The sequence below is a fragment of the Caulobacter sp. CCNWLW153 genome, assembly GCF_036889365.1.
In the GTDB taxonomy this organism is placed as follows: domain Bacteria; phylum Pseudomonadota; class Alphaproteobacteria; order Caulobacterales; family Caulobacteraceae; genus Caulobacter; species Caulobacter radicis.
On the sequence record NZ_JBAKFV010000011.1, the window covers coordinates 1 to 54,706 of the forward strand.

Here is a 54,706-nt window from a genome sequence, read left to right on the forward strand (position 1 = left end):
TCCGCTGCGCCGGAAAGTCATCACCAGCTCCCCCCACCGATCGCTACGCGATCGCCTCCCCCACAGGGGGAGGTTCGCTCTAAGCCTTCAGCCGCAGCACATTGTCCACGACCCGCTCGGCCACCGGCAGCGGCGTGTCCACCGCCTGGCGCTGCACCAGGCAGCCGTACCAGCCCAGGCCCTTGTAGGTCTCGTAGCCCGGGGTCAGGGCGTAGCCGATCGTGCGGTCGCCCTGCGCGTAGCTGCCCATGGTCCCATGCGAGGTGTCGAGCTTGAAGCTGTCGGTCAGCACGCCCTGCCCGTCCGAGGCCGCCAGGATCCGATGGTTCTGGTCCAGCAGCAGCACGCGCGAGCGGGCCTTTTCCTCGTCGGTCATGCGCACGCCGTCGACGATGGCCTGGGCCTGCGGGCGCCAGTCGAAATGAACGCCCAGCACGCCGATCACCTTGCCCCTGGCCTGGCCGCCCTCGCGGATGGCCGTGGCGTAGGTGGCCACCGGCGCCTCGTCCAACAGGCGCTGGCGAGCGATGTCGGCCACGGCGAAGTCGTCGCCGCTCTTGGTGCGCAAGGCTTCCTGGAACCAACTGGCGTTGGCGACCGAGGCGCCCTGCACGCCGCGATACTTGTCGGGCCGCCCGCTGGCGATCACCCGCCCGGCCGCGTCGCAGATCCACAGGTCCAGATAGACGGTGTAGGCGTCGAGGATCACCTTCAGCCGCTGGCTGGCATAGTCGGACGCCTCGCGCGACGGGGCCATGGCGCAGTCGACAACAGCGCTGTCGGTCGCCCACCAGCGCACGTCGCAGGTGCGCTCATAGAGGTTGCGGTCGATGATCTCGATGGCGTTCAGGGCCAGGTCGGCCAGGCGCTGGCCGCGCAGGTGCGACAGGATCGCCCCGCCGATCGCCGTCAGTTCGTCGAGGTCGGCGCGCACCTGGCTTTCCAGGGCCCCGGCCACCTCGTCGATCTGGGTCGAGATCTTCTTGAACTCCTCGGCCACGATGGCGAAGCCCTTGCCGGCCTCACCCGCGCGGGCGGCGACGATCAGCGCGTTGATCGCCAGCATCTTGGCGGCCCGGTTGACGGTAGAGATCTCGCCGATCTTCTGCCCCGCCACCACGCTGAGACGTTCGGACAGGTCGAGGATGCGCTCCGGTCGGAGGCTGGCTTCTTCGGCGGACATGGCGTGCTTCCCCCCCGGGACGCGAATCGACGGCAATCCGGTAAGGTTGACACCAGCGTCAGGTCCAGCCGCCCATTTTCGGAAGAAAACTTCGCCTGTCGGCGTCTCGCCGCAACGCAGCAGCCGATTTCGCCCGGATATCGAGCAGGAATTGATCACAGGCGCGGCAACCCCCTCGCCCGTGTAGGGTTACCGTCATGCGGCGCCACGCCCGCCCGCGAAATGACACCGGTGGACATTCTCCGATCTCAAGGGCAGGGTCGCGCCATCCGGACGATGCGCGCACGACGCTCGCCGGCCTCGGGGAGAACCGCGCCATGATCCGCCTTCGTCCGCGCCGCCTGCTGGCCGGCGCCGCCGCCATCGCCCTCCTGGGTATCGCTGGACAGGCCCCCGCCCAGACATCTGCCCAGACCCTGGCCTTCCCAGGCGCCGAAGGCGCGGGCCGGTTTTCGCAGGGCGGCCGCGGCGGCGCGGTGATCAAGGTCACCAACCTGGAGGACTCCGGCCCCGGCTCGCTGCGCGCCGCCGTCGAGGCCAAGGGCCCGCGCACCGTGGTCTTCGAGGTCGCCGGCACGATCCAGCTGAAGTCGGACCTGAAGATCAGCCAGCCGCGCATCACCATCGCCGGCCAGACCGCCCCGGGCGGCGGGATCACCCTGCGCGACCACACCCTCGTCGTCTCGGCCGACGACGTGGTCGTCCGGTTCATCCGCTCGCGCCTGGGCGACGAGAGCAAGACCGAGAGCGACGCCATCTGGATCAACAACGGCCGGCGGATCATCCTCGACCACGTCTCGGCCAGCTGGTCGGTGGACGAGACCCTGTCGGCCTCGGCCCGCTATGGCGAGGAGGGCCAGGGCTTCTTCGACCTGACGGTCCAGTGGTCGATCATCGCCGAATCCATGGCCCATTCGCTGCACGCCAAGGGCGACCACGGCTATGGCAGCCTGATCCGCGGCGGCAGGGGCTCGAAGATCAGTTTCCACCACAATCTGTGGGCCAACCACATGGCCCGCATGCCGCGCCCCGGCAACTACGACGGCGCCGACAAGGACCCGGTCGGGGCCCTGTTCGATTTCCGCTCCAACGTCTTCTACAACTGGGGCAAGGGCTATGCGGGCTACGACGCCGACAAGGCCGCGGTCGTCGCCTACAACTTCGTCGACAACGCCTACATCATGGGCCCGCAGAGCACCAAGGCGGTGGCCTTCCAGGAAAGCAACAGCCTCGCCAGCGCCTATTTCGCCGGCAACAGCATGCTGACCAACGTGCCCGCCGATCCCTGGAGCCTGGTCGCCTTCACCATTCCCGAGCCGGCCGGCTATCGCCTGCCCGCCCCGGTCGACGTCGGCCCGGTCAAGTCCGATCCGGCGCCGCTGGCCTATGAGCGCGTGCTGGCCGACGCCGGCGCCTCGGTGTTCCGCGACAGCGTCGACGCCCGCATCGTCGCCGGCGTGCGCGACCGCACCGGCAAGATGATCAACAGCCAGAAGGACGTCGGCGGCTGGCCCGCCCTGCCCGCCGGCAAGCCCGCCCGGGACAGCGACGGCGACGGCATGCCCGACGCCTGGGAAAAGGCCCATGGCCTCGACCCGAAGACCCCCGCCGACGGAGCGGTCCAGGCCAAGGACGGCTCGGGCTACACCAATCTGGAGCTCTATCTCGCCGACGCCGCCCGTCGGCGCGGCTAGGCCGTGAACGAAGAAAGCCGGCGACCGCGAGGCCGCCGGCTTTCGTAAGGACCAAGGTCCGGCGCGCCCCTTTCGGAGCGCGCCGTCCAGGATCAGTAGCGCAGGCGCGCGTTCAGGAAGAACACGCGGCCCAGCACGTCGTAGACGGCCGGATAGCCGCTGTTCGACGGCGAGGCGTTGCCGCCCAGGATCGGATAGGCTTCCTGGGTCAGGTTCTTGACGCCGCCGGTGAAGGCCAGGTTGTCGTTGACGTCCCAGTCGGCCGACAGGTCGAAGTAGTTCTTCGCGCCGATTTCCTCGACCGTGTAACGGGTCGCCGGAGCGTCGTCGATCACGTCGTCCAGGTAGTTCCAGACCAGGTTCACGCCGAACTGCTTGAAGCGCCAGTTGGCCGAGGTGCTGAGCTTGTGGCGCGGGATCGGGTTGACGCCGGCGCCCGAGCAGCGCGTGCCGAACTTGTCGGCGCACTTGATCGGCTGCGAGATCTCGTCCGGGATGATCGTGTACTCCCAGGTGTTGGTGTACAGCGAACGAACGGCCAGCGAGCCCCAGTCGGGCAGGCCGATGTCTTCCAGTTGCGTGCGGTAGGTGACGCCGAAGTCGAAGCCTTCGAGGTTACGCGCCGCGACGTTCTGGTTGATCGACGAGACGTAGTCGATCGAGCCGTTGCCCAGGCGGTTGATGGCCTGGCAGTAGGGCGAGTTCGGGTTGCCGTTGACGATCGGGCCGTAGCAGACCGCCATCAGGTTGGCCGTGCCGCCGCCGAAGGTGTCGATGGCGTCCTTCAGCTCGATCTTGAAGTAGTCGAGGGTGAACGACAGGCCCGAAACGAAGGACGGGGTGTAGACGACGCCGACCGTGGTCGTTTCGCCCTTTTCCGGCTTCAGGTTCGGGTTGCCGCCCGACAGGGTCTGGGTCTGCTGGTTGGCGTTGAGCACGCCGACCTGAGCCGCCGAGACGCCCGAATTGATACAGGCCTGGCGGACCTGGGCGTTCGGGTTGGCGCGGGCCGAGCAGGGGTCGGTCGAGGTCGGGAAGCCGTTGCTCTGCGGAGCGTACAGTTCGCCGATCGACGGAGCGCGGATGGCGCTGTTGTACGACACGCGGACCATCACGTCGTCGATGGGCTTCCAGGTGCCGGCGACCTTGTAGGTCTTAACCGGGTCCGGCTGGGTGGTGTAGTCCGAGATACGGCCGGCCAGTTCCAGGTCCAGCGACTTGACGAACGGCAGGTCCTTCAGGATCGGCACGGCCAGTTCGGCGTAGGCTTCGTAGACGTCGAAGCGGCCCGAGACCGGCGGGCTGGCGTTGAAGCCGGTCAGGTTGCCGGTGGCCAGGTCCTGGCTGGGGTTGAAGGCGAAGTCTTCGGCGCGGTACTCGGCGCCGACGGCGAAGCCGATCGGACCGGCGGGCAGCGAGAAGGCGTTGCTCGTGTCGCCGTTGAACACCAGGCCGGCGTACAGCTGCTCGTAGTCCTGCGACGAGTTGATCCGCGTCTTGATGAAGTTGGCGGCGCCGGCCGAGATGTTGCCTTGGCCGAACAGGTTGATCGGCACGCAGCCGCCCGACGGATCAAGACAGCCGGTGCCGGCGGCGTTCAGCAGCAGGGCCTGCTGGATGCGGGCCAGGCTGGTGTCGCCCAGCAGCGAGTTGCTGCCGTGGGTGTTGCCGTACTGGAAGTAGCTGTCGAAGCCGCCGTTGATGGCCTCGATCTCGCCCTTCAGGCCCAGCTGGACCTGGAAGCCGCTGAAGTCGAAGCGCGAGACGCGCGGGCCGACTTCCGACAGGCGGCGGTTGAAGACGCCGGTGACGGTGTCGTAGATGCCGTCGCCGTCGCTGTCGACGTCGGTGAAGGTGCCGGCGGTCCACGAGGCGCTCGACGGGATCGTGTAGGCGGTGCTCGAGCCCAGGCTGTTCAGCGCGGTCTTGGCGGCGGCCGTCAGGAACGGGTTGTTGTCGAGCGTGAAGCGGAAGGTGCGGTTGCCGATCGGCGTCGGCGCCAGCTGGGTGACGACCTTGCTGCTGACGAAGTTGCCCTTGGCGTAGGCGGTCAGGCCCGGCTTGAGCTCATAGCTGGCCAGCGAGGTGACCGAGTAGCGCTCCTGCGGGGTCTGGACGTAGTTGACCGGCGCGAAGTTGTAGGTGTCGGTCGCCGCGTTGTAGAGGCGCACGTTGCCGTTGCTGAGGAACAGCGCGGTGTTGGCGGTGTTGTTGGCCACGCCCGGCAGGGTCACGAAGCGGCCCGAGACGAAGGCGCCGACCTGGCCCGGCTCGTTCGAACCCGAACCGCTGGGGACCAGGCCCGTACGGGTGGCGTTGTCGCCCCAGGCGGTGCTGAGCATGCCGCCGCGCTCGCCCTGGGTCAGGGCTTCACGCTTGTTGTAGCCGAGGCTGAGGACGACGTTGCCCTTCTTGTCGCCGCCGAAGTTGGCGCCGAAGGTCATCGAGCCCGAATAGATCGGGGCCTCGCCCTTGTCGGTGGCCTGGTAGCCGGCCGACACTTCCATGCCCTCGAAGTCGTCCTTCAGGATGAAGTTGACGACGCCGGCGATGGCGTCCGAGCCGTACACGGCCGAACCGCCGCCCGACAGCACTTCGATGCGCTTGATCAGGGCCGGCGGGATCAGGTTGATGTCGACCGAACCGGCCTGGGTGGTCGGCGTCTGGCGCTTGCCGTCCACCAGCACCAGCGTGCGGTTGGAGCCCAGGCCGCGCAGACTGACGGTGGCGGTGCCGTTGCTGCCGTTGTTGACCGTCGAGGTGATGCCCGGAACGGCCTGCGGAAGGGTGTTGATCAGGTTTTCGGTGTTCACCACGCCCGACTGCTGCAGTTCCTTTTCGCCGACCGAGGCGACGGGGCTGCTGGAGGTCAGGTCAGGACGCGCGATGCGCGAACCGGTGACGACGATTTCCTCGACCGCGGCAGGCTCTTCCTGCGCGAAAGCCGGCGAGGCCACCATGGCGGGCGCGATCACGCCGCAAAGCAGGGTGGACGCAAGCAAACGCTTACGCGTGGACAAGGCGTGCAACATCAGACCTCCAAAAACTTATAGCGGCGCCGCTCGTGTTCCCCCGTGCGGCGCATTTTGCCCCCCCGCGTCGGGCTCGAAGCGGGTCTGCCCGCATGAACGGCGTTTGACGAACCGGGGTCAATCTTGCCTGAAGAAGACAGATTACATTTGGTTCACACTGTAACAAAAGGGACGCACTCTGCCCCAAATGCGCCATATATAGCCACCTTATCGCCCATTATGGTCGAAAAGGTCGTTCAATTGTTGCTGGAAGTGAAACATTTCTTATCGATAATCGAAAACGCCCAGACTGAAGGCGTTTCAAGCATCGGTGGGTTTTTGTTGCAGCTTAACCGGCCGCTGAATGGTCAAACTTTGCGTAGTCGACGGTATACGAAAACTACGGTTCGCCAGATTTAAACTCAAGCCGACCAGTCGCAGAACATTGCGATTTGGCGACGAATGGACAGCATCCGATACCCCATGCGCCATGCGCCGCAAGCCGGCGCCTGCTTTTTCGGCGCCGACACCCTGTGTCCGGCCAGGGGCGATTGAACCGTCGAACATCGATCTGTTAGCTAGAACCCGTCGCCGCCTCCGCCGCGACGGGGGAGATTCGCCGTGAACCACGTCGCCCGATGACGGCCGCAAAACCGACCTTGCGTATCCGCGCCGATCTCGATCCCGCGACCTTCGCCGACACCTTCGCCCGCGAGGGGGTCGTTCAGATTCCCGTCTTTCTGGAGCCCGTCGACGCAACCGCCGCCGGCGATCTGCTGGAGGGGGTGTCGTCCTGGGCCATCGTCGCGCCCGACGAGAAGAACGAGACGCTGGTCATCACCAACGAGGCCATCCGCAAGTTCGGCGACGCGGCCGTGCGCCAGTTCCTGCAAGGCGCGCTGAAACGCGCCTCGCGGGGGTTCTCGTTCATTCACCTGTCCTATCCGATGCAGGACGAGTACGCGCGAGACCCCTCCCCGCCCATCCACGCCCTCACCGAACTGGTGCAGAGCAGGGCCTTCCTCGATTTCGGGGCTAAGGTGATCGGTACGCCCCACGTGGCCGGCGTCCGGGCCCAGGCCTCGAACTATCGCCCCGGCGACTTCCTGACGCTGCATGACGACAAGCATGGCCGCGACACGCGCCTGGCCGCCTTCACGCTGGGCTTCACGCAGGGCTGGCGTCCCGACTGGGGCGGGCAACTGCTGTTCCACGACGCCGACGGCCAGATCGAACGGGGTTTCATGCCCGGCTTCAACGTGCTGACCCTGTTCCGCGTGCCGCGCCCCCACTCGGTGGCGCCGGTCGCCGCCTATGCCGCCGCCAAGCGCCTGTCGGTCACCGGCTGGCTGATCGACGAACCTGGAGCGCCGTGATGACGACCTTCCGCCTTCCCTCGCGCCGCGCCCTCGCGGCCACGAGCCTCGCCGCCGTCCTGGCGGTCGGCGCCGCCCAGGCGGCCGCGCCGGTCGTCCGCGACGTCGCCCCCGCCCTGAAGGCCCTGCTCGACTGCCGGGGGATCGCCGAAAGCGACAAGCGCCTGGCCTGCTACGACGCGGCCGTCGACTCGATCACCACCGCCGAGAAGAAGGGCGACGTCATCATCGTCGATCGCCAGCAGGCCCAGGCCGCCCGCCGCCAGGCCTTCGGGCTCGACCTCTCGGCCCTGTCGGTCTTCGATCGCGGCGACAAGCCCGAGGAGGTCGACCGCATCGCCGGCGAGGTGACCAAGGCCGTTCGCGGCGCGGATGGCCGCTGGATCCTGACCCTGGCCGACGGCGCGACCTGGCGCCAGGCCGACGATCGCGACCTGTCCTCGCCGCCCAAGGCCGGCTCGAAGGTCGAGATCCGCAAGGCCGCGGCAGGCAGCTACCTCATGAACATCGACGGCCAGACGGCCATCCGCGCCCGACGGGTGATCGGACCCTAGGCCGCTCCAACCGGGACCCTCACCGATGATGAAGTACCTCGACACGGTCCGCGAACTGCTGATCGTCTATGTCGTCATCCTGCTGGCCGCCGCCGGCGCCTATGCGTTCTTCGAGGGCAAATCCTATCTCGACGCCATCTGGTGGGCCTGTGTCACGGCCACCACGGTCGGCTACGGCGACTTCTACCCGGCGACGCCCGGCGGGCGCGTCGTCGCCGTCGTGCTGATGCACGTCACCCTGCTGCTGATCCTGCCGCTGCTGATCGGCACCATCTGCTCGCGCTGCATCAAGGACGCCAACGAGTTCAGCCACGCCGAACAGGAAGAGATCAAGACGACGCTGGCGCGGCTGGAGGCCCGCCTCGCCGAACTGTCCAGACGCGACTAGCCGACGCGTTTCATGCTCAGGATCTGGACCGGCGCCTTCAGCATCTCGTCCTTCATCGCCTCGGTGTAGGCCGGGCCGCCGGTGGGCATGGCCAGGATCTTCTTCACGATCGGCAGCCCCTCGACGACGGTTCCGAAGGCGGCGAAGCCCTGGTTGTCTCCTTTCGCGCCCGGATGGGCGTCGAGATAGGGCATGGCGCTGGCGCAGATGAAGAAGTCGCACGTAGCCGTGCCCGGCGCGTTGCGGGCCAGCGAGATCACGCCCGGCTTGTGGCGCAGGCCCGTCTTGGTCGTGCTCTCGTGAGCAATGGGCGCGAAGCGTCGCGCGCGCGGCGGCGGCGCGCCCTGGATCGAGCCCGCGCCCTTCACGCCCTTGGTGCGCGAGGCGCGATAGAAGGTCCCGCCGTCGTACTTCTTGCCGTCGACATAGCGCAGGAAATTGGCCGAGGTGACCGGCGCCTTCTTGTCTTCCAGCTCGACGATGATCGTGCCGGCGCTGGTCTGGATCGCCACGCGGGGCTTGCCGGCGGCCAGGGCCAGGCCGGGCGTCGCGACGACAAGACCGGCGGCGCCGATCAAGGTGCGGCGGGCGATGTCGGTCATGGTTGAAGCCTCTCTTGCGTTCGAGGATGCTTAGCGCGCGGGATGAGGCGGCGAAAGGCTCAGACCTTCCCCCAGCCCCCGCCGCCGGGCGTCTCGATGACCACCCGGTCGCCGACCGCGACCTGAGCCTCGTCGGTCGCCGCCAGGACCTGCACGCTGCCGTCCGCCCGCTCGATGCGCGCCAGGCCCAGAGCCCCGCAGGCCCCGCCATGCAGGCCGAACGGCGGCACGCGGCGGCGGTTGGACAGCAAGGTCACGGTCATCGGCTCGCGGAAGCCGATGGTGCGCACCACCCCGTCGCCGCCGCGATTGGCGCCCGCCCCGCCCGAACCGCGCCGGATCGAGAAGGCCTCGACCCGCACGGGATAGCGGGTCTCCAGCACCTCGGGATCGGTCAGCCGGCTGTTGGTCATGTGGGTCTGGACGGCGTCGGCGCCGGCGAAGTCCGGACCCGCGCCCGCGCCGCCGCAAATGGTCTCGTAGTACTGCCGCCGCTCGTCGCCGAAGGTGAAGTTGTTCATCGTGCCCTGAGCGGCCGCCATCACGCCCAGCGCGCCGTAGAGGGCGTCGACCACCACCTGGCTGGTCTCGACGTTGCCGGCCACCACCGCCGCCGGATAGCGCGGCTTCAGCATCGAGCCCTCGGGAATGACCAGCTCGACCGGCCGCAGGCAGCCGTCGTTCATCGGGATCTCGTCGTCCACCAGGGTGCGGAAGACATACAGCGCCGCCGCCCGGCAGATCGAGGCCGGGGCGTTGAAGTTGGTCGGAACCTGGTCGCTGGTGCCTGTGAAATCCACGCGGGCCGTCCGAGCCGTCTGGTCCACGGTGATCGCCACCTTCACCACGCTGCCGTCGTCCAGTTCATAGGCGAACGCGCCGTCCGACAGCCTGGCCAGCACCCGGCGCACGGCCTCCTCGGCGTTGTCCTGCACGTGGGCCATGTAGGCCTCGACGACGTCCTGGCCGAACTCGGCGACCAGGCCGGTCAGGCTTTCGGCGCCGCGGGCGCAGGCGGCGACCTGGGCTTTCAGGTCGCCGATGTTCTGGTCGGGATTGCGCGCCGGCCACTTGCCGGAAGCCAGCAGGGCGCGGGTCTCGACCTCCAGGAACCGGCCGCCCTCGACCAGCAGGAAGTTCTCGATGAGGACCCCCTCTTCCTCGACCGTCCGGCTGCCCGGCGGCATCGAGCCAGGCGTGATCCCGCCGATGTCGCCCTGGTGGCCCCGCGCGGCGACGTAGAAGAGCAAGGAGCCGGCCGTGTCGAACACCGGCATGACCACCGTCACGTCCGGCAGGTGGGTGCCGCCGGCATAGGGCGCGTTCAGCATGTAGACGTCGCCGGGCTTCATGCCTCGACCGTCATGGCTGCGGCCGTCGCGGATGGCCCGCACGCTGTCGCCCATCGAGCCCAGGTGCACCGGCATGTGCGGGGCGTTGGCGATCAGGTTCCCATCGCGGTCGAACAGGGCGCAGGAGAAGTCGAGCCGCTCCTTGATGTTCACCGAATAGGCCGTGTTCTGCAGGGCGAAACCCATCTCCTCGGCCACGGCCATGAAGAGGTTGTTGAACACCTCCAGCATCACCGGATCGGCTTCCGCGCCGGCGGCGCGACGCGGCGCGAGCGCCTCGATGCGATCGAGGATCAGGTTCAGGTGCGGATCGACCTTGGCCCGCCAGCCAGGCTCGACCACCGTCGTACCGGTGGTTTCGCGGATGATAGCCGGACCCGACACCTCAGCATCGACGGCAAGTCGTTCGCGGTCGAACACTGGCGTCGCGCGAACCTCGCCGGCCATGCGGATATCGGCTGTGGTCAGGGCGACCGGCGCGCCCTTGGACGCGCCGGACTCAAAATCCGGTTCGGCGCCGGCGTCGGCATGGCCGATCGCCTCGACGCTCAGGGTCTCGACCACCAGCGGCGTGGCCGGCGAGACGAAGCCGAAGCGGCGCTGATGCAGGGTCTCGAAGGCGGCCTTGACGCCCTGGGCATCGGTCAGCGGCACGCGCAGCGGCGTGTCGGCGCCGGCATACTTCACCAGCAGGGCGCCTTGCGTCTCGACGCTCACCAGCGGCGCGTCCTGGGCGCGCAGGGCCGCCTCGGCTTCAGCGGCCAGGGCGGCGGCGCGGGCCGGCAGGGTGGCGGCGGCCTCGTCCAGGCGCTGCTCGACCGTGGTCTCGCGCAGCAGGCGCAGGTCGGCCAGGCCCATGCCGTAGGCGCTCAGCACGCCGGCGAACGGGTGGATCATCACCGTCTTCATGCCCAGGGCGTCGGCCACCAGGCAGGCGTGCTGGCCGCCCGCCCCGCCGAAGCAGGCCAGGACATAGCGGGTGACGTCGTAGCCGCGCTGGATCGAGATCTGGCGCACGGCCTTGGCCATGTTCTCGACGGCGATGGTCAGAAAGCCCTCGGCGATCTGCGCCGGGGTCATCGCCCTGCCGGTCGCCGCTTCGATCTCGGCCGCCAAGGCATCGAAGCGCTGCAAGACCACGTCGCGGTCCAGCGGTTGGTCGGCGTTCGGACCGAAGACGTGCGGGAAGAATTCGGGCTGCAGCTTGCCCAGCATGACGTTGCAGTCTGTCACTGTCAGCGGCCCGCCGCGGCGATAGCAGGCCGGGCCGGGATTGGCCCCGGCCGAGGCGGGTCCCACCCGCAGCCGCGCGCCGTCGAACGAACAGATCGAGCCGCCGCCGGCCGCCACGGTATGGATGTTCATCATCGGCGCGCGCATCCGCACGCCCGCCACCACCGTCTCGTAGGCCCGCTCGTACTCGCCGGCATAGTGGCAGACATCGGTCGAGGTGCCGCCCATGTCGAAGCCGATGACGCGGGTGAAGCCGGCTTCCGCCGCCGTCCTGGCCATGCCCACCACGCCGCCGGCCGGACCCGACAGGATGGCGTCCTTGCCGCGGAAGGCGCGGGCGTCGGTCAGGCCGCCGTTCGACTGCATGAAGAACAGGCGCGTCTCCTCGCCCAGCCGCGAGGCCACCTGGTCGACATAGCGGCGCAGGATCGGCGACAGGTAGGCGTCGACCACCGCCGTATCGCCCCGCCCGACCAGCTTCATCAGCGGGCTGACCTCGTGGCTGGCCGAGACCTGGGTGAAGCCGACCTCGCGGGCGATCGCGGCGACGCGCGCCTCGTGGTCGGTGAAGCGGAAGCCGTGCAGCAGCACGATCGCCACGGCGCGGAAGCCGGCGTCAAAGGCGGCCTGCAACCCCTCTCGCGCGGCGGCCTCGTCGAGCGGCCGCACAACCTCGCCGTCGACGCCGACGCGCTCGTCGATCTCGACGACGCGGGTGTAGAGCGCCTCGGGCTTTATGATGTTGCGGTCGAACAGCCTGGGCCGGGCCTGTTGGCCGATGCGCAGGGCGTCGGCGTGGCCCTTGGTGATCGCCAGGACCGTCGGCTCGCCCTTGCGCTCGAGCAGGGCGTTGGTGGCCACCGTGGTGCCCATCTTCACCGCCTCGACGCTCCCGCCGCCGCCCGCCTCGAGCAGGGCGCGAACCCCGGCCACGGCGGCGTCCTCGTACTGCTCGGGGTTTTCCGACAGCAGCTTGTGGGTGACCAGGCGGCCGTCAGGCCGGCGGGCGACGATGTCGGTGAAGGTGCCGCCGCGATCGATCCAGAATTCCCAGCCGGTCGCGGACAGCGTGTCTTGGGTCATGAGGCGGGAAACTCCGGATCGTTCGACCCGTGAATAGCTCCCGCCCCCGCCTACGTCATTACCCGAAGAGGCCCAACAGGCTCGCGATCCCCCACAGGCCCAAGCCAAGGAAGATCAGGGCCGCGCCGATGCGCACGTACTTCAGCGGCACGATCTTGGTGGCCGCCTCGCCCAGGTACACGGCCGGCACGTTGGCCAGCATCATGCCCAGCGTGGTGCCGGCGGCCACCAGGGTGACGTTGTGGAATTGGGCGCCCAGGGCGACCGTGGCGATCTGGGTCTTGTCGCCCATCTCGACCAGGAAGAAGGCGACGGCCGTGGTGAGGAAGACGCCGTAGCGGCCCACCGCCCCGCCGTCCTCGTCGTCGGCCTTGTCGGGGATCAGCGCCCAACCGGCCATGGCGATGAACGAGATGGCGATCAGCCACTGGAACCAGGCGCCTTGCAGGTATTGGGCGACCAGCGAGCCGGCCAGCGCCGCCAGGGCGTGGTTCAGCAGGGTGGCGACCAGGATGCCCAGGATGATCGGGACCGGCTTCTTGAACCGCGTGGCCAGGATGATGGCCAGAAGCTGGGTCTTGTCGCCGATTTCGGCGATGGCCACGACCAGGGTCGAGACGAGCAGGGATTCCATGAAACACCGTTGCGGGGCCGAGCGCAGACAAGACAACAGCGACCGTTTCCCCGCCCAGCCCGGACGGAAAACGACGCCATTGGTCTCGCCAAGAAAGCTGTCGGTGCTTCCTTCACCCGCGCCACGGTCCGAAGACCGAGTGTGTTGACGACGGGCCCCGCTGATAGGCGCGGGCGGCTACTCCCCAAGGGATGCGGGGCGTGTAACCGCAGCCGCCGCCCGGATCAAGCAGAGAGCCATTCGCAAGTTGGGGGGTGGTCGGCTGTCGGTGTTTTGAACCCTCTCTCTTAGAGAGAGGGAGGGGCCCGCCGCCAAAGGCGGCGGGAGGGTGAGAGGTAACAAACTCTCAGGATAAGGCGCGATGAAACCGACTGGGGCCAACCCACCCTCCAATCCACCGATCGACAGGCCGCATCGGGATTTGCCCGCCGACGGTGAAACCTCTCACCCTCCCATGGCTTCGCCATGGGCCCCTCCCTCTCTCTCAGAGAGAGGGCTTTGGTGCTAAACCGCCCCCGGCGCCTCGAACCGCAGCAGATGGATCGCCACCCGCACCTTGCCGGCGACGAAGCTGCCGCCCGCCGCGGTGAGCACCACGGGCGTGTCGGCGTAGTACGCCGTCGGCCCCACGACGCCGATGTTGCTGGCGTTCAGCGCCACGCCCAGCGACGAGCCGAACTTGCCGGTCTCGCCGGCGACGCCGCAGCTGTAGGAGATCGCGCCGGTGATGGCGGCGCTGGTGCGGGTCGAGACGCCCATCACGATCGCGCGCGCCGGGATCACGGCCGTCGTCGTCACCGAGGCGCCGCTCAACGTCGCCTCGACCTCGACGATCTCGACGCGCACATCGGCCCCGAACGGCGAACGGGCGGCGGTCAGGCTGGAGAAGGTCGACGACAGCGCGACCCAGGCCGAGCCGGTGAACACGGCCATCTGGCCTTCATCGGCGATCCAGGCGGTGAAACCGGCGGCGGGGGTGATCGCCTCCCAGGCCCCGGCCTCGAAGCGCATCAGGCTGTGGGAGGGCGCGGCCGCCCAGTCGGCGCCCGTGGCCGTCGAGGGGCGGATCCACATGGCGCCGTCGGCGGGCGAAGCCGGCTGGACCGTGGTCGCACGGCTGACGACGCAGGGCTGGACGAGGCCGTCGAGCCGGGCGAGGCCCTCATTGACGGTGACGTGCTTCTGGGCTTGCCCCGCGGCCACGTAAGGCAGCGAAAGGCGGGGCGTGGCGGCGTCGGACATGAGGCGCTCCTGGCGGGTTTCGAACCCGCCAAGGATCGCCGCGCCGGAGTCGCCGGGGACGAAGCCGCCTTCGTCCCCGGGTCTGTCCCCGTCCTACTCGGCGGCGAAAGCCAGGCGATTGCCGGCCGTCAGCGCGGTCTTGGCGGCCAGTTCGGCCTTCGCGTCCTCATATTCCTCCGCCAGGCGCGCGATGCGTTCGGCGACCGGCAGCACTTCCTTGATCGCGCCGATGCCCTGGCCCGAGCCCCAGATGTCGCGCCAGGCCTTGGCGTCCTGGTTGCCGCCAGAGCCGAAGCTCATCTTCGACGGATCGCTCTCCGGCAGGTTTTCCGGATCCAGGCCGGCGGCGACGATCGACTGGCGCAGATAGTTGCCGTGCACGCCGGTGAAGAGGTTCGAATAGACGATGTCGCTGGCGTTGGCCTCGGTGATCGTCCGCTTGTAGGCCTCCGGCGCATTGGCCTCCTCGGTCGCGATGAAGGCCGAGCCGATATAGGCCAGGTCCGCGCCCATGGCCTGGGCCGCCAAGACGGAGCGACCGCTGGCGATGGCGCCCGACAGGGCCACCGGGCCGTCGAACCAGGTGCGGATCTCCTGAACCAGGGCGAAGGGCGAGATGGCCCCGGCGTGGCCGCCAGCGCCCGCCGCCACGGGAATCAGGCCGTCGGCCCCCTTCTCGATGGCCTTCCGGGCGAAGCGGTCGTTGATGACGTCGTGCAGGGTGATGCCGCCGTACGAGTGGATCGCCTGGTTCAGGTCCTCGCGCGCGCCCAGCGAGGTGATCACCACCGGCACCTTGTACTTCACGCACAGCTCGATGTCCTGCTCGAGCCGGTTGTTGGTCTTGTGGACGATCTGGTTCACCGCGAACGGGGCCGAAGGCATGTCCGGATGGGCCTTGTCCCAGGCGGCCAGTTCCTCGGTGATGCGGGCCAGCCACTCGTCCAGCTGCGATAGCGGGCGGGCGTTCAGCGACGGGAACGAACCGACAATGCCGGCCTTGCACTCGGCGATCACGAGGTCCGGGTTGCTGATGATGAACAGCGGCGAGGCGATCACCGGCAGGCGCAGACGGTCACGCAGGATGGGCGGCAGGGCCATGGGACGGGGGTCTCCTCGTTCCGCGACGTCACGCGCCGCGCATGTTAACAGCGTTAGCTTAAACGCCTGTTCATGGGACTTGCAAGCGCTTGACCTCCGTGGCGGCAGGCGCGCAACTGCGTCAAAATACAAGAATGCCGCACCGCAGGAGAACCCCGTCGTGAGCGAGGCGCCCGCCCAACTGGCCGACGACTTCGGCCCGCCCGACGAAGCCTTGGCCCAGGCCAAGTGGTTGAAACTGGTCGAGAAGACCCTGAAAGGGGCCGATTTCGACGAGACCCTGGTGCGCGTCAATCCCGATGGCGTCGCCATCCGCCCGCTCTATACCGCCGACGACGCCGTGACCGTGGCCCGCGACCTGCGCCCGCGCGACGTCGACCGCCCCTGGGACCTGCGCACCCGCGTCGCCCATCCCGACCCCAAGCACGCCAACACCGAGATCCTGAAGGACCTGGAGAACGGCGCGGCCTCGGTGCTGCTGGCGCTGGATCCGGCCGGCAAGACCGGTGTGGCGGTCGGTTCGCGCGAGGACCTGGCCCGCGTGCTGGACGGCGTGCTGCTCGACCTCGCCCCCGTGGCGCTGGACGCCGGGTTCCTGGGGCCCAAGGCCGCCGACTGGCTGGCGAGCCTGGCCAAGGCCGCGCCCAACGCGCCGCTCGCCTTCCACATGGACCCGCTGACCGCCTGGATGCAGGCCGGCGCCAGCCCCGGCCCGATCGAGAGCCACCTGTTCAGCGCCGCCACGGTCGGCGCGCGCCTCGCCGAAACCTACGCCACGGCCAGCCTGTTCCTGGCCACGGGCCGCGCCGTGCACGAGGCCGGCGGATCCAACACCGAGGAACTGGCGGTCATGGCCGCCAGCGCCGTCGCCTACGCCAAGGCCCTGGTCCGCTCGGGCCTGCCCATGGAAGACGCGTGGTCGCGCATCGTTCTGGGCGTCAGCCTCGACGGCGAATACTTCACCGGCGTGGCCAAGGTGCGCGCCGTCCGTTCGCTGTGGGCCCAGCTGACCCGCGCCTGCGGCGTCGACGCCCCCGCCCGGATCGAGGCCCGCTCGTCGCGGCGCATGCTGGCCCGGGCCGACGCCTGGACCAACCTGCTGCGCCTGACCGCCGCCGGCTTCGCCGGTGCGGTGGGCGGGGCTGACACAGTCATCCTCGGAAACTTCACCGACGCCATCGGCCTGCCGACCGCCTTCGCCCGCCGCCAGGCCCGCAACACCCAGCTGGTGCTGATGGAAGAGAGCCACCTGGGCCGCGTCGCCGACCCGGCCGGCGGCGCCTGGTACCTCGACACCCTGACCGACCAGTTGGCCCGCGCCGCCTGGGGCGGCTTCCAGGCCATCGAGGCCGACGGCGGGATCGTCAAGGCGCTGGAAAGCGGCCTGATCGCCGACATGGTCGCCGAAACCCGCGAAGGGCAAGAGAGCGCCTTCGCCGACAAGAGCCGCAAGATCCTGGGCGTCACCGCCTTCCCCAACGCCGACGACAAGACGCCGGAGGTGGAAACGCCCGACGCGGCCGCCTTCGCCGTCGACGGTCCCGACCCGCGCCTGCCCGGCCCCGACAGCCGCTGTCCGGCCCTGACGCCCATCCGCTTCGCCGCCGCCTTCGAGGGAGCCTGAGCCATGAGCAAGTTCCCCGACTTCGCCGATGTCGCCTTCGAGAGCCCCGAACCGACCGCCGCGCCGCCGGCGGGCAAGGCCTGGAGCACGCCGGAAGGCGTCGACGTCGCCCCCGCCTTCACCTCCGAGGATGCGGCGGGCCTCGATTTCACCGACGGCCGCCCCGGCGTCGCGCCCTTCGTGCGCGGCCCCTACCCGACCATGTACGTCACCAACCCGTGGACGATCCGCCAGTACGCCGGCTTCTCCACGGCCGAGGATTCGAACGCCTTCTATCGCCGCAATCTGGCGGCCGGTCAGATGGGCCTGTCGGTGGCCTTCGACCTGGCCACCCACCGCGGCTATGACTCGGACCACGAGCGGGTGAAGGGCGATGTCGGCATGGCGGGCGTGGCCATCGACTCGATCCTCGACATGCGCACGCTGTTTTCCGGCATCCCGCTCGACAAGATGAGCGTGTCGATGACGATGAACGGCGCGGTGCTGCCGATCCTGGCGCTCTACATCGTCGCCGCCGAGGAGCAGGGCGTCACGCCCGACAAGCTCTCGGGCACGATCCAGAACGACATCCTCAAAGAGTTCATGGTGCGGAACACCTACATCTATCCGCCCGCGCCCTCGATGCGGATCATCTCGGACATCTTCGCCTTCACCTCGGCGAACATGCCCAAGTTCAACTCGATCTCGATCAGCGGCTACCACATGCAGGAGGCCGGGGCCTCGGCCGACCTGGAGCTGGCCTACACCCTGGCCGACGGCATCGAGTACGCCCGGGCCGGCGTCGCGGCCGGCATGAGCATCGACGCCTTCGCGCCGCGCCTGTCGTTCTTCTGGGCCATCGGCATGAACTACTTCATGGAAGTGGCCAAGATGCGGGCCGCCCGCCTGCTGTGGGCCCGCCTGATGAAGCGCGAGTTCGAGCCCAAGGACGACCGCTCGCTCAGCTTGCGCACCCACAGCCAGACCTCGGGCTGGTCGCTGGCGGCGCAGGACGTGTTCAACAACGTCTCGCGCACCTGCGTGGAGGCCATGGCCGCCGTCAACGGCCAGACCCAGAGCCTGCACACCAACGCCCTGGACGAGGCCCTGGCCCTGCCGACCGATTTTTCGGCCCGCATCGCCCGCAACACCCAGCTGTTCCTGCAGATGGAAAGCGGCACGACCCGCGTCGCCGACCCCTGGGGCGGCAGCTTCTACGTCGAGCGCCTGACCCACGACCTGGCGGTCAAGGCCCTGGCCCACATCGAGGAGGTCGAGGCCGCCGGCGGCATGGCCAAGGCCATCGAGCAGGGCATTCCCAAGCTGCGCATCGAGGAGGCCGCCGCCAAGACCCAGGCCCGCATCGACTCCAATCGCCAGAGCGTGGTCGGCGTCAATCGCTACAAGCCCGAGGTGGCCGACGTCATCCCGATGCTGAAGGTCGACAACAGCTCGGTGCGCAACCAGCAGCTCGAAAAGCTGGCCCGCCTGAAGGCCGAGCGCGATCCGGCGGCGACGGAAGCCGCGCTGAAGGCGCTGGAAGACGGCGCGCGGGGAACCGGCAACCTCCTGGCCCTGGCCGTCGACGCGGCCCGCGCCAAGGCCACCGTGGGCGAGATCAGCGATGCGCTCGAGCGGGTGTTCGGCCGCCACCGGGCCGAGATCAAGTCGATCCAGGGCGTCTACATGAAGGAAGCCGGCTCCGATCCCACCACCGCCCGCGCCAAGGCCATGGTCGAGGCCTTCGCCCAGGCCGACGGCCGCCGCCCCCGCATCCTGGTCGCCAAGATGGGCCAGGACGGCCACGATCGCGGCCAGAAGGTGATCGCCACCGCCTTCGCCGACCTCGGCTTCGACGTCGACATCGGCCCGCTGTTCCAGACGCCCGCGGAAGCCGCGCGTCAGGCCGTGGAGAACGACGTCCATATCGTCGGGGCCTCGTCGCTCGCGGCCGGCCACCTGACCCTGGCCCCGGAACTGAAGGCCGAGCTCGGCAAGCAGGGCCGCGCCGACATCATGATGGTGGTCGGCGGCGTGATCCCGCCGCAGGACTTCCAGGCCCTGCGCGACGCCGGCGCGGCGGCGATCTTCCCGCCCGGCACGGTGATCGCCGAGGCGGTGATCGAACTGCTCGACAAGCTGAACAAGCAGCTCGGCTACACCCAGGGCGAGGCGGCCTAGCGACCGCCTGCATCGCTTCTCCATCGCAGGCGCCGCGCGGGCTGCACGCGCACGCCCTCTCCTCGCCCTTGCCGACAGCAAGGAGGGTGACATGCGACGGGCGAAGACGCGGACGACCATGCCGAGGGTGGTCGTGGGAGCCCTGTTCAGCCACCTGGCGCCGTCGATGTTCCTGGGCGCGGTGTACGGCCTGTTCGTCCCCGGCGGCGCAGAGATCGACGGGGAGCCCTTCAACGCCATGCTGGCCGCGCCGGTGTTCGGCCTGATCTTGGGCTGGCCCTACGTCGCCGCCGGCCTGGCGGCCTGGGCCCTGCTCGACCAGATCGAGCAGCATCACCCGTGGGCCGCCGCTATGGCCGGCCTGGCCGTCGGCGCGAGCGTGGCCTGGCTTTCGTTCCGCGACGGCCTCTTCTTCGGCCTGCCGATCGCCTGGCCGCTCTGCATCGGCGTCGGCCTGCTGACCGGCCTGGGCGTCTGGTGGATCGTCTATGGCCGCCAATGGGCGCTGAAGCCCGCGGCTCCGCCGCCCCGCAGCCGCCTCGCACTCTGAGCGCACGGCGTTACGCATCTCGAGGCTCGTGCTATCGTCGCGCCATGAACGCTCCGGGCCATCTTGCCGAAACCGTCGCGCCGTACCGCTTCACGTATGACGACGTGCTGCGCATGGTCGAGACCGGCATTCTGGCGGACGACGCCCGCGTCGAGCTGATCGAGGGGGAACTGATCGCAGTGTCGCCGGAAAGCGTTCCTCATGTTCGCTGTCGGCGCTGGCTGACCCAGTTCTTCACCCGCCGCCTGGCCGAAGGTCAGTGGGAGATCAATTCGGACGCGCCGATCCGCCTGGACGACCAGACCGCGCCCGAACCCGATCTGGCCATCTTTCCGAGCACGGTGCATGACCGCGACCTCAAGGGCGGCGATATCATGCTGGCCATCGAGGTGTCGGTTTCGAGCCAGGCCTTCGACCTGGGCAAGAAGGCCGATCTGTACGCCGCAGCGGGCGTTCGCGAGTATTGGGTTGTCGACGTTTCGGGCCAGCGCCTAATCGTCCATCGCGAACCGACGGCGGGCGGCTATCGTTCGATCTGGGAGGAAGGCGTCCGCGGCGGCGTGGCGCCCAAGGCCTTCCCGCACCTGGAAATCCGTGTCGGGGACCTGCCGCTGAACGACTAGCGCTTGCCCGCCTTCGCCTTCTTCTTCCGGCGCTTGAGATCGACGTCCTCGGGCGCGCCGTGGCGGGCCTCGATGTCCTTTTGCAGGGCCTTGGCCGCCATCAGGTGGCCGGGGAACAGGGTGTCGATCGCCCAGCCGACGACGGGCACGGCGCTGGTCGAGCTGTCGAACAGCATGTAGGCGGCCATCCGCGCCACCGTCGGCAGCGACGCCCGGGCCTGCCAGGCGTGATAGGCCAGCACGGCCGCCGCGCCGAGGCTGTAGGCGGTGTTGGCGCCCGGCACCCAGGCCAGCACGCCGTCGAGGCCGATGCCGATGGGGCCGACGCCGATCAGCCGGTCCGACAATCGCTTGATCGTCTCGGCGTTGCGCCAAGCCTTGTGCGCCCGCTGTCGATGGCCGGCGGGCCCCTCATCGATTACTTCGCCTTGCAGGACGGCATCGTCGGTCATGTGGTCTCAACGCCTCGCCGCAAGCTTGGTTGTCAGCCCAGGAACACCACTCGTCGCTTTTCCTTGCCCGAGCGGATCCGCTCAAGCAGGTCGCGATACTCGGCCGTGGCCTGGGCTTCCTTGCGCGTCCCTTCGAAGTAGATCGTGTCGTCCATGTGCTTGATCAACATGCCGCCGGCCCACTTCTGGCCGGTGAACAGGGTGTCGGCCACCGCGCCCAGGCCGGGCGGCCCCAGCGGCAGCAGGGCGTCGATCAGCAGCACGGCCGTCATCTGGATCAGCACCATCGGCGCGGCCCGCGCCCGCACGCCGTCGAACAATAGCACCCCGCCCGCGCCCAGCGAGTAGAGCGAACCCGCCCCGCCGAACCAGGCCAGGATGCCGTCCAGGCCGATGCCCACCGGCCCGACGCCGACGATGTTGTCGGACAGCTTGACCGTGCGCTCGACGCTGCCCCGGATGTTGTGCAGGTCGAGATGCGATTTGGCGAAGAACAACGGCCAGCCCCCCAGCTTCAGCGCGGGCAATCTGCCTCAAGGCCAGGCTTGCCGGAAGCCGGTTTCCCGCCAGAGGGGAAACTTCGCCGTATAGCCACGCGTGCAACGCCGGAGCCCCTCGCGGCGCGCCCCGTTTATGCTTAACTATGCGCCATCGATCGAAGGACCCGCGGCCATGCTGATCTCGACCACCCCGTTCATCGAGGGCCGTCCGGTCAAGGAGTACAAGGGCGCGATCTATTCCCAGGCGATCCTGGGCGCGAACGTCGTGCTCGACCTGCTGGCCTCGATCCGCGACTTCATCGGCGGCCGCTCCAGCTCCTACGAGCGGGTGCTGGAACGCGCCCGCGAGGACGCCCTGAAGGGCCTGATGAAGGAAGCCGAGAAGGTCGGCGCCAACGCCATCCTGGCGGTCGATCTCGACTACAACACAGTCGGCCCCAACGGGCAGATGATGATGGTTTCGGTTTCCGGCACGGCGGTCGTCCTCTAAGTCGGGGGCGTGTCTGCGCCCGTCCTCGACATCGCCGATCTCGAACGCCGCCTGCTGGCCGGCGAACGCGCGGCCCTGGCCCGCGCCATCACCCTGGTCGAGAGCCGCCGCGCCGATCACCAGGCCGCCGCCCGCGAGCTTCTCCAGCGCCTGATGCCCCGTACCGGCGGCGCCCAGCGCGTGGGGATCACCGGCGTGCCGGGCGCGGGCAAGTCGATCACCATCGAGAGCCTGGGCTGCGCCCTGACCGCCGACGGCCACAGGGTGGCGGTGCTGGCGGTCGACCCGTCGTCCGGCCGCCACGGCGGCTCGATCCTCGGCGACAAGACCCGGATGGAGCGCCTCAGCACCGATCCGAACGCCTTCATCCGCCCCTCCCCGTCCGGCGGCGCCCTTGGCGGCGTGACCCGCAAGACCCGCGAGGCCATGCTGCTGTGCGAGGCGGCCGGCTTCGACGTGGTCATCGTCGAGACCGTGGGCGTGGGCCAGTCCGAGACCGTCGTCGCCGACATGGTCGACATCTTCGTGGCCCTGCTGATCCCCGGCGGCGGCGACGAACTGCAGGGCATCAAGAAAGGCCTGATCGAGCTGGCCGACCTGCTGGTCATCAACAAGGCCGACGCCGATCCCACCAAGGCCGAGCGCTCGGCCCGCGACTATCGCAACGCCCTGCACATCCTCACGCCCGCCCATCCCGACTGGACGCCGCCGGTGCTGACCGCCTCGGGCCTGACCGGCGCCGGCCTCGACACGCTGTGGGGCCAGGTCCAGCGCCACCGTGAGGTGATGACCGCCAATGGCGCGAGAGCCGCCCGCCGCGCCGACCAGGACGCCCGCTGGATGTGGGCCATGGTCAACGACCGCCTGGCCGAGGCCTTCCGCGCCGCGCCGGCCGTGGCCGCGCTCGTGAGCGGGACCGAAGGCGCGGTGCGCGCCGGCGACCTGCCCGCCTCGGCCGCCGCCGACCGGCTGCTGAAGGCGTTCGGGCTGTAGACGACGCTCTCCGTTTCCGCGCCAATGCGCCAACGGAGGAAACCGATGGCGCTGATCCTGCACGCCCACCCGCTCTCGTCGTTCTGCCACAAGGCGCTGGTGGCGCTGTACGAACTGAACCTGCCGTTTGAACTGCGCATGGTCGACTTCGGCGACCAGGCCTCGGCTGAAGCGTTCCGGGCTCTATGGCCGATGGCCCGCATGCCGGTGCTGGAAGACACCGGGCGCGGCGCGGTCGTGCCGGAGAGCTCGATCCTGATCGAGTATCTGCATATCCATCATCCTGGCGCCGCCTCCCTGATCCCCCAGGATCCGGACCTGGCGCTGGAAGTGCGGGCCAGGGACCGGTTCTTCGACCTGTCGGTGCAGGCCCCGATGCAGAAGATCGTCAACGACCGCATCCGGCCGGCGAACGCCAAGGACCCGCATGGCCTAGCCGAGGCGAGAGCCCACCTGACCACCGCCCTCGACATTGTCGAACGCGACATGGACGGCCGCGCCTGGGCCGCCGGCGAGGTGTTCTCGATGGCCGACTGCGCCGCGGCCCCGGCGATGTTCTATGCCGACAAGGTCATGCCGCTGGCCCCCGAACGCCCCAACGCCGCGGCCTATCTCGAACGGTTGAAGGCCCGGCCCTCCTATGCGCGAACGCTGAATGAAGCCGAGCCCTACATGCATTTCTTCCCGACGGCCTAAAGTCCGACCGGGAGAGAAAATCCTTTAGGATCAATACCTCACCGATCGTCATCCCGGAAAGCGCGATGCGCTTATCCAGGACCCAGGGGCCGGCGCACTGCCGGTGGCCCCTGGGTCTCGGCTCTGCGGCCCGCTACGCGGACCTCCGGCCAGGATGACGACCTTTATAGCCAAGGCATTGAGTACGGCCCCTAGGCCCCGGCCTCCCAGGCCAGGAACTCCGGCGTCTCCAGCAGGCGCTCGCAATAGGCGCCGGCCGCGCCGGTGTCGCCGTAGTCCGACAGATGCACGCCGTAGGTGCGGAAGCGGGTGGCGACCGGCGTGTAGAAGGCGTCGGCGATCGACCATTCGCCCAGCAGGAACGGCCCGCCCGAACGCTTCAGGAGCTGGTTCCAGCGCTCGGTGATCTTGCGGACGTCCTTCTGGGTGGCTTCCGACAGGTCGGCGTGCTTGATCAGGCCAAGGTCCATCGGGCACTCGCCGCGCAGCGACGAGAAGCCCGAATGCATCTCGGCAGCCGCCGAGCGGGCCAGGGCGCGCAGTTCAGGATCCTCCGGCCACAGCTTGGCCTCCGGGAACTTCTCGGCCAGGTATTCGCAGATCGCCAGCGAGTCCCACACCACCAGGTCGCCGTCCTTCAGGGCCGGCGCCAGCTTGCTGGGCGAATGCTTGGCGATGTCGGCCTCGGTGGCGTCGCCGCGCCGCAGCTCGACCTCGATCTCCTTGAACGGGACGCCGATCCGCTTGAGCGCCAGCCAGGGCCGCAGCGACCAGGTCGACCACTTCTTGGTTCCGATGACGAGTTCCATGACGGTCTCTCCTGTTCGATGCGGACTGGTCATACCGCTTAACGCGCGTCTAAAGTCGCCTCAACGATTAGAACAAATGTTTGAGGGAGAACGCCCATGGCCGAGACGGCAGTTCCGTCGCCGGTGATCGCGCCCGTGTCCAGCGGCTACCGCCGTTACGCCCTCTGGGTGCTGCTGATCATCTACACGCTGAACTTCCTCGACCGGCAGGTCGTCAACATCCTGGCCGAGCCGATCAAGCGGGATCTGGGCCTCGCCGACTGGCAGCTGGGCATGATGACGGGCCTGGCCTTCGCGATCTTCTACACCGTGCTGGGCATCCCGATCGCGCGGCTGGCCGAGCGCAAGAACCGGCCGCGGATCATCGCCGCCTCGATCCTGGCCTGGAGCGCCTTCACCGTGCTGTGCGGCTTCGCCCAAAACGTCTGGCAGCTGATCGCCGCCCGCATCGGGGTGGGCGTCGGCGAGGCCGGCTGCACCCCGCCCGCTCACTCGCTGATCACCGACTATGTGCCGAAGGAAAAGCGGGCCAGCGCCATCGCCTTCTATTCGATCGGCACGCCGCTGGGCACCCTGGCCGGCATGGCCATGGGCGGGCTGATCGCCGACGCCTACGGCTGGCGCGCGGCCTTCATGGTCGCCGGCGCGCCGGGCGTGCTGTTCGCGATCATCGCCGCCTTCACCCTGGTCGAGCCGCGCAAGCAGCTGGCCGCCGATCTGGCCGGCCGCGCCGCCCATCAGGTCAGCTTCGGCGCGGCGCTCGCCGTTCTGATGACCAAGAAGACCTTCTGGCTGGTGGCCTTCGCCGCCTCGATCAAGGCTTTCGTCGGCTATGGCCAGGCGCCGTTCATCGCCTCGTACTTTTTCCGCAACCACGGCGCCGACGTCGCCGCCCTGGCCGCGCAGTTCGGGCTGAAGTCGGCCGGTTTCCTGGGCCTGGCTCTAGGCCTGATCGGCGGCACGGCCGGCGTCATCGGCGCCTGGCTGGGCGGACAGCTGGCCGACAAGCTGGGGGCCAAGGACCTGCGGGCCTACGTCACCGTGCCGGCCATCGCCTCGCTGGTCACCCTGCCGTTCTACATCGCCGCCGTCAGTTTGGACTCGGTGACCGCCGCCATCGGCATCCTCGCCATCCCCATCTTGCTGGGCACGCTGTGGTACGGGCCGGTCTACGCCACGGCCCAGAGCATCGTCGACCCGTCGATGCGGGCCACGGCCTCGGCCGTGCTGCTGTTCGTGATCAACCTGATCGGCCTTGGCCTGGGTCCCGTGGCCGTCGGCGCGCTCAGCGACGTCTTCGCCGGACCAATGGGCCTGGGCGAGGCCCAAGGCGTGCGCTGGGCGCTGATCGTCTCGACGATGTTCGGCCTTGTGGCGTTCGCGCTGTTCTGGGCGGCCCGCAAGACCATCCGCGAGGACATGGTGGGGTAGTCGGCGAACCTCCCCCGCTGGGGGAGGCGATCGCGCAGCGATCGGTGGGGGGAGTGACTTCCGACGCCGCGGAAGCTGAAAACGTCCCCCCTCCGGCCCTTCGGGCCACCTCCCCCACAGGGGGAGGATCTTGTTTAGCGCTCCGACCTCGGGAAACAGTAGGCGAAGGGATAGGGGTCGGCGGGGACGCCGGTGTCCCAGCGGTCGAGCGCCTTCATCGAGCGGGCGTGGTTGAACTGCGCCAGCGAGACGATCTTCGCCTCGCGGGCAGGCGTTTCCTGCTCAGTCTTGCGGGGGGCGGCTTGCATGGGAGACCTCCGACGCGGCGGCCGTTCGACCGGCCTTGTGTGGCGCCAGTAGGCGCTCGCTTTCCTGAACCTTCCCGCCCTCTCCTGTTATCTGCGGTTCATCCGCGCGCCGCAAAGCCGCCACCATTCCGAAGCTTCGAAAAGGGGGTGGCGCTCTCCCTGACCTTGGGTCACAGTCGGCGCAAATAGAACAAACGTTTGAAGGGAGAGAGTCAGTATGGGCCAGGCGCGTGCGCCGGGCGGCGATCGGCCGCTCTATTCCAAGGGATACAAGGCCTCGGTGCTGGCGCTCCTGCTGGCGACCTACACCTTCAACTTCATCGACCGCACGATCATCGCCACCATCGGCCAGGCCATCAAGGTCGACCTGCACCTGACCGACACCCAGCTGGGCCTCCTGGGCGGGCTCTACTTCGCCCTGCTCTACACCATCCTCGGCATTCCGATCGCCCGCCTGGCCGAGCGCTGGAACCGGGTCAGCATCATCTCGATCTCGCTGGTCATCTGGTCGGGCTTCACCGCGCTCTGCGGCACCGCGGCCAGCTTCGCCCAGCTGGCGCTCTACCGCTTCGGGGTGGGCGTCGGCGAGGCGGGCTGCTCGCCGCCCAGCCACTCGCTGATCAGCGACTACTACGCGCCCAAGCAGCGCGCCTCGGCCCTGTCGATCTACAGCTTCGGCATTCCGCTGGGCACGATGTTCGGCGCGGTCGCGGGGGGCTGGCTGGCCCAGGAACTGTCCTGGCGGGCCGCCTTCGTCATCGTCGGCCTGCCGGGCATACTGCTGGCCCTGCTGGTCAAGCTGGTCGTCAAGGAACCGCCGCGCGGCCATTCCGATGTCGTCGAGGCGCCGCTGGAGCCGGAGGCCGTGATCCCCGCCGAACCAGCCAAGCCGGCCTTCTCGCTGAAGCAGGAGTTCTCCGAGCTCTGGGCCGTCACCAAGATCCTGTTCGGCAAGTGGCCGGTGCTGCACATGGTGCTGGGCGTGACCATCGCCTCGTTCGGCTCCTACGGCTCGGGCGCGTTCGTGCCGCCCTACTTCGTGCGCGCCTTCGGCCTGGGCCTGGCGCAGGTTGGTTTGATCGTGGGCCTGATCGGCGGCTTCTCGGCCGGCGTCGGCACGCTGGTCGGCGGCTTCCTCAGCGACTGGGCCGGCAAGCGCAGCGCCAAGTGGTACGCCCTGACGCCCGCCATCGGCCTCATTCTCTGCACGCCGATCTACATCATCGCCTACCTGCAGACCGAGTGGCAGATGACGGCGCTGATCCTGCTGATCCCGGGCGTCTTCCACTACGTCTATCTCGCCCCGACCTTCGGCGTGGTGCAGAACTCGGTGGAGCCGCGCCGCCGGGCCACGGCCACGGCCCTGCTGTTCTTCTTCCTCAACCTGATCGCGCTCGGCGGCGGGCCGGTGTTCACCGGCTGGCTGATCGACCACCTGGCCGGCTTCCACTTCAACCACCCGCAGGCCACGGGCATCTTCACCGCGCTCGGCGGCATGTTCTCGCCCGGCCCGATCGACTTCGCCGCCGCCTGCCCCGGCGGCATCGCCCCCAAGGGCGCGGCGATCGAGACCGCCAAGGCCTGCGGCGGGGCCATGGCCCGCGCCACCCAGCAGGGCATCATCGTTTCACTGTGCTTCTATGCCTGGGCCGGCGTGCACTACGCCCTGGCGGCCATCGGCATGGTGGGGCACATGAAGTCGCGGCGATGAGGTCCGAAATCCTTCCCCTGAAGGGGGAGGTGGCGGCGAAGCCGACGGAGGGGGATGTGACCACTCCCTTCGACGGGTTCGCCAGCTCATCAGAACCTTCCCCCTCCGGCCCTCCGGGCCACCTCCCCCTTCAGGGGGAGGATCACCGTCCTCCTAAGTAATAACCCGCTTCCCTTGACTCAGCGGCCCCACGCGACGAAACCCCCGGCCCATGATCAGCCGCTACGCCCGCCCCGAAGCCGCCGCCATCTGGTCCAGCCAGACCAAGTACAAGATCTGGTTCGAGATCGAGGCCCATGCCGCAGACGCCATGGCCGAACTTGGGGTCATCCCCAAGCTCGCCGCGGAGACCATCTGGGAGAAGGGCCGCGACGCGGTCTGGGACAGCGACCGCATCGACGAGATCGAGCGCGTCACCAAGCACGACGTCATCGCCTTCCTGACCCACGTGTCGGAAATCGTCGGCCCCGAGGCCCGCTTCCTGCACCAGGGCATGACCAGCAGCGACGTGCTGGACACCTGCTTCGCCGTGCAGCTGTCGCGCGCCACCGACCTGCTGCTCGACGGCGTCGACCTGGTCCTGGCCGCCCTCAAGCGCCGCGCGCTGGAGCACAAGTTCACCGTCTGCGTCGGCCGCAGCCACGGCATCCACGCCGAGCCGATCACCTTCGGCCTGAAGCTGGCCGGCTACTACGCCGAATTCCAGCGCGCCAAGGAGCGCCTGGCGATGGCCAAGTTCGAGATCGCCACCTGCGCGATCTCGGGCGCCGTCGGCACCTTCGCCAATGTCGACCCGCGCGTCGAACAGCATGTGGCCGACAAGATGGGCTTGGCCGTCGAGCCGGTTTCGACCCAGGTCATCCCGCGCGACCGTCACGCCGCCTACTTCGCCGCCCTGGGCGTCGTGGCCTCGTCGATCGAGCGCCTGGCCACCGAAATCCGCCACCTGCAGCGCACCGAAGTGCTTGAAGCCGAAGAGCCGTTCGATCCGGGCCAGAAGGGCTCGTCGGCCATGCCGCACAAGCGCAACCCGATCCTGACCGAGAACCTGACGGGCCTGGCGCGCCTGGTCCGTTCGGCCGTGGTCCCGGCCATGGAGAACGTCGCCCTCTGGCACGAGCGCGACATCAGCCACTCGTCGGTCGAGCGCGGCATCGGCCCCGACGCCACCATCCACCTCGACTTCGCCCTGCGCCGCCTGGCGGGCGTGATCGAGCGCTTCAACATCTATCCCGACAACATGGCCAAGAACCTCGACAAGCTCGGGGGGCTGGTGTTCTCGCAGCGGGTCATGCTGGCCCTGACGCACAAGGACGTGTCGCGCGAGGACGCCTACGCCGCCGTGCAGGGCAACGCCATGAAGGTGTGGCGCGGCGAGGGCCGCTTCCTCGACTTCCTCAAGGCCGACCCGGTAGTCTCCAAGGCCCTGACCGACGCCGAGCTCGAGGATCTGTTCGACCTCGGCTACCACACCAAGAACGTCGACGTGATCTTCAAGCGCGTCTTCGGCGAGCAGGCCTGATCCGTTGAGCGAGCCGCCGATCCTTCGTCTCAATCCGGCGCTGGATCCGGCGGCCCTCGCGGTCGCCTACGCCCGGGACGGCATGGTCCGCATCCCGGGGCTTTTCGAGCCGGCCGTGGCCGACATCCTGGCGCGCATGCTCGAACAGGGCGTCGAGTGGGACGTGATCTGCTCCACCGAGAGCGGCAAGGCCGAGGTGCTGGACCGCGCGACGGTGCAGCGCCTGGGCGGCCCCGCCGTCGGCGAGAAGCTGAAGGCCGCCACCCTGCGGGCCCGCACCGGCTTCGCCTACGTCTATCTCGGCTATCCGATGATCAACGCCTATCTCACCGGGCGTAATCCGGGCCACCCGATCCACGACCTGACCGACTTCCTCAACAGCCCGGAGATGATCGCCTTCGGCGCCCAGGTGATCGGCGAGCCGGGGATCACCAAGCTGGACGCCCAGGCCACGCTCTATCGGCCGGGCGACTTCCTCACCCGCCACGACGACACCGGCGAGGGCGACCGGCGGGCCGCCTACACCATCAGCCTGACCCGGGAATGGCGCAGCGACTGGGGCGGCCAGCTGCTGTTCCACGACGACCTGGGCGACATCGAGCGCGGCTTTGCGCCCGCCTTCAACACCATGACCATCTTCAAGGTGCCCCGGCAGCACTCGGTGGCCCCCGTTGCGCCCTATGCCGGCGCGCCGCGGCTGATGGTCACCGGCTGGCTCAAGGACAGCCCGCCGGCCGGCAAGCCCCGCCAGGCGTGACCGGAGAGGCCCGCAAGCGCGGCTTTCCTCCGGTCGTCGACGCCGGCGTGCGCGTGCTGGTGCTGGGCAGCCTGCCCGGAGACGCCTCGCTGGCCGCCGGGCAATACTACGGTCATCCCCGCAACGGCTTCTGGCGGCTGATCGGCGCGACGGTCGAGCGCGACCTGGCCTCCCTGCCCTATGACGAGCGCCTGGCCGCCCTGCTGGCGGCCGGCGTCGGGCTGTGGGACGTCCACGCCGAGGCGGTACGCCCCGGCAGCCTGGACGCGGCGATCAAGAACGCCGCCGACAACGACCTTACCGGCCTGATCGACGGCCTGCCGCGCCTGCGGGCGGTGGCGTTCAACGGCGGCGCGGCGGCCAAGGCCGGGACGCGCCTGCTGGCCGCGCGGGCCGAGAGCCTGGCGCTGGTTCCCCTGCCCTCGTCCAGCCCCGCCCACGCGGCGATGGGGTTCGAGGCCAAGCGCGAGGCCTGGCTGATGCTGCGGAATTATCTGTAGCGGTCAGCCCGCGGGCTTGACCGGGACCTTCGAGACCTTGGTCTGCAGGTACTCGAACTGGCCCTCGCCGACCCAGGCCTCGTTCACCGACAGGACGGCGTTGAAGCGGACAGCCTGACCGGCATGGGGAAACTGGCCTTCCAGCGTGACCCGCAGCCCGAAGGGCGCGTCCCCGGTCGGCGAAACCTCGCCCGAGACCTCGAACCGGTGCTTGCCGCCGATGACCGCCTGGTTGATCTCGGCCACGCCGTTGGCGCGGTCGGCGGCGAACTGCAGGTCCAGCCGCAGGATCGGCGCGCCCGGCATGCCCAGCTTGCCGACGACCAGTTGGACCACGCCCGCGTCCGCCCCGCACACTTCAGTATCGTCGGCCATGCCGTGTTCCCCCGCAACGCCTGGCGGTCGCCCCCTGCGCCGCCTTGGTCGTCGTCGGAAACGCTACAGCGCGCGTCCCCGACACGCCGTGCGATTTCGCACAACGCCGGTCCTCGAACAAGAACGGGGCCCGGTCGTCATGCGACCGGACCCCGCCTCTCAGCGCGCAGAAGGGGTCAGACCCGCTTGACCGGCACGTTGTCGATGTGGGTGTTCAGGTAGTCGAAGCCGCCGTGGCCGTTCCAGGTCTTGTCGACCACCAGGCCGGCGCGGAACTGCACCAGAAACGAGCCGATGGCCGGCGGCGGTACGCTGGCCACGAACTGGCCGTGCAGGGCGACCAGCAGCTGATCCTGGCCAAGGCCCGTGTGGTAGATGTTGCCCTGCACCGGGAAGCGGTGCTGGCCGCCGATGACCGCCTGGTTGATCTCGGCGATGCCGCTGACGTGGCCCGAGGGCGCGTCGACGGTCAGGGCCAGGTTGACGATCGGAGCGCCGGGCGTGCCGACGTTACCGACCACGACCTTGACCAGGTAGAGGCCGACCGGACCGATCTCGGCCGATTGGGAATGCAGGTTGCCGACGTCGTCAGCCATGTTTGCGTCCTCCGGTTATCGGAGCGGTCGCTTGATCGCCGCCCCGTTGTCGACGATGCGCCTCACGGGCGAATTCGCCGCCCGATAAAGCCTGAGGACGATTGCAGTTTTTTAACAACCCAGAGGTGCGCAAGTTCACAGATGCGCGATAGCGGCCAAAGAAAAAGGCCCGGCCGGTGCGAACCGGGCCGGGCCTCTTCGTGGTCGCCTTTCGGCGGACCGGCTTACTCGCCGGCGCGCAGCTGCTCGCGGGCGAAGGCCAGCAGTTCGGCCATCTTCATGCGGACCTCGCCTTCCGACGCCGCGACGCCCGAGCCCTTCAGGTCTTCGAAGACCTTGCGGAACACGTCCTCGTCGCCGGGCTGCTCGAAGTCCGACTTCACGACGGCGCGGGCGTATTCCTCGACCGTGGCCAGGCCCATCAGGCCGGCGGCCCATTCGCCCAGCAGGCGGTTGCGGCGCGCGGTGGCCTTGAACTCCAGCTCCTGGTCGTTCGCGAACTTGCGTTCGAAAGCCTGCTCGCGGTCGTCGAAGGTCGTCATGAAAGCCCCAAGTTTCCCGAAGCGCCTGCCGCCGGACGGGTGCAACCCAGGGCGGTAGTACGGTGCTCCAGTGTAAGAGAGTAGTTCGGTTTCGTCCCCTGCGAACATGGCGTGTCCGCGAGACGAAGTGTTCTTGTGGCGGCTCCATATCCCGCCCAGCGACGGGGGGCAATCGCCCGCGACGCCGCAGGGCGAAGGTTTACCACGATGGCAGGCCGCGTTTGCGGAAAAGCCGGCGTTCGGGTAGGTTCCAGCGGACATTTTTCAGTGAGCGGCCTTGAGTCGAACGCCGCGCGCAGCTATCCGCCGCGCGCGCTTTTCGTTTTCTCGGGAGTCTTCCGGGCAAGGACGGCGCGCTTATTCGCAGGAAGGGCCTCGACGAGAGCCATGACCCGTCGCAAGAAGATCTACGAAGGCAAGGCCAAGATCCTGTACGAGGGCCCCGAGCCCGGCACCCTGATCCAGTATTTCAAGGACGACGCCACCGCGTTCAACGCGCAGAAGAAGGCCGTCCTCGAAGGCAAGGGCGTGATCAACAACCGCATCAGCGAGTACATCATGACTCGCCTGAACGCGATCGGCGTCCAGAACCACTTCATCCGCCGCCTGAACCTGCGCGAGCAGCTGATCAAGGAAGTCGAGATCGTTCCGCTCGAGGTCGTCGTGCGCAACATCGCCGCCGGCTCGATCGCCACGCGCCTGGGCCTGACCGAAGGCCAGCCGCTGCCGCGCTCGATCATCGAGTTCTACTACAAGGACGACAAGCTCGGCGACCCGATGGTCTCCGAAGAGCACATCACCGCGTTCAACTGGGCCGCCACCCAGGAGATCGACGACATGATGGCCATGGCGCTGCGCGTGAACGACTACCTGTCGGGCCTGTTCAGCGGCGTCGGCATCACGCTGGTGGACTTCAAGATCGAGTTCGGCCGCGTCTACGAGGGCGACTTCTCGCGCATCATCCTGGCCGACGAGATCAGCCCCGACAGCTGCCGCCTGTGGGACGCCGCCACCAACGAGAAGCTGGACAAGGACCGCTTCCGTCGCGACCTCGGCAACGTCATCGAGAGCTACACCGAAGTGGCCCGCCGCCTCGGCATCATGAAGGAAATGCCCACCGTCATCCAAGGCGGCGTGCACTAAGGTCAGTCAGGACGCCTCCCCGCGGGAGGCGTCGCGATGCTTGAGGCGTCGCTGGGGAGATTTTGCGTTGAAAGCCACCGTCCACGTGTTCCTGAAGCCCGGCGTGCTCGACGTCCAGGGCAAGGCCGTCGAGAACGCCCTGCATGGCCTGGGCTGGCCGTCGGTGAAGGACGCCCGCGTCGGCCGCGTCATCGAGTTCGACCTCGACGCCACGGACGCCGAGGCCGCCAAGGCCGAGGTCAAGTCCATGTGCGAGAAGCTGCTGGCCAACACGGTCATCGAAAGCTACCGCATCGACATCGCCTGAGGCGGATCGTGGGAGAGGCAAGCCTCCATCCCACCCGCCAGCGGATGCTCGACGTCTTCGGCGTCGAGCGCCTGCACGATTTCCGGGGGCCGGCCTGGACGCGGATCGAACTGATCCCCGACGCCACGGCCCCCGACCGTCTTCCCCAGCCCTTCACCCCGTCCGCCCGCCTGCTGCGCGAGCTCGACACCGCCCGCACGGTCGTCGCCGCGATGTTCGGCCGCTCCGAGCGCGTGACCCTGGAACTGGGCTGGAGCTCTCACGAAAAGCCGCCGTTCAAGCGTCTGTCGCACCTGGGCTTCGACCTGCCGCGCCAGCCGGCCTGGCGCTTGCGGCCGGATCCCGACGACGCCCCCGACTGGTGGTGGAACCTCGCCTATGTCGAGACCCCCGCCACGGGCGACGCCCTGGCTCCCTTCCTGCTGGCCGCGGTCGGCGGCTTCCAGAAGCGCGGCCTTATCAACCTGTCGGTCGGGATCGTCGATTTCGAGACGGGGCTGGCGCTGGAGTTCTACGACGCCAAGGGCATGACCCCGATGGCTGTCACCCCCGAACGCCTGGCGCCGACCTACTGGCGCTTTCGCGACTGGGTGCGCGACGTCGAAGTCGAACGCTGCGACGCCCTGCTGGCGCCCTGGCGCGACGCCGCACCCCGGCTGACGGTGGTCTGAGGGGCTCGCGCCAAGTCGACTTTCGGTTGTGATTCAGCGCACATCGAAGAACGCCGTTACGCCTTATTGACGACCAAGCTCCAGCGTGAGCTAGTTCATCATAGGTTGCATTCGCAGCCGATACCCTGAAGTCGCGCGCCGATGTGCCAAGACCTCGCCCGCCCGGAGCCCTGCGCGGCCGCGCCGCTGAGGGTCACCCTGCCGCAGCTGATCGGCTGCGGGCTGGGCCTGGTGCTGGGCGTTGCGGCTGACTGGGCCAACGGCGCGGGCGCGCTGCTTTCCGGCCTGTGCACCCGCTCGGGCGGCTATGGCCCGGCCTTCTGGGCCGTCTGCGACCTCGGACATCTGGGCATGATCGCCGGAGCGCTGGCGGGCTGCTGCACGGGACTGGCGCGGATCAGGCTGTGGCGCGCCGAGGCGGCGGCGCGGAACCGGGCGCTGCTCGCCTCGGGCCTGGCGTTCGGCGGCATGCTGCTGGCCATGGCCGGCCTGGGGGCCCTGCCAGCCTGGGGCGGCGAGAGCCTGGGCGCGACCGTCGCGGCGATGCTGGCGGCCATGGTCGCCGGCCACGGCCTGGGCCTGCTGGCGCAGGGATGGATTTCCAGCGGCGCGAGACGCGCGCGACACGGGGGACGGGCGTGATGCGTGTTGAGATCGACATCGAGGGCGAACTGCCCGACGGCCGGGCGTTCCTGACCTGGGCGCCGGTCAAGGCCACGGCGCGGGTGATCGACGGCGGCGCCGGCGGCGACGTCGACGTCCTGCTCGAGAACGGCGGCACGCCCGGCGGCGGCAAGGTGGTGTTCGACACCCAGCGCCGGCACGACGGCGAGTCCAGCCTTCGCCTGCGCCTTCCCCGCAACGGAGAACCCGTGCTGTTCTGGGTGGCCGGCGAGTTCGGCGAGCCCAGCAAGAGCTATGGCGACGCCGGGATCAAGGCCCGCGTCGGCGGCGCCGTCGTCGGCACGCTGCCGCTGATGGTGCGGATCCGCAAGGACGCCCAGACCCTGACCCCGGCCGAACGCGACCGCTTCCTGGTGGCGCTGGCCCGGCTGAACAACGCGGGGGCGGGCCCATTCCGGGCGTTCCGCGACATGCACACCAACCTCTCCACCCGCGAGGCCCATGGCGGCCCGGCCTTCCTGCCCTGGCATCGCTCGTACCTGCTGGACCTGGAGCGGGAACTGCAGGCCGTCGATCCCAGCGTCGCCCTGCCCTACTGGCGCTTCGACAAGCCGGCGCCCAACATCTTCGACGCGCACTTCCTGGGCATGCCCGCCGCCTCGCCCACCGCCGGCGACCTGGTGCGGTTCCCGCCCGGCCATCCGCTCGAGCACTGGTCCACCGACAGCTTCACCGGCGTGATGCGCCGGCCCAACTTCGACGTTCGCGGCGCCCCGCCGTCCCGCCGCGCCGGCCGGGGCTATGTGCTGACCGAGCCCGAGACCCTCGGCCTGGGGCCCAGCTTCGGCCAGCTGCGAGCGATGGAAAGCGCGCCGCACGGGCCGGCCCACGTCAGCTTCTCGGGCTTCATCAGCTCGATCCCAACCGCCGCCAAGGACCCGCTGTTCTTCCTGCTGCACGGCAATGTCGACCGGCTGTGGGCCAAGTGGCAGTGGGCCAACCGGCGCTTCGACACCGCCGATCCGAACGCCTTCCAGGCGGGCGGATCGCTCGGCCACCGGCTGCCCGACACCATGTGGCCGTGGAACGGCGAAACCGGCGGACAGCGCCCGCCGACGGCGCCGGGCGGGCCGTTGAGGGATTCGCCCGTCACCAAGCAGCCCGGCCCCAAGCCCACGGTGGGCGTCATGCTCGACTACCTGGGCGTCCGTTCGGGCCGCGACCAGGGCTTCGCCTATGACGACGTCCCGTTCGAAGCCGCGTGACGAGGGAGCCAGACCGATGAAGGCCAGTGAATATCGCCGGCAGTACGAGGCCCAGCTCAACGCCGAAACGCCTTTCGCCGAGGGGCTGCGGGCGGCCGGGGCGGACGTGGACGCCGAGGCGGACATTCCGTCCCTGCTCGCCGTCGCCACCGACGCCAAGGCCCCCGAGGACGACCGGCAGGCCGCGCTCGAGCAGGTGCATGCGGCTACATTCCTGGGCCAGGCGTTCGATCGCTATCGCGCCGACTACATCGCCGCATTGCACAAGCTGGTCACCGACGACGCCCCGGCCCTGCGGCGCCTGGCGCTGGAATGGCTGAGCGCGGCCAAGGACGACGTCGCGCAGAAGGTTCTGGCCGACGGTCTCAAGGATCCGGCCAAGGCCCTGGTCTCGGCGGCCAGCGCCCTGGAGTTCCTCAGCCTCGACGAGCACAGCGCCGTGACCCCGCTCGCGCGGCTGGTCCTGGAGCGCGACAAGGACCTGGAGGCCCGTGTGGCCGCGCTGCGCACCCTGACCGCCGATCCGAACGCGGCCGACCTCTTCGCCCGCTTCATGCGCGACAAGGACGAGTTCAAGGAAGTGCGCCAGATCAGCGCCGTCGGCCTGCAGAAGCTGAACGAGAACCTGTTCCAGAAGGTGGCCCAGCAGATCGCCGTCGACGACCACGACTTCGACGACATCCGCGCCACGGCGCTGAACGGCCTGGCCCGCAGCCCGATCGCCGAGCAGTTGCTCAGCAACCCGGCGGTGCGCGCCTCGGCCAAGGCGATCGGCGAGAAGCTGGCGTCCAACGCCTTCTCGGCCCTGCTTTCGCGCATCAAGCCCGGATCGGACGCCTGAGATGCCGGCTGGAATCTCGATCGACGCCGCGCCGCCGGCCGCGTCGCTCGACGAGGCCGAGGCGGCCATCGACCGGGCCCTCGCCGCGCCCGATGCGCCCGCGGCCCTGACCCGCCTGCTGGCCGAGGACGCGCCGCTCTATCGCGGACGGGGAACGGCCGAGGCCGAGCGCCTGCGCGGACGGGTGCTGGCGGGCTTCGCCAAGGCCGGATTGCTGTCGTCGGCCCTGCCCCAGGTGCTGGCCGAGCTCGAGACGGGGCTGAACCCGCTGGTGGTGGCCGGGGCGGCCCGGGCGCTGGCCGGCGCCGAGGCCCCGCCGGCCGAGGCGCTCGACCTGCTGGCGGCCGCCGCCTCGCGCATTCGATCGACGGACGCCCCGACCTCGCCAGACCTGCGCCCTCCCCTCGGCGCCGTCACGGAGATCGTGCTGGCCATGGCCCGGCATGGCGCGCCAGCCGTGTCTCGACTGCGCGTGCTGCGGGCCGAGGGCGGCTGGTCGGCGGCGGTGACGGCGGCCTTGGCCCAGGCCATAGCCACGGCCGAGGCGGCCGCGCCGAAAGGCTGCTGCGGCGGCCGGTCGAGCACGCTTCCCGTGGCTCCCGCCGCAGCTCCCGGCGCCATCGACGACCTGCCGATCCAGGACCAGTCAGGGGCGGTGATGCGGTTCGCCGACCTTTTCGCCGGACGCCCCGCCGCCATCGCCTTCTTCTACACGCGGTGCATGAATCCGCAGAAGTGCTCGCTGACCATCTCGCGGCTGGCGGCCGTGAAGGCGCGACTGAGGGCGGCGGGCCTGGCCGAGCGGGCCGTCGTGGCGGCCTTCACCTACGACCCGGCCTACGACACGCCGCGCCAGTTGGAGGCCTACGGTCGCGACCGGGGCTTTCCCTTCGACGCCCATTGCCGCCTCCTGCGCACCACCGGCCCGCTGGATCCGCTGCAGGCCCATTTCGAGCTGGGCGTCGGCTTCGGCCCAGCGACCGTCAACCAGCACCGCATCGACCTGGCCGTAACCGCCGCCGACGGCCGCATCGTGCTGAGCCACGCCCACCGACTGTGGGACGAGGCCGAGGTGTTCGAGACGCTGGCGGGCCAGATCCGGGCCTGACCCCTTTCGCGCCGCCATCGCGGCGCCTACCTCCCAGGGCAAGCACAACCGGGAGGACGTCATGGCGGCATTCGAGCTGGCCCAGGTCAACATCGGCCGCCTGAAGGCGCCGATCGACCATCCGTCGATCAAGGACTTCGCCGACAACCTCGACCGCATCAACCTGCTGGCCGAAAGCTCGCCCGGCTTCGTTTGGCGGCTGAAGGGCGACGGGAACAACGCCACCGACCTTTCCATCGATGGCGATCCGCAGCTGATCCCCAACATGTCGACCTGGACCGACATCCCGTCGCTGGGCGCCTATGTCTACCGCTCGGCCCACGTCGAGATCATGCGGCGGCGACGCGAATGGTTCGAACCGTCAGAGCGCCCGCACATGGCCCTGTGGTGGGTCCCAGCCGGCCATCGCCCCACCATCGAGGAAGCGATGAAGAAGCTGGCCCTGCTGGCCGTCCACGGGCCGACGCCGGCGGCCTTCACCTTCCGACAGCCCTTCCCCGCTCCGGCTGGAGACAAGGTGTCGCCGCTGCTGGACGAATGCGCCTGACCATCCAAGCGGCGCCGTGAACCGCTAGACCCGCACCGCGTTCCCGCAGCGCCGGTTTCCGGCAAGGCTGGGATGACGACGATGCGCGTGGATCGCAGGGGCTTCCTATTCGGCTCGGGGGGTGCGGCCGCCCCCTACGCCGTGCAGCACGTGCGCCTGACGCCCAGCATCATGAACAACCCCGCCGAGGTCGACCGCGCCCTGGCGGCGGTGCGCGACATCACGCGGGCTTAAAAGGGTCCAGCCCCCTGACATTCCGCTCGAACGGTGCTACAGGCCCGCGCCATGAAAGCCGCCGTCGTCGTCTTCCCTGGTTCCAACTGCGATCGTGACTGCAAGGTCGCGGTCGAACGCTCCACCGGCGCCCGCGTCGAAATGGTCTGGCACCAGGAGACGGCCCTGCCGGACGACCTGGACCTGATCGTTCTGCCCGGCGGCTTCTCCTATGGCGACTACCTGCGCTGCGGCGCCATGGCCGCCCAGAGCCCGGTGATGCGCGAGGTGGTCTCGGCCGCCAACAAGGGCGTGGCCGTCGTGGGGATCTGCAACGGCTTCCAGGTGCTGACGGAAGTGGGCCTGCTGCCCGGCGCCCTGCTGCGAAACGCCAAGCTGAAGTACATCTGCAAGCCGGTCGAACTCGACATCGTCAACAGCCAGACCCGCTTCACCGCCGCCTTCGGCGAGCAGCGCGACGCGGTGATGACCGTCGGCAACGGCGAGGGCAACTTCTTCGCCGACGAAGAGACGCTGAACCGCATCGAGGGCGAGGGCCAGGTGGTCTTCCGCTACAAGGACAACCCCAACGGCTCGGCCCGCGACATCGCCGGCATCGTCAACGCCGGCGGCAACGTCCTGGGCCTGATGCCCCACCCCGACCGCTCGTTCGACGCCGATCTCGGCTCGGAAGACGGCGCGATCCTGTTCCGCAGCGTCTTCCAGAGCGCCTGACCGACCGCCCACGGAAAAGGGCCGGCGGAGCGAACGCCGACCCTTCCTCCGATGGAGCGCTGCTAACGCTCGCCAGAGCATTTTCCGACGAAGTGGGTACCGGTTCGTCGTCAGAAAATGCGCTAAAGCGTCAGATCAGCGGTCGCGATCGCGCTCCGGCTGATTTTCCTGGCCGCCCGGGTTGCGGCCCTGCTCGTTCTGGCGCTGCTGCTGTTGCTGGCCCGGAGCCTGTCGCTGCGGGTTCTGCTGTTGCTGCTGCGGATTGCGGGTTTGCTCGCCCATGGGCTTTACTCCTCTTCGTTCCGCGCGCTGCGATGCGCACGGGATGAAGAACGGGCCGAAGACTCGCCGCGTTCCTCCTGCGCAGCTGCCTTAGTTCCTGCTTAGCTTCTGTTTTCGCGGAAGTTTTCGCGCCTGGCGTCAGAGCGCCGGGCGGATGTCGGTATGGGCGAAGTCATCGCCCTTGAAGAGCAGCGGCGCGTCAAGCGACCTGGCCAGGGCATAGGAAAAGCTGTCGCCGTAGTTCAGGCGGGCCGGATGCCGGCCCTTGCCGAAACGGCTCAGCGCTTCCGCGGCAAGTCTCCATTGCGCCTCGTCGACGGGAACGACCTTCAGGCGATAGATCCGAATGAAGCGCTCCAGGATCGCGACGGGATCACCCGGCGTCTTCTTGCCCAACATGACGACGACGCACTCGGTAAGCGTCGCTGCCGAAACCCAGGCTCTGCTCGCCGCATCCAGCACGTCAGACAGCTGTTCCCGTTCCGGCTCCCCGGCAATGATCGCGTAGATCGCCGACGAGTCGACGACCATCAGATCGGCTCGCCAAACTCGCCATACATGTCGGCTTCGATCTCCTCGCGGGTCAAATCGTTGCGCGGCATGGCGTCGAGTTCCGCGAAAAAGGCCTGGATCTCCCTTCGGCGCTCATCGGAAATCTCGGGCTCAAGCCCCAGCGCCTTCAGCGTATCGGCCAGCGCGTTGTGGATCGCGTCCGTCAAACTGACGCCCGTGGCTTCGGCCACCTGGCGGGCCAGGGCTTCCGTCTCGGCGCGCTTGATGCTGATGCCCATTTCTAGAACCACCTTCAGCTTTCTAGAATATAGCGGAATCCCCCCAGCCGCGCTAGAAGGCGCGCCCATGAGCGCACCGACCAACGCCCCCGCGAAATCCATGGCCGATACGGCCGCCGAGTTCGGCCTGAAGCCCGAGGAATATGCGGTCGTCCTCGACCGTCTGGGCCGCGAGCCCAACCTCGTCGAGCTGGGCGTGTTTTCGGTGATGTGGTCCGAGCACTGCTCGTACAAGTCGTCCAAGAACCAGCTGAAGAAGTTCCCGATCAGCGGCCCGCGGGTGATCTGCGGTCCCGGCGAGAACGCCGGCGTCATCGACATCGACGACGGCGACGCGATCATCTTCAAGATGGAGAGCCACAACCACCCGTCCTACATCGAGCCCTACCAGGGCGCGGCGACGGGCGTGGGCGGCATCATGCGCGACGTCTTCACCATGGGCGCGCGCCCCATCGCCCTTCTGAACGCCCTGCGCTTCGGCGAGCCGGGCCACCCCAAGACCAAGCGCCTGGTCGATGGCGTGGTCGCCGGCATCGCCGGCTACGGCAACTGCGTGGGCGTGCCCACCGTCGCCGGCGAGACGAACTTCCACAAGGGCTACAACGGCAACATCCTGGTCAACGCCATGTGCGTGGGCCTGGCCAAGGCCGACAGCATCTTCTACTCGGCCGCCCCGGGCCCGAACCTGGCGGTCGTCTATTTCGGCTCCAAGACAGGCCGCGACGGCATCCACGGCGCGACCATGTCGTCGGCCGAGTTCTCGGAGGACTCGGAAGAAAAGCGCCCGACCGTCCAGGTCGGCGACCCCTTCGCCGAGAAGCTGCTGATCGAAGCCACGCTGGAGCTGATGGCGACGGGCGCGGTCGCGGCGATCCAGGACATGGGCGCGGCGGGCCTCACCTCGTCGTCGGTCGAGATGGCCGGCAAGGGCGGCGTCGGCATCGAGCTGAACATGGACATGGTCCCGCAGCGCGAAACCGGCATGTCGGCCTACGAGATGATGCTGTCGGAAAGCCAGGAGCGCATGCTGGCGGTCCTCAAGCCCGGCCGCGAGCAGGACGGCCACGCCATCTTCGAGAAGTGGGGCCTGGACGCCGCCGTCATCGGCTACACCACCGACACCGGCCGCCTGGTGCTCAAGCACCACGGCGAGACGGTCTGCGACGTGCCGCTGGCCCCGCTGTTCGACGACGCGCCGCTGTATGACCGCCCTTGGACCGAGCCCAAGGTCGACGCCCGCCTCGATCCCGGCCACGTGCCCGCGCCCGAGAACTGGGAAGCGGCCGTGCTCAAGGTCCTGGGCTGCCCCGACATGGCCTCCAAGCGCTGGCTGTGGGAGCAGTACGACCGCCACGTGATGGCCGACACCCTGGAAGACAGCGCCACCGGCTGCGACGCCGGCATCGTGCGCATCCACGGCACCGGCAAGGCCGTCGCGGTCACCAGCGACTGCACCCCGCGCTACGTCCAGGCCGACCCGTACGAAGGCGGCAAGCAGGCCGTCGCCGAAGCCTGGCGCAACCTGACGGCCGCCGGCTCGCTGCCGATCGCCATCACCGACAACCTCAACTTCGGCAGCCCCGAAAAGCCCGAGACCATGGGCCAGATCGTGCGCGCCACCGACGGCATGGCCGAGGCCTGCCGCGCGCTCGACTTCCCGGTCGTGAGCGGCAATGTCAGCCTCTACAACGAGACCAACGGCGTCGCCATTCCGCCGACCCCGACCGTCGGCGCGGTCGGCCTGCTGGCCGACTACGACCTGCGCACGGGCTTCGGCAACGTGGCCGAGGGCGACACCCTGGTGCTGATCGGCGAAACGCACGGCGAACTGGGCGCCTCGATCTATCTGCGCGAGATCCTGGGCCGCGAGGACGGCGCCCCGCCGCCGGTCGACCTGGCCGTCGAGCGCAAGAACGGCGACTTCGTCCGTGGCCTGATCGGCTCGGGCCTGGTGGCCGGCGTGCACGACCTGTCGGACGGCGGCCTGCTGGTCGCCGCGGCCGACATCGCCCTGGCCAGCAAGGTCGGCGTCACCCTGAACGCCACCAGCCACGCCCACGCCCACCCCTACCTGTTCGGCGAGGACCAGGCCCGCTACCTGGTGGCGACGCCCGATCCGGACGCCCTGCTGGAAGCGGCCAAGGAAGCCGGCGTGCACGCCAACATCGCGGGCGTGGCCGGCGGCGAGGCCTTCGCCTCGACCGACCTGTTCTCGATCCCGCTGGCCAAGCTGCGCGAGGCGAACGAAGCCTGGCTGCCGGCGTTCATGGGCTGATCGTCCTAGCGGCGAGAGTATCGAAAGAGTGTTCCAGATGCGCCTGCCGCTGATCGCCGCCGCCCTGCTGACCCTGGCCGCCTGCGCCCCCACGGCCCCGCCCCAGGGGCCCGCGTCGGGACCCGCGCAGGCCGCCTCGGGCAGCGACACCGCCGAGACCTGCGCCGCCCGCGGCGGCCAGATCGAGACGGTCGGCCGCCGAGGCCTGCCCACCTGCGTCGTGCCCTACGCCGACGCCGGCAAGGCCTGCACCGACAACGCCCAGTGCCAGGGCGGCTGCATCGTCGAGGGCAATCTCGAACCCAACGACGCCCCGGTGACCGGCCAGTGCAAGCGCTCGAACGTGCAGTTCGGCTGCTACGCCAAGGTCGTGAACGGCAAGGCGACGGGCGCGATCTGCGTCGACTGACGCGCCGCGCCCTCGACGCTAGATCGCTTCGTAGCTTACCGAGAAGCCGCCGTCGGCCGCATGGACGACGGTGGCCTTGGCGCGCTCGCGGCCCGTGAAGTCGATGACCGCGCCGCCCCTGGCCGACAGGTCGAGCACCTTGCCGCGCACATAGCGCCCCTCGACCAGGTGGAACACCGGCCGCGGCCGGATCTGGTAGGTGACGTGCGGCCGAGCCGTGAACACCGCCGCCGGCACGGGCTCGTTGCTGTCGATCTGCTTGGTCATGCCCAGCACCACCCCGTCGACTTCCGGCCCATCGCCTCCTGGAAAGTCGGCCTTGGTGCGGATCGCGAAGTGGCCAGGCTCGGCTGCGCCTGAGGCCAGATCATGGGCGAAGTCCCGAACGCCGCCATGATCGTCCATGTGGGTGATGGTGACGAGGTCGCGGGCCAGCGGGTTCACCGGCGCCGTGAACGGCCCCTTGATCACCCGGTCGACCTCCACCTTGGCAGGAAAGGCGATCAAGGCCTGGACGGCCTCGCTGAAGGTGGTGGTGCGCGGCTCGTTCGGCTCGACATAGTCGAAGGGCGCGCAGACGGAGGGCCATACCGCCACCGGCGCGCCGTCCAGGGTGACGTCCGGCGGCGCGGGCAGCAGCGCGTAGCTGCGGGCCCTGGCGCCGCCGTTCACGATCTCGATCGTCCAGACCGCCATGCTCGCCTCCGCTCGATCAGATGGGCTCGTAGCTGACGGCGAAGGTCCCGTCGGCCTTGGCCACGATCGTCGCCGTCAGCTTGTCCTGGTCGAAGTCGATGGCGACCAGCGACGGCGGATGCAGCGCCAGCGTCTCGCCGCGCAGGGGACGCCCCTCGGCAAGATGGAAGCGGCGCGACGGTTCGATCACGAACACCCCGCCGGCCTGTGGCGGAAAGCCGGCGATCGGGACCTCCATGTCGCTGTCTCCGTACTTGCCCAGTCCGATCGTCGAGGGCGGCGGGAGCGGGCCGCCGTCCAGCCGGTCGGGCATGTGCAGCGAGACCGTGCCGTAGCCCGACCGGTTATGCTCCACGGGCCCGAAGATGGCGGGATCGTTGAGCAGGTCGACGCGGTCGCGCGCCCGGGCGTCGACGTGAACGCTCGCAGCGCCGGTCAGCACCACGCCAGGCGCGGGCTTGGCGCCGCTCATGTCCACGAAGATGACGATGCTCTCGCTGAAGGTCGAGCGTCGGCGATCACCGGGCGGGATGCCAGGATAGGTGATCCAGGCGCACGGATGGACGGCGACCGCCTGGCCGGAGAACCGCACCTTGGGCGGCTCGCTGTAGACGAAGAAATCCTTGGCCGCTCCGGTCTCGTTGACCACCTCGATCGTCCAGATCGCCATCACTCGCCCCGTGCTCGCGACGCGCCCCTCGCGCCGAAACCGGGCGCAACCTGGACATGAATCGAAGAGCTTCGCAATTGACGATGGCGCACATCGAAGCGGCCGGAGCCTTTCGGTCAGAAATGTCATGCTGGCGTCAGCCTGGCGACCGGAGCGCTCTGGCACCTAGGCTTTAGTTCTCGCCCGGCCGCCACCGAGCCCCCTTCCCGCCCCAGCCGTGGCGGTCGGCGCGAGGACGCTGTATCAAAGCTGTTCGAGGAGGCCTTCCGCCTCCGCCGCACGAACACCGCGCCGCCGGGCCGCCGCCACCATGAAGATCCTGATCGTCGAGGACGAACCCAAGACCGTCGCCTATCTGCGCAAGGGGCTGACGGAGCAGGGCTATTCCGTCGACTTCGTCGGCGACGGCGAAGACGGCCTGCACCTGGCCCAGACCCTCGACTACGACGCCATCGTGCTGGACGGCATGCTGCCGGGCCTGGATGGCGTGGCCATGCTGGAACGCCTGCGCCAGACCCGCCAGACGCCGGTGATCATGCTGACCGCCCGCGACAGCGTCGACGACCGCCTGCGCGGCCTGGGCGCCGGGGCCGACGACTACCTGGTCAAGCCGTTCTCGTTCCTGGAACTGCTGGCCCGCCTGCAGGCGATCACCCGTCGCGGTCGCGGCGAGGCCACCACCATCACCGTCGGCGACCTGCACCTGGACCTGCTGGCCCGCCGCGCCACCCGCGCCGGTCGCCGCCTGAACCTGACGGCCAAGGAGTTCGCCCTGCTGGCGGTGCTCGGCCGTCGCCAGTCGCAGATCGTCTCCAAGACGATCATCACCGAGCTGGTCTGGGACATCAATTTCGACACCAACACCAACGTCGTCGAGGTGGCCATCAAGCGCCTGCGGGCCAAGATCGACGGCATGTTCGAGACCAAGCTGCTGCACACCGTGCGCGGCATGGGCTACGTGCTCGAGCACCGTCCCGACGGAAGCCCAGAATGACCCCCGCCTCCATCGCGCCCAAGTCCATAGCCGGGCGCCTGGCCCTGATGTTCGCGATCGCCACGACCCTGGTGTCGGTGCTGGCGGGCGTGGCGATCTTCGGCTTCCAGAGCCTGGAGCTGCGCCGCCACCAGGCCGAGGAGCTAAACGCCCGCATGGAGATCATCGACGCGATGATCCGCCACGCCGGCGATCCCAAGCGCTGGCCGATGCTGGGCGACAAGCTGGAGTCGTTCACCCCGGCCAACGGCGGCGTCCGCTACCGCGTCGACTGCCCCGACGCCCGCTTCCGTTTCGCCCCCGATGACGCCCTGGCCCGGGCGCGCGACGGCGTCGACCTGATCCATTTCGACGGCAGGCGCTACATGACGCTGACCCGCCGCGTGCCGCCCTATCTGGAGCGGCCGGAGGTGCGGCTGGTGATCGCCGCCGACACCGCGCCGTTCGACGCCTCGCGCAAGGTGCTGGGCGTCGGGGTGCTGGCCGTGTCGTTGGTGACGATCGCTCTGGTCAGCCTGCTGGGCTGGTGGGTCGCCCGCAAGGGCCTGGCCCCCGTCGACCGGCTGTCGCAGCGCGCCCGCGCGCTGAACCCCAACGACCTTGGCCTGCGCATGCCGACCCAGAACCTGCCGACCGAACTGGTGGGCCTGATGACCGCCTTCAACGGCGCGCTGGACCGCCTGCAGGACGCCTACGAGCGCCTGGCCTCGTTCAACGCCGACGTCGCCCACGAACTGCGCACGCCGCTGGGCAACCTGATCGGCCAGACCCAGGTCGCCCTGTCGCGCCCGCGCGACACCGGCGAGCTGGAAGAGGTGCTGCACTCGAACCTGGAAGAGCTGGACCGCCTGCGCTGCATCATCAACGACATGCTGTTCATGGCCCGGGCCGACCAGGGCGCGCTGGCGGCCAATCTCGAACCCGTGTCGCTGGCTGGCCTGACCCACAAGACCGCCGACTTCCTGGACGTCTTGTTCGAGGACGCCGGCGTGCGGCTGGAAGTGGTCGGCGACGGCATGGTGGCGGCCGACGCCTCGCTGCTGGGCCGGGCGGTGACCAACCTGCTCGACAACGCCATCCGCCACGGCGTCGACTGCAAGACCGTGCGCGTGACCATCGAGCCGCAGGACGGCAAGGTCTGCCTGGGCGTGCGCAATCGCGGCGGCCCGATCCCCGAGGCGCACCTGGCGCGGCTGTTCGACCGCTTCTATCGCCTCGACCGAGCCCGCGAGCACAGCCACGACGTCCACGGCCTGGGCCTGGCCGTGGTCAAGGCGATCGTGACCATGCACGGCGGCACGGTGTTCGCCCGCTGCGAGGACGGCGAGGTTCTGATCGGCTTCGTCCTGCCCGGCGGGACGGTCGCGAGCGGCGAGCCGCAGGAGCCCACCGTTCGCAGGATCGAACCGGTCCAAGCCTGAGCCCTGCGCAGCCCCCATAGGCGGCTCGCAACCTTGGCGCTAAGGTTCGCCCCAGGGGGGCCGCATGTCGGGTTTCACGGATCTTGAGAAGGCCGCGCTCGGCGCGATCTGCGATGGACGGCCGGCCATCGCGCGCCAGCTGCGCTCGTTGCTGGCGACGATGCGGCTGGCCGAGCGCGAAAACACCGGCCACGGCTTCTACACCTGCTTCGACGTCGACAAGGGCCAGCCGCCCGTCGTCTGGCCCACGCGCACGCTCGAGGGGCCGACCGCCGAGGTCGCGGTCGACGGCAAGACCCTGCTGATGGGGTTCGTCCTCTGGCTCGAGGACGGCTTTCCGACCTGCCTGGAGGGCTTCCAGTACGGCACGCCCGAGGGCGAGGAGATCGACCTGAAGCTCAAGGACCTCGCCGCCCTCGTCTGGACCCGCCCGGTCGACTGACAGGCCCCCTCACCGCAACTCGGAGACGCCCATGATCGCCGCCCTGCTCACCGCCATAGCCCTCGACGGATCGGCCCCGCCGCCTGCCGCCACTCCAGCCCAACCGGCGGCCGTCGCGCCGCAGGCGCTCGATCCGGCGGCGGTGAAGGCGGTCGAGGCGGTGGCCTACGACTATGTGGACGGCCAGCTGGAAGGCGACGTGGCGCGCGTCACCCGCTCGCTGCACCCGGACCTCGCCAAGCGCGCCATCCGCTCGCGGCCGGATCCGGACGAAACCCTCGGCCTTCGGCGCATGAACCGCGACGAACTGGCGGGCCTGACCCGGCAAGGCGCGCTGAAGACCCCGCGCGAGCAATGGGACCGCAGCGTGCGGGTGCTCGACATCGCCGGCAACGTGGCGGTGGCGAGGGTGGAGACGCCGTGGTTCGTCGACCACCTGAACCTTGGCCGGTTCGGCGAGCGCTGGGTGATCGTCAACGCGCTCTGGTATCCCAAGCCCCAGCCGGCGGCTGCGGCGAAGCCTTAGGCGCCCTCCCCGCCGGCCCAGCCGCCGCCGAGCGCGCGGATCAGATCCACGCTGGCGGCCAGCCGGCGGGTGCGCAGGTCCAGGGCCGAGCGGCGGGCGTCCAACTCGGCGGTCTGGGCGGTGACCACGTCGAGATAGCTGGCCGCGCCTTCCCGATAGCGGGTCGTGGCCAAGGCCGCGGTGCGGGCGGCCGCGTCGACGGCCTCGTCCTGGCGGGCCTGGGCGGCGGCCAGGCGGTTGGCCAGCGCCATCTGGTCCTCGACCTCGCGGAAGGCGTCGAGGACGGTCTGGCGATAGCCGGCGGCGGCCTCGTCGAACACGGCGCGACTGTGGGCGACCTCGGCCTTGCGGGCGCCGCCGTCCAGCAGCGGCAGGGCCGCGGCCGCCGGGCCCAGGGCCCAGATGCGGTTGGCCGTGGTCAGCAGCTCGCCGCCGGTCGACTGCCAGCCGCCGCTGGCGGCCAGGGTCACGGTCGGGAACCAGGCGGCGCGGGCCACGCCGATGCGGGCGTTGGCGGCGGCCACCCGGCGCTCGGCCGCGGCGATGTCGGGCCGGCGTTGCAGCACCGCCGACGGCGTGCTGACCGGCGTGCGCGGCGCGTCCGACAGCCCTTCGACCGAGGCCACCGAGAAGCTGGAGGCCGGTTCGCCGACCAGCACCGCCAGGGCGTGCTCCAGCAGGGCGCGGTCGGCCTGGGCCTGCTCCTGTTGCGAAAGCGCCGTGGCCAGCTGGGTCTCGGCGCGGCCGGTGTCGAGCGCGCTGGACGCCCCGCCGACCTGGCGGCGGCGGGTCAGGTCCAGCGCCTGGCGATAGGCGTCGGCGGTCGAGGCCAGCACGGCGATCTGGGCGTCGGCCCCGCGCAGCTGGAAATAGGCGTCGGCCAGTTGCGCCTGCAGGCTCAGGCGCACGGCCGCGAGGTCGGCGGCGCTGGCCTGCGCGTCGGCGCGGCCGGCCTCGACCTGGTTGCGCACCCGGCCCCAGAGATCGAGCTCGTAGGCGGCCGAGGCGCTGAGGCCGACCGGATCGGTGCGGCCCGACGAGACCGTGCGCTGGCTGGCGGCGCCCGCGTCAACGCCCACCGTGGGATAGAGGTCCGTGCGCGCCTGGCGGGCCAGGGCGCGGGCCTGGTCGTAGCGGGCCAGGGCCTGGGCGAGGCTGGCGTTGCCGCCGGCCAGGCGCTGTTCCAGCCCCGCCAGGGTCGGGTCGGCGAACACCGCCCACCAGTCGCCGGCCGTGGCGGCGTGGGCGACGGCCGGGGTCCAGGGCCCGGTGTCGCGGAAGGCGGCGGGCGTCGAGACGGCCGGCGGCGCATAGGCCGGCGCCGTGCTGCAGGCCGCCAGGCTCAGCAGCGCCAGGGGCAGGACAGCGTCAGCCGCGCGCACCGGCGCCTCCGTTGGCTTGCGCCGTCTTGGCGGGCGCGGGCTTGGGCTGGATGGCCCGCACCGTGTCGCCGTCGGCGATGGCGTCGGGCGGGCTGCTGACCACCCACTCGTTGGCGGCCAGACCGCCGGCCAGCTCCAGTTCCGAACCGTGGTCCTTGGCGATCGCGACCTTGCGGATGTGGACCTTGCCGTTGCTGTCGACCACGGCGATGGCCGTGCCCTCCTTGCGGAACAGCAGGGTGTTGGCCGGTACGCGCAGGGTCGCCGGCGCGCTCGCCGCGCCCTTGCCGAGGTCCAGGCTGACCTGGGCGTAGGCGCCGGGCTTCAGCTGGCCGGCGGCGTTGTCGACCTCCAGCTGCACCAGCATGGCCCCCGACTGGGCGTCGACGGCGTCGGCGGCCCGCACCAGATGCGCCTGGAACGACTGGCCCGGCAGGTCGGGGCTCGAGAAGCTGGCGGTCATGCCCGGACGGATCGAGGCGGCCATGCTCTGGGGCACGCTGACATAGAGGCGCAGCCGGCGGGTGTCCGACACCGTGAACAGGGGCGACGGCGCGCCGCCCCCGGCGCTGATCAGGGCGCCCAGGTCGGTGTCGCGGCTTGTCACCACGCCGTCGAACGGCGCGACGATGCGCTTGAAGGCCGCCAGGCTTTCCAGCCGGCGCACATTGGCGGCGGCCTCGTTGCGCATGGCTTCGCGGGCGGCCAGATCGCCCTGCTTCTCGTCGGCCTCCTGCTGGGAGACGGCGTTCTCGCCGACGAGGCGCTTCCAGCGGGCCGCGCCCACCGCGGCCAGGTCGCGCTGGGCCGACGCCGTCGCCAAGGCGGCGCGGGCGGCGACCAGCTGCTGGTCGACTTCCGGGGCGTCGATCTCGGCCAGCACCTGGCCGGCCTTCACCGGCTGGCCGATGTCGACGTACCAGCGGCGCAGATAGCCGTCGGTGCGGGCGTAGACCGGCGCCTGGTTCCAGGCCTGCAGGCGGCCGGGCAGCACCAGCGCGCCGTCCTCTCCGGCGGTGGGCCGCACGACGCTGACGGTGACGACGCCAGCGTCCTGGCTGGCGCCGGCCAAATCCTTGCCGGTCATGAAGCGGGCGGCCGCTCCCGTCGCCAGGATCAGGGCGAAACCCGCGGCGCCGACCAGCGCCAGGCGGCGCAGCCGACGCGGATCGGTCTTGGGCAGGGTGTCAGGCATGGACGTGTCCTTCGGTGGACGGGGCCTCGGCGCGCGGGCGGCGGCCGTGGACGATGGCGAAGATGGTCGGGACGAACAGCAGCGAGGCGCAGGTGGCGAAGATCAGGCCGCCGATCACGGCGCGGCCCAGGGGCGCGTTCTGCTCGGCGCCCTCGCCCAGGGCCAGGGCCATGGGACCCATGCCGATGATCATCGCCAGGGCGGTCATCAGCACCGGGCGGAAGCGGGTGACCCCGGCCTCGAACGCGGCCTGCACGGCGTCGCCGGTGGCCGCCAGCCGCTCGCGGGCGAAGCTGACCACCAGGATCGAGTTGGCCGTGGCCACACCCATGCACATGATCGCGCCGGTCAGGGCCGGCACCGACAGCGGCGTGCCGGTGGCGAACAGCATCCAGGCGATGCCCGCCAGGGCGGCCGGCAGGGCCGAGATGATCACGAACGGGTCCAGCCAGGACTGGAAGTTGATGACGATCAGCAGGTAGATCATCACCACCGCGCCCAAGAGGCCCCAGCCCATGCCGGAGAAGGCGGTGTTCATGGTCTGGTACTGGCCGCGCAGGGTGACGCGCACCTTGGCCGGCTTGTCCTTCTCCAGGCTCTTGAGGATCTTTTGGACGTCGGTCGCCACGCCGCCGAGGTCGCGACCTTGGGTGGCCGCATAGACGTTGACCATCGGCTGGATGTTGTATTGCGAGACCACCGCCGCGGTCGTCCCGCGGCTCAGCGCGCCCAGGCCGCCCAGCACCTGCGGCGCCTCGTTCGGCACGCGGCTGCCGGTGACCGGGATCGCGCCCAGCTTCTCGAAGCTGTCGATCAGGTATTCCGGCGTCTGGGCGACGATCGGGTAGGACACCCCGTTCTGCGGGTTCAGCCAGAACACCGGCGCGGTCTGGCCGCTGCCGGCCACGGCGCCGGCCAGGCTGGCGGTGACGTCGCGCTCGTCCAGGCCCAGGGCGTGGATGCGCGTGCGGTCGGCGTCGAAGCGCAGCTGCGGCGAGCCGGTGGGCTGCTGGATGCGGACGTCGGCGATGCCCTCGACGCCGCGGATGGCCCGCAGGATCTTCTGGGCGTAGGCCTGGTTGGTCGCCGCATCCCCGCCGGCCACCTGGATGTCGATCGGCGCGGGGCTGCCGAAGTTCAGTATCTGGCTGGTGACGTCGGCCGGCAGGAACGAGAAGGTCGCGTTCGGGAAGGCCTTGGGCAGTTCCTGGCGCAGCGCCTTGACGTAGTCGTCGGTCGGCTTGTGGCCCTTCTTCAGGCTGACCAGAATGTCGCCGTCCATCGGGCCGATGGTGCCCGAGGCGTTATAGGCGACGTTGATGCCGCTGGTGGAGAGGCCGATGTTGTCGACGATCGTCTCGATCTCGGCGTTCGGAATGATCGTGCGCACCTGGCGCTGGATGCGGTCGAACAGCGCCGCCGACTCCTCCACCCGATAGCCGCTGGGCGCGCGGACGTGCATGGCGATCGAGCCGGAGTCCACGGCCGGGAAGAAGTTGCGGCCCAGGAACGGAACCAGCGCCAGGCTCAGCACCGCGAAGGCCAGGAAGCCGGCGACGAACTTGCCGCGCGCGCCGAGCGCAAAGCCCAGCAGGCCGGCATAGGCGTCGCGCACCTTGGCGAAGGCCCGCTCGAAGCCGCGCTGGAAGCGCACCAGGCGATTCTTGGACGGCGCCTCCTGGTCGTGCGGGGCATGCGGCTTCAGCAGGAAGGCCGCCATGGTCGGCACCAGGGTCCGCGACAGCAGGAACGAGGCGATCATCGCGAAGACGACCGACATGGCCATCGGCACGAACAGGAAGCCCGACACGCCCGGCAGGAAGAACATCGGCACGAAGACGATGCAGATGCAGAGCAGGGACACGAAGGCCGGCGTGACGATCTGGGCCGCGCCGTCGAGGATCGCGGTCTTGACGTCCTTGCCGTGCTCCAGGTGCCAGTTGATGTTCTCGATGGTCACCGTGGCGTCGTCGACCAGGATGCCGACGGCCAGGGCCAGGCCGCCCAGGGTCATGACGTTGAGGGTCTGGCCGAAGGCGGCCAGGGCCGCCACCGCCGCCAGCACGGCCAGCGGGATCGACACGGCGATGATCACCGTCGAGCGCCAGCTGCCCAGGAACAGCAGGATCATCAGCGAGGTCAGCACCGCGGCCAGCGCGCCCTCGTGGACCACGCCCTCGACGGCGGCCTTCACGAAGGTCGACTGGTCGTTCAGCGGCGTGATCGACAGCTCGGCCGGCAGCTGGGCCTTCAGTTCGGGCAGCGCGCCCTTGATGCCGTCGACGATGGCGATGGTCGAGGTCGCGCCCGACTTCAGCACCGTCATCAGCACCGAGCGCTGGCCGTCCACGTGGACGACGTTCTGCTGCGGGGCCGAGCCGTCGCGGACGTGAGCGACGTCGCCCAGGCGGATGGTGGCGCCGTTGACCGTGCGCACCGGCAGGGCGTTCAGCTCGTCGACCGAGCCCGGGGCGTTGTTGAGCCGCAGGGAATACTGGAACTCGCCGATCTTGACGAAGCCGGCCGGCGTGATCTGGGTCTGGGCGGCGATGGCCGCGCCGACGTCGGTGGCCGACAGCCCCTTGGACAGCAGGGCCTGCGGGTCGATGTCGACCTGGATCTGGCGGGTCTTGCCGCCGAACGGGAACGGCACCGCCGCGCCGGGCACGGTGACCAGGCGCGTGCGGATGAAGTTGACGCCGTAGTCGAACAGCTGCTGCTCGCTCATGCCCTGGCCCGACAGCGCCAGCTGCACGATCGGCACGGTCGAGGCGTTGTAGTTCAGCACCAGCGGCGGGGTGGTGCCGGTCGGCATCTGGCGCAGCAGGGTCTGGGAGACGGCGGTGATCTGGGCGTTGGCCAGGCGGATGTCGGCGCCGGGCTGGAAATAGACCTTCACCACCCCGATGCCCTGCAGCGAGGTGGCCTCGATGTGCTCGATGTCGTTGACCGTGGTGGTCAGGGCCCGCTGGTAAGGCGTCAGGATCCGCCCCGACATGTCTTCCGGCGACAGGCCGTTATAGGTGAAGGCCACCGCCACGACGGGGACGCGGATCTCCGGGAAGATGTCGGTGGGCGTGCGCAGAATGGCCAGCACGCCCACGATGAGGATCATCGCGGCCATGACGACGAAGGTGTAGGGACGCGCCAAAGCGGTCCGCACAAGCGAGATCATCGAGAAATCCGTCGTTCCGGAGAGGTTGCGACGGATGTAGCGGCACCATCGGGTCGTCAGGCTGACGCCCGCCTGACAAGGCGGTCAGCAACGGTGGACAACCTTGGCCGCTGTCGATGGAAATCGGGGGCGCGGAAGGCATCCGAAGCCCCTGCCTCAGACGTAGGCGACGTTCGCCAGGCTGAAGAGGAACGGCTTGGCGTCCGCGCCCTGGCCGCCGCCCGTCATCACGATGTCGGCGCCGGCGATGCCCATCAGGTTGATCTCGGTCAGCGTCGAGATCGCCTCGCCGCCGTTCGCCTCGCCCGCCTCGGTCCGGGCGGCCGCGCCGATCCAGATCGTCGGCTTGAAGGCCAGGGTGACGGTGGTGTGCGGCGCGAGGGACGCCCGCGCATAGGGCTTGCCGTCGCGGAAGACGGTGGCCGCCACGAAGCCCTGGGGCAGCTGATTCATCAGGGCGATGGCGCGCGAAGGCCCCTGCTGGTCGGCGATCTTCAGCACCGTGCCGGACGGGGCGGCGACGACCTCCGCGACCTGGCCCTCGGCGATGTCCAGCTGCGGCGAGACATTGCCGTCGGGATCGACGACGCCGAGGGTGACCGCGACCGGCCACGTGAACGGATGGCTCCAGCCGGGGCCGCAGTTGTCGATCACCCGCCAGGCCTGCCCGATCCCGTCAAGCTCCGGCGAAGGAGGCTGGCCGAACAGCAGCACATGCACATTGCCGGCGTCGTTCGACCGGTTGACGAAGTTCAGCTTCACCTCGGGACCCGTCGCGCCCGCGCTCGCGGCCAGGACCGGGGCTTCCTCGGCGACCTCGTCGGCCGGCGGCGACGCGATCGCGACATCCTCGACCAGGGCCGAGACGAGGCCCGGATCGGTCGCGCCGTTGGCGCTCTTGG

The 54,706-nt window shown here is 69.4% G+C and carries 55 protein-coding genes (1 of these 55 cut by a window edge); 32 read left to right on the forward strand and 23 right to left on the reverse strand.

Features of this window, described 5'->3' with window-relative positions; genetic code table 11:
- Nucleotides 1-79: 79 nt before the first annotated feature.
- Nucleotides 80-1,183, reverse strand: a complete 1,104-nt coding sequence (locus V6S85_RS16860) for a methyl-accepting chemotaxis protein (protein WP_116488077.1) — start codon at nt 1,181-1,183, stop codon at nt 80-82.
- A gap of 317 nt (nt 1,184-1,500) precedes the next feature.
- Here V6S85_RS16860 and V6S85_RS16865 point away from each other — a divergent pair, with 317 nt between their 5' ends.
- Nucleotides 1,501-2,877: a pectate lyase gene (locus V6S85_RS16865; protein ID WP_334349653.1), complete on the forward strand. Its 1,377-nt coding sequence runs from the start codon at nt 1,501-1,503 to the stop codon at nt 2,875-2,877.
- 92 nt (nt 2,878-2,969) lie between these two features.
- Here V6S85_RS16865 and V6S85_RS16870 read toward each other — a convergent pair whose 3' ends face one another.
- A complete protein-coding gene (locus V6S85_RS16870) occupies nt 2,970-5,909 on the reverse strand; it encodes a TonB-dependent receptor domain-containing protein (protein WP_334349654.1) in 2,940 nt (979 codons plus the stop codon).
- A gap of 617 nt (nt 5,910-6,526) precedes the next feature.
- Here V6S85_RS16870 and V6S85_RS16875 point away from each other — a divergent pair.
- From V6S85_RS16875 to V6S85_RS16885, 3 genes are read left to right on the forward strand one after another with little or no spacing between them, the layout of a single operon-like run.
- On the forward strand, nt 6,527-7,264 hold the full coding sequence (locus tag V6S85_RS16875; RefSeq protein WP_334349655.1) for a 2OG-Fe(II) oxygenase family protein: 738 nt from the start codon (nt 6,527-6,529) through the stop codon (nt 7,262-7,264).
- Nucleotides 7,264-7,818, forward strand: a complete 555-nt coding sequence (locus V6S85_RS16880) for a hypothetical protein (protein WP_116569600.1) — start codon at nt 7,264-7,266, stop codon at nt 7,816-7,818. Before V6S85_RS16875 ends, V6S85_RS16880 begins: the two co-directional genes overlap by 1 nt.
- Nucleotides 7,819-7,843: 25 nt before the next feature.
- Complete coding sequence (locus V6S85_RS16885) at nt 7,844-8,206, forward strand: potassium channel family protein (protein WP_116569599.1); 363 nt, start codon at nt 7,844-7,846, stop codon at nt 8,204-8,206.
- On the opposite strand, the gene V6S85_RS16890 is transcribed toward V6S85_RS16885, so the two are convergent.
- The 5 genes from V6S85_RS16890 to V6S85_RS16910 all read right to left on the reverse strand — a co-directional run bounded on the left by V6S85_RS16890 (nt 8,203) and on the right by V6S85_RS16910 (nt 15,453).
- Complete coding sequence (locus V6S85_RS16890) at nt 8,203-8,808, reverse strand: peptidylprolyl isomerase (RefSeq protein ID WP_116569598.1); 606 nt, start codon at nt 8,806-8,808, stop codon at nt 8,203-8,205. The two genes, V6S85_RS16885 and V6S85_RS16890, sit on opposite strands and share 4 nt — an antisense overlap.
- Before the next feature lie 59 nt (nt 8,809-8,867).
- Nucleotides 8,868-12,461 (reverse strand): hydantoinase B/oxoprolinase family protein, encoded by a 3,594-nt coding sequence (locus tag V6S85_RS16895; RefSeq protein WP_334349776.1) that lies wholly within the window; start codon nt 12,459-12,461, stop codon nt 8,868-8,870.
- Nucleotides 12,462-12,534: 73 nt separating this feature from the next.
- The gene (locus V6S85_RS16900) at nt 12,535-13,110 is read right to left on the reverse strand and encodes a TMEM165/GDT1 family protein (protein ID WP_116569597.1); all 576 of its coding nucleotides are present in this window, start codon (nt 13,108-13,110) and stop codon (nt 12,535-12,537) included.
- A 504-nt stretch (nt 13,111-13,614) separates the two neighbouring features.
- Nucleotides 13,615-14,352 carry a DUF2793 domain-containing protein gene (locus V6S85_RS16905; protein WP_334349656.1) on the reverse strand — a complete coding sequence of 246 codons (738 nt, stop codon included), beginning with the start codon at nt 14,350-14,352 and terminating at the stop codon, nt 13,615-13,617.
- 93 nt (nt 14,353-14,445) lie between these two features.
- Nucleotides 14,446-15,453 carry an NAD(P)H-dependent flavin oxidoreductase gene (locus tag V6S85_RS16910; RefSeq protein ID WP_058349984.1) on the reverse strand — a complete coding sequence of 336 codons (1,008 nt, stop codon included), beginning with the start codon at nt 15,451-15,453 and terminating at the stop codon, nt 14,446-14,448.
- Between the two features lie 181 nt (nt 15,454-15,634).
- Between V6S85_RS16910 and V6S85_RS16915 the strand changes: the two genes are divergently transcribed.
- From V6S85_RS16915 to V6S85_RS16930, 4 genes are all read left to right on the forward strand, one after another.
- The gene (locus tag V6S85_RS16915) at nt 15,635-17,077 is read left to right on the forward strand and encodes a methylmalonyl-CoA mutase family protein (RefSeq protein ID WP_334349777.1); all 1,443 of its coding nucleotides are present in this window, start codon (nt 15,635-15,637) and stop codon (nt 17,075-17,077) included.
- Between the two features lie 3 nt (nt 17,078-17,080).
- Nucleotides 17,081-19,237, forward strand: a complete 2,157-nt coding sequence (gene scpA / locus V6S85_RS16920; RefSeq protein WP_334349657.1) for a methylmalonyl-CoA mutase — start codon at nt 17,081-17,083, stop codon at nt 19,235-19,237.
- A gap of 91 nt (nt 19,238-19,328) precedes the next feature.
- Nucleotides 19,329-19,787, forward strand: a complete 459-nt coding sequence (locus V6S85_RS16925) for a hypothetical protein (RefSeq protein WP_334349658.1) — start codon at nt 19,329-19,331, stop codon at nt 19,785-19,787.
- 44 nt (nt 19,788-19,831) lie between these two features.
- Complete coding sequence (locus V6S85_RS16930; protein ID WP_334349659.1) at nt 19,832-20,410, forward strand: Uma2 family endonuclease; 579 nt, start codon at nt 19,832-19,834, stop codon at nt 20,408-20,410.
- On the opposite strand, the gene V6S85_RS16935 is transcribed toward V6S85_RS16930, so the two are convergent.
- Together V6S85_RS16935 and V6S85_RS16940 are read right to left on the reverse strand one after the other, a co-directional pair.
- Complete coding sequence (locus V6S85_RS16935; RefSeq protein WP_334349660.1) at nt 20,407-20,862, reverse strand: DUF4112 domain-containing protein; 456 nt, start codon at nt 20,860-20,862, stop codon at nt 20,407-20,409. The genes V6S85_RS16930 and V6S85_RS16935 overlap by 4 nt on opposite strands.
- A gap of 32 nt (nt 20,863-20,894) precedes the next feature.
- A complete protein-coding gene (locus V6S85_RS16940; RefSeq protein ID WP_116488226.1) occupies nt 20,895-21,359 on the reverse strand; it encodes a DUF4112 domain-containing protein in 465 nt (154 codons plus the stop codon).
- Between the two features lie 175 nt (nt 21,360-21,534).
- Here V6S85_RS16940 and V6S85_RS16945 point away from each other — a divergent pair, with 175 nt between their 5' ends.
- From V6S85_RS16945 to V6S85_RS16955, 3 genes are read left to right on the forward strand one after another with little or no spacing between them, the layout of a single operon-like run.
- Nucleotides 21,535-21,852 (forward strand): heavy metal-binding domain-containing protein, encoded by a 318-nt coding sequence (locus V6S85_RS16945; protein WP_116569591.1) that lies wholly within the window; start codon nt 21,535-21,537, stop codon nt 21,850-21,852.
- Nucleotides 21,853-21,861: 9 nt separating this feature from the next.
- A complete protein-coding gene (gene meaB, locus V6S85_RS16950; protein WP_334349661.1) occupies nt 21,862-22,845 on the forward strand; it encodes a methylmalonyl Co-A mutase-associated GTPase MeaB in 984 nt (327 codons plus the stop codon).
- A 45-nt stretch (nt 22,846-22,890) separates the two neighbouring features.
- On the forward strand, nt 22,891-23,541 hold the full coding sequence (locus V6S85_RS16955) for a glutathione S-transferase family protein (protein ID WP_334349662.1): 651 nt from the start codon (nt 22,891-22,893) through the stop codon (nt 23,539-23,541).
- A 191-nt stretch (nt 23,542-23,732) separates the two neighbouring features.
- Here V6S85_RS16955 and V6S85_RS16960 read toward each other — a convergent pair whose 3' ends face one another.
- Nucleotides 23,733-24,350 carry a glutathione S-transferase family protein gene (locus tag V6S85_RS16960; RefSeq protein WP_116569588.1) on the reverse strand — a complete coding sequence of 206 codons (618 nt, stop codon included), beginning with the start codon at nt 24,348-24,350 and terminating at the stop codon, nt 23,733-23,735.
- 96 nt (nt 24,351-24,446) lie between these two features.
- Here V6S85_RS16960 and V6S85_RS16965 point away from each other — a divergent pair, with 96 nt between their 5' ends.
- The gene (locus tag V6S85_RS16965; protein WP_334349663.1) at nt 24,447-25,781 is read left to right on the forward strand and encodes a spinster family MFS transporter; all 1,335 of its coding nucleotides are present in this window, start codon (nt 24,447-24,449) and stop codon (nt 25,779-25,781) included.
- Nucleotides 25,782-25,915: 134 nt separating this feature from the next.
- Here the strand turns inward: V6S85_RS16965 and V6S85_RS16970 are convergent, their stop codons facing one another.
- Nucleotides 25,916-26,089, reverse strand: a complete 174-nt coding sequence (locus V6S85_RS16970; protein WP_334349664.1) for a hypothetical protein — start codon at nt 26,087-26,089, stop codon at nt 25,916-25,918.
- 217 nt (nt 26,090-26,306) lie between these two features.
- Here V6S85_RS16970 and V6S85_RS16975 point away from each other — a divergent pair, with 217 nt between their 5' ends.
- From V6S85_RS16975 to V6S85_RS16990, 4 genes are all read left to right on the forward strand, one after another.
- The gene (locus V6S85_RS16975; RefSeq protein ID WP_334349665.1) at nt 26,307-27,800 is read left to right on the forward strand and encodes a spinster family MFS transporter; all 1,494 of its coding nucleotides are present in this window, start codon (nt 26,307-26,309) and stop codon (nt 27,798-27,800) included.
- Between the two features lie 211 nt (nt 27,801-28,011).
- A complete protein-coding gene (gene purB, locus V6S85_RS16980; RefSeq protein ID WP_058349997.1) occupies nt 28,012-29,322 on the forward strand; it encodes an adenylosuccinate lyase in 1,311 nt (436 codons plus the stop codon).
- Nucleotides 29,323-29,326: 4 nt separating this feature from the next.
- The gene (locus tag V6S85_RS16985) at nt 29,327-30,079 is read left to right on the forward strand and encodes a 2OG-Fe(II) oxygenase (protein ID WP_116569585.1); all 753 of its coding nucleotides are present in this window, start codon (nt 29,327-29,329) and stop codon (nt 30,077-30,079) included.
- Nucleotides 30,076-30,579, forward strand: coding sequence for a DNA-deoxyinosine glycosylase (locus V6S85_RS16990; RefSeq protein ID WP_334349666.1), 504 nt, complete (start codon nt 30,076-30,078; stop codon nt 30,577-30,579). The genes V6S85_RS16985 and V6S85_RS16990 overlap by 4 nt, the downstream gene beginning before the upstream one ends.
- A 3-nt stretch (nt 30,580-30,582) precedes the next feature.
- On the opposite strand, the gene V6S85_RS16995 is transcribed toward V6S85_RS16990, so the two are convergent.
- From V6S85_RS16995 to V6S85_RS17005, 3 genes are all read right to left on the reverse strand, one after another.
- On the reverse strand, nt 30,583-30,954 hold the full coding sequence (locus V6S85_RS16995) for a DUF1842 domain-containing protein (protein ID WP_116569583.1): 372 nt from the start codon (nt 30,952-30,954) through the stop codon (nt 30,583-30,585).
- A 176-nt stretch (nt 30,955-31,130) separates the two neighbouring features.
- Nucleotides 31,131-31,550, reverse strand: coding sequence for a DUF1842 domain-containing protein (locus V6S85_RS17000; protein WP_116488053.1), 420 nt, complete (start codon nt 31,548-31,550; stop codon nt 31,131-31,133).
- Between the two features lie 224 nt (nt 31,551-31,774).
- Nucleotides 31,775-32,092, reverse strand: a complete 318-nt coding sequence (locus V6S85_RS17005; protein ID WP_101719177.1) for a DUF1476 domain-containing protein — start codon at nt 32,090-32,092, stop codon at nt 31,775-31,777.
- A gap of 387 nt (nt 32,093-32,479) precedes the next feature.
- Here V6S85_RS17005 and purC point away from each other — a divergent pair, with 387 nt between their 5' ends.
- The 10 genes from purC to purQ all read left to right on the forward strand — a co-directional run bounded on the left by purC (nt 32,480) and on the right by purQ (nt 39,546).
- Nucleotides 32,480-33,235: a phosphoribosylaminoimidazolesuccinocarboxamide synthase gene (purC, locus tag V6S85_RS17010; protein WP_116488052.1), complete on the forward strand. Its 756-nt coding sequence runs from the start codon at nt 32,480-32,482 to the stop codon at nt 33,233-33,235.
- A 67-nt stretch (nt 33,236-33,302) separates the two neighbouring features.
- On the forward strand, nt 33,303-33,542 hold the full coding sequence (gene purS, locus V6S85_RS17015) for a phosphoribosylformylglycinamidine synthase subunit PurS (RefSeq protein ID WP_058350003.1): 240 nt from the start codon (nt 33,303-33,305) through the stop codon (nt 33,540-33,542).
- Between the two features lie 8 nt (nt 33,543-33,550).
- Nucleotides 33,551-34,213: a DUF3885 domain-containing protein gene (locus V6S85_RS17020; RefSeq protein ID WP_334349667.1), complete on the forward strand. Its 663-nt coding sequence runs from the start codon at nt 33,551-33,553 to the stop codon at nt 34,211-34,213.
- Between the two features lie 141 nt (nt 34,214-34,354).
- A complete protein-coding gene (locus tag V6S85_RS17025) occupies nt 34,355-34,855 on the forward strand; it encodes a hypothetical protein (protein ID WP_334349668.1) in 501 nt (166 codons plus the stop codon).
- Complete coding sequence (locus V6S85_RS17030; RefSeq protein WP_334349669.1) at nt 34,855-36,102, forward strand: tyrosinase family protein; 1,248 nt, start codon at nt 34,855-34,857, stop codon at nt 36,100-36,102. The genes V6S85_RS17025 and V6S85_RS17030 overlap by 1 nt, the downstream gene beginning before the upstream one ends.
- Nucleotides 36,103-36,118: 16 nt before the next feature.
- On the forward strand, nt 36,119-36,943 hold the full coding sequence (locus V6S85_RS17035) for a hypothetical protein (RefSeq protein WP_334349670.1): 825 nt from the start codon (nt 36,119-36,121) through the stop codon (nt 36,941-36,943).
- 1 nt (nt 36,944) lies between these two features.
- Nucleotides 36,945-38,051 (forward strand): SCO family protein, encoded by a 1,107-nt coding sequence (locus tag V6S85_RS17040; RefSeq protein ID WP_334349671.1) that lies wholly within the window; start codon nt 36,945-36,947, stop codon nt 38,049-38,051.
- A gap of 61 nt (nt 38,052-38,112) precedes the next feature.
- Nucleotides 38,113-38,598 carry a DUF3291 domain-containing protein gene (locus V6S85_RS17045; protein WP_334349672.1) on the forward strand — a complete coding sequence of 162 codons (486 nt, stop codon included), beginning with the start codon at nt 38,113-38,115 and terminating at the stop codon, nt 38,596-38,598.
- A gap of 81 nt (nt 38,599-38,679) precedes the next feature.
- Entirely contained in the window at nt 38,680-38,832 is a 153-nt protein-coding gene (locus tag V6S85_RS17050) for a hypothetical protein (protein ID WP_334349673.1), read from the forward strand.
- 51 nt (nt 38,833-38,883) lie between these two features.
- Complete coding sequence (purQ, locus tag V6S85_RS17055) at nt 38,884-39,546, forward strand: phosphoribosylformylglycinamidine synthase subunit PurQ (protein ID WP_101718845.1); 663 nt, start codon at nt 38,884-38,886, stop codon at nt 39,544-39,546.
- Nucleotides 39,547-39,681: 135 nt separating this feature from the next.
- Here the strand turns inward: purQ and V6S85_RS17060 are convergent, their stop codons facing one another.
- The 3 genes from V6S85_RS17060 to V6S85_RS17070 all read right to left on the reverse strand — a co-directional run bounded on the left by V6S85_RS17060 (nt 39,682) and on the right by V6S85_RS17070 (nt 40,619).
- Nucleotides 39,682-39,828: a hypothetical protein gene (locus tag V6S85_RS17060; protein WP_164467334.1), complete on the reverse strand. Its 147-nt coding sequence runs from the start codon at nt 39,826-39,828 to the stop codon at nt 39,682-39,684.
- A gap of 138 nt (nt 39,829-39,966) precedes the next feature.
- Entirely contained in the window at nt 39,967-40,359 is a 393-nt protein-coding gene (locus V6S85_RS17065) for a type II toxin-antitoxin system VapC family toxin (RefSeq protein ID WP_116569577.1), read from the reverse strand.
- Nucleotides 40,359-40,619 carry a type II toxin-antitoxin system VapB family antitoxin gene (locus V6S85_RS17070; protein WP_058350011.1) on the reverse strand — a complete coding sequence of 87 codons (261 nt, stop codon included), beginning with the start codon at nt 40,617-40,619 and terminating at the stop codon, nt 40,359-40,361. Before V6S85_RS17070 ends, V6S85_RS17065 begins: the two co-directional genes overlap by 1 nt.
- Nucleotides 40,620-40,686: 67 nt before the next feature.
- Here V6S85_RS17070 and purL point away from each other — a divergent pair, with 67 nt between their 5' ends.
- Together purL and V6S85_RS17080 are read left to right on the forward strand one after the other, a co-directional pair.
- Nucleotides 40,687-42,894 carry a phosphoribosylformylglycinamidine synthase subunit PurL gene (gene purL, locus V6S85_RS17075; protein ID WP_334349674.1) on the forward strand — a complete coding sequence of 736 codons (2,208 nt, stop codon included), beginning with the start codon at nt 40,687-40,689 and terminating at the stop codon, nt 42,892-42,894.
- 37 nt (nt 42,895-42,931) lie between these two features.
- A complete protein-coding gene (locus tag V6S85_RS17080) occupies nt 42,932-43,303 on the forward strand; it encodes a hypothetical protein (protein WP_116569607.1) in 372 nt (123 codons plus the stop codon).
- Between the two features lie 18 nt (nt 43,304-43,321).
- Here the strand turns inward: V6S85_RS17080 and V6S85_RS17085 are convergent, their stop codons facing one another.
- Nucleotides 43,322-43,999 (reverse strand): hypothetical protein, encoded by a 678-nt coding sequence (locus tag V6S85_RS17085; protein WP_334349675.1) that lies wholly within the window; start codon nt 43,997-43,999, stop codon nt 43,322-43,324.
- A 16-nt stretch (nt 44,000-44,015) separates the two neighbouring features.
- A complete protein-coding gene (locus V6S85_RS17090) occupies nt 44,016-44,669 on the reverse strand; it encodes a hypothetical protein (protein WP_334349676.1) in 654 nt (217 codons plus the stop codon).
- A gap of 310 nt (nt 44,670-44,979) precedes the next feature.
- Here V6S85_RS17090 and V6S85_RS17095 point away from each other — a divergent pair, with 310 nt between their 5' ends.
- The 4 genes from V6S85_RS17095 to V6S85_RS17110 all read left to right on the forward strand — a co-directional run bounded on the left by V6S85_RS17095 (nt 44,980) and on the right by V6S85_RS17110 (nt 48,052).
- Nucleotides 44,980-45,663, forward strand: a complete 684-nt coding sequence (locus tag V6S85_RS17095) for a heavy metal response regulator transcription factor (protein WP_116488040.1) — start codon at nt 44,980-44,982, stop codon at nt 45,661-45,663.
- Nucleotides 45,660-47,084 carry a heavy metal sensor histidine kinase gene (locus tag V6S85_RS17100; RefSeq protein WP_243410660.1) on the forward strand — a complete coding sequence of 475 codons (1,425 nt, stop codon included), beginning with the start codon at nt 45,660-45,662 and terminating at the stop codon, nt 47,082-47,084. Before V6S85_RS17095 ends, V6S85_RS17100 begins: the two co-directional genes overlap by 4 nt.
- 64 nt (nt 47,085-47,148) lie before the next feature.
- Nucleotides 47,149-47,526 (forward strand): hypothetical protein, encoded by a 378-nt coding sequence (locus V6S85_RS17105; RefSeq protein ID WP_116569572.1) that lies wholly within the window; start codon nt 47,149-47,151, stop codon nt 47,524-47,526.
- A gap of 31 nt (nt 47,527-47,557) precedes the next feature.
- Nucleotides 47,558-48,052: a nuclear transport factor 2 family protein gene (locus V6S85_RS17110; RefSeq protein ID WP_334349677.1), complete on the forward strand. Its 495-nt coding sequence runs from the start codon at nt 47,558-47,560 to the stop codon at nt 48,050-48,052.
- Here the strand turns inward: V6S85_RS17110 and V6S85_RS17115 are convergent.
- From V6S85_RS17115 to V6S85_RS17130, 4 genes are all read right to left on the reverse strand, one after another.
- Nucleotides 48,049-49,434 carry an efflux transporter outer membrane subunit gene (locus V6S85_RS17115; RefSeq protein WP_334349678.1) on the reverse strand — a complete coding sequence of 462 codons (1,386 nt, stop codon included), beginning with the start codon at nt 49,432-49,434 and terminating at the stop codon, nt 48,049-48,051. The two genes, V6S85_RS17110 and V6S85_RS17115, sit on opposite strands and share 4 nt — an antisense overlap.
- Nucleotides 49,421-50,629, reverse strand: a complete 1,209-nt coding sequence (locus V6S85_RS17120) for an efflux RND transporter periplasmic adaptor subunit (RefSeq protein ID WP_116569569.1) — start codon at nt 50,627-50,629, stop codon at nt 49,421-49,423. The genes V6S85_RS17115 and V6S85_RS17120 overlap by 14 nt, the downstream gene beginning before the upstream one ends.
- Nucleotides 50,622-53,804 (reverse strand): efflux RND transporter permease subunit, encoded by a 3,183-nt coding sequence (locus tag V6S85_RS17125; RefSeq protein ID WP_334349679.1) that lies wholly within the window; start codon nt 53,802-53,804, stop codon nt 50,622-50,624. The genes V6S85_RS17120 and V6S85_RS17125 overlap by 8 nt, the downstream gene beginning before the upstream one ends.
- Before the next feature lie 156 nt (nt 53,805-53,960).
- Nucleotides 53,961-54,706 carry the 3' portion of a hypothetical protein gene (locus V6S85_RS17130; protein WP_334349680.1) on the reverse strand. It continues 16 nt past the right edge of the window, so the window shows 746 of its 762 coding nt (coding positions 17-762); its start codon lies off the right edge, out of view; its stop codon occupies nt 53,961-53,963.

What these genes read in the sequence shown, in the direction of transcription:
- V6S85_RS16860 (WP_116488077.1), bottom strand. Translation starts at nt 1,183, where the DNA reads ATGTCCGCCGAAGAAGCCAGCCTCCGACCGGAGCGCATCCTCGACCTG.
- V6S85_RS16865 (WP_334349653.1), top strand. Translation starts at nt 1,501, where the DNA reads ATGATCCGCCTTCGTCCGCGCCGCCTGCTGGCCGGCGCCGCCGCCATC.
- V6S85_RS16870 (WP_334349654.1), bottom strand. Translation starts at nt 5,909, where the DNA reads ATGTTGCACGCCTTGTCCACGCGTAAGCGTTTGCTTGCGTCCACCCTG.
- V6S85_RS16875 (WP_334349655.1), top strand. Translation starts at nt 6,527, where the DNA reads ATGACGGCCGCAAAACCGACCTTGCGTATCCGCGCCGATCTCGATCCC.
- V6S85_RS16880 (WP_116569600.1), top strand. Translation starts at nt 7,264, where the DNA reads ATGACGACCTTCCGCCTTCCCTCGCGCCGCGCCCTCGCGGCCACGAGC.
- V6S85_RS16885 (WP_116569599.1), top strand. Translation starts at nt 7,844, where the DNA reads ATGATGAAGTACCTCGACACGGTCCGCGAACTGCTGATCGTCTATGTC.
- V6S85_RS16890 (WP_116569598.1), bottom strand. Translation starts at nt 8,808, where the DNA reads ATGACCGACATCGCCCGCCGCACCTTGATCGGCGCCGCCGGTCTTGTC.
- V6S85_RS16900 (WP_116569597.1), bottom strand. Translation starts at nt 13,110, where the DNA reads ATGGAATCCCTGCTCGTCTCGACCCTGGTCGTGGCCATCGCCGAAATC.
- V6S85_RS16905 (WP_334349656.1), bottom strand. Translation starts at nt 14,352, where the DNA reads ATGTCCGACGCCGCCACGCCCCGCCTTTCGCTGCCTTACGTGGCCGCG.
- V6S85_RS16910 (WP_058349984.1), bottom strand. Translation starts at nt 15,453, where the DNA reads ATGGCCCTGCCGCCCATCCTGCGTGACCGTCTGCGCCTGCCGGTGATC.
- scpA (WP_334349657.1), top strand. Translation starts at nt 17,081, where the DNA reads ATGAGCAAGTTCCCCGACTTCGCCGATGTCGCCTTCGAGAGCCCCGAA.
- V6S85_RS16925 (WP_334349658.1), top strand. Translation starts at nt 19,329, where the DNA reads ATGCGACGGGCGAAGACGCGGACGACCATGCCGAGGGTGGTCGTGGGA.
- V6S85_RS16930 (WP_334349659.1), top strand. Translation starts at nt 19,832, where the DNA reads ATGAACGCTCCGGGCCATCTTGCCGAAACCGTCGCGCCGTACCGCTTC.
- V6S85_RS16935 (WP_334349660.1), bottom strand. Translation starts at nt 20,862, where the DNA reads ATGACCGACGATGCCGTCCTGCAAGGCGAAGTAATCGATGAGGGGCCC.
- V6S85_RS16945 (WP_116569591.1), top strand. Translation starts at nt 21,535, where the DNA reads ATGCTGATCTCGACCACCCCGTTCATCGAGGGCCGTCCGGTCAAGGAG.
- V6S85_RS16955 (WP_334349662.1), top strand. Translation starts at nt 22,891, where the DNA reads ATGGCGCTGATCCTGCACGCCCACCCGCTCTCGTCGTTCTGCCACAAG.
- V6S85_RS16960 (WP_116569588.1), bottom strand. Translation starts at nt 24,350, where the DNA reads ATGGAACTCGTCATCGGAACCAAGAAGTGGTCGACCTGGTCGCTGCGG.
- V6S85_RS16965 (WP_334349663.1), top strand. Translation starts at nt 24,447, where the DNA reads ATGGCCGAGACGGCAGTTCCGTCGCCGGTGATCGCGCCCGTGTCCAGC.
- V6S85_RS16970 (WP_334349664.1), bottom strand. Translation starts at nt 26,089, where the DNA reads ATGCAAGCCGCCCCCCGCAAGACTGAGCAGGAAACGCCTGCCCGCGAG.
- V6S85_RS16975 (WP_334349665.1), top strand. Translation starts at nt 26,307, where the DNA reads ATGGGCCAGGCGCGTGCGCCGGGCGGCGATCGGCCGCTCTATTCCAAG.
- purB (WP_058349997.1), top strand. Translation starts at nt 28,012, where the DNA reads ATGATCAGCCGCTACGCCCGCCCCGAAGCCGCCGCCATCTGGTCCAGC.
- V6S85_RS16995 (WP_116569583.1), bottom strand. Translation starts at nt 30,954, where the DNA reads ATGGCCGACGATACTGAAGTGTGCGGGGCGGACGCGGGCGTGGTCCAA.
- V6S85_RS17000 (WP_116488053.1), bottom strand. Translation starts at nt 31,550, where the DNA reads ATGGCTGACGACGTCGGCAACCTGCATTCCCAATCGGCCGAGATCGGT.
- V6S85_RS17005 (WP_101719177.1), bottom strand. Translation starts at nt 32,092, where the DNA reads ATGACGACCTTCGACGACCGCGAGCAGGCTTTCGAACGCAAGTTCGCG.
- purC (WP_116488052.1), top strand. Translation starts at nt 32,480, where the DNA reads ATGACCCGTCGCAAGAAGATCTACGAAGGCAAGGCCAAGATCCTGTAC.
- V6S85_RS17025 (WP_334349668.1), top strand. Translation starts at nt 34,355, where the DNA reads ATGTGCCAAGACCTCGCCCGCCCGGAGCCCTGCGCGGCCGCGCCGCTG.
- V6S85_RS17030 (WP_334349669.1), top strand. Translation starts at nt 34,855, where the DNA reads ATGCGTGTTGAGATCGACATCGAGGGCGAACTGCCCGACGGCCGGGCG.
- V6S85_RS17035 (WP_334349670.1), top strand. Translation starts at nt 36,119, where the DNA reads ATGAAGGCCAGTGAATATCGCCGGCAGTACGAGGCCCAGCTCAACGCC.
- V6S85_RS17040 (WP_334349671.1), top strand. Translation starts at nt 36,945, where the DNA reads ATGCCGGCTGGAATCTCGATCGACGCCGCGCCGCCGGCCGCGTCGCTC.
- V6S85_RS17045 (WP_334349672.1), top strand. Translation starts at nt 38,113, where the DNA reads ATGGCGGCATTCGAGCTGGCCCAGGTCAACATCGGCCGCCTGAAGGCG.
- V6S85_RS17050 (WP_334349673.1), top strand. Translation starts at nt 38,680, where the DNA reads ATGCGCGTGGATCGCAGGGGCTTCCTATTCGGCTCGGGGGGTGCGGCC.
- purQ (WP_101718845.1), top strand. Translation starts at nt 38,884, where the DNA reads ATGAAAGCCGCCGTCGTCGTCTTCCCTGGTTCCAACTGCGATCGTGAC.
- V6S85_RS17060 (WP_164467334.1), bottom strand. Translation starts at nt 39,828, where the DNA reads ATGGGCGAGCAAACCCGCAATCCGCAGCAGCAACAGCAGAACCCGCAG.
- V6S85_RS17065 (WP_116569577.1), bottom strand. Translation starts at nt 40,359, where the DNA reads ATGGTCGTCGACTCGTCGGCGATCTACGCGATCATTGCCGGGGAGCCG.
- V6S85_RS17070 (WP_058350011.1), bottom strand. Translation starts at nt 40,619, where the DNA reads ATGGGCATCAGCATCAAGCGCGCCGAGACGGAAGCCCTGGCCCGCCAG.
- purL (WP_334349674.1), top strand. Translation starts at nt 40,687, where the DNA reads ATGAGCGCACCGACCAACGCCCCCGCGAAATCCATGGCCGATACGGCC.
- V6S85_RS17080 (WP_116569607.1), top strand. Translation starts at nt 42,932, where the DNA reads ATGCGCCTGCCGCTGATCGCCGCCGCCCTGCTGACCCTGGCCGCCTGC.
- V6S85_RS17085 (WP_334349675.1), bottom strand. Translation starts at nt 43,999, where the DNA reads ATGGCGGTCTGGACGATCGAGATCGTGAACGGCGGCGCCAGGGCCCGC.
- V6S85_RS17090 (WP_334349676.1), bottom strand. Translation starts at nt 44,669, where the DNA reads ATGGCGATCTGGACGATCGAGGTGGTCAACGAGACCGGAGCGGCCAAG.
- V6S85_RS17095 (WP_116488040.1), top strand. Translation starts at nt 44,980, where the DNA reads ATGAAGATCCTGATCGTCGAGGACGAACCCAAGACCGTCGCCTATCTG.
- V6S85_RS17100 (WP_243410660.1), top strand. Translation starts at nt 45,660, where the DNA reads ATGACCCCCGCCTCCATCGCGCCCAAGTCCATAGCCGGGCGCCTGGCC.
- V6S85_RS17105 (WP_116569572.1), top strand. Translation starts at nt 47,149, where the DNA reads ATGTCGGGTTTCACGGATCTTGAGAAGGCCGCGCTCGGCGCGATCTGC.
- V6S85_RS17110 (WP_334349677.1), top strand. Translation starts at nt 47,558, where the DNA reads ATGATCGCCGCCCTGCTCACCGCCATAGCCCTCGACGGATCGGCCCCG.
- V6S85_RS17120 (WP_116569569.1), bottom strand. Translation starts at nt 50,629, where the DNA reads ATGCCTGACACCCTGCCCAAGACCGATCCGCGTCGGCTGCGCCGCCTG.
- V6S85_RS17125 (WP_334349679.1), bottom strand. Translation starts at nt 53,804, where the DNA reads ATGATCTCGCTTGTGCGGACCGCTTTGGCGCGTCCCTACACCTTCGTC.